The organism is Pedobacter punctiformis (genome assembly GCF_027213715.1).
GTDB lineage: Bacteria > Bacteroidota > Bacteroidia > Sphingobacteriales > Sphingobacteriaceae > Pedobacter > Pedobacter punctiformis.
Genome location: NZ_JAPWGM010000003.1, coordinates 576,715 through 634,385, shown reverse-complemented (window position 1 = coordinate 634,385; position 57,671 = coordinate 576,715). Strand labels below are relative to the sequence as shown.

The following is a 57,671-nucleotide window of genomic DNA, read 5'->3' as shown; positions in this document are numbered from 1 at the left end:
TGGATATTTGCCTTTTAAAGCCTTTATCTGCACCAATCTGCTTCCTGAGCCTTTTAAAAAATAGATCATAGAACCAAAACTTTTCTCCTGCGACCGTTCATCACCAAGGGTATCCAGCATGGCTTGGGAATTTTTGCTGATGGCTTTCCGGCTTTCTATTACCAAATCTGCTCCGGTTAATTCTTTGGCCTGCTGATCGATGTCTCTTTGCAGATTATCTTTGAAAGAATACACAGCTACTAAAGCCGCAATGCCTAAAACGATAGACGAAATAAACAGGAGCAACCTCGACCGGTTTCTGCGGCTATCTCTCCCGGCCATTTTAAACAGCCAGGATGTACTGATTTTTTGCGGGGCAACGGCTTGATTAGTCATGGCTTTGGCTTTCGTCTGATTGAATTAAGCCCCCTTTTATTTTGATGATGCGGTTGGTGCGGGCAGCAAGTTCCAAATCGTGGGTTACAATTACCAGCGTTGTTCCGGCATCCTTGTTTAAATCGAATAAAAGTTTAATTATTTTTTCGCTGGTTTCTGCATCAAGATTTCCTGTAGGTTCATCTGCAAAAAGTATGGCTGGTTTATTGGAAAAAGCTCTGGCTAAAGAAACCCTTTGTTGTTCGCCTCCTGATAATTGTACCGGATAGTGATGGGAACGGTTAACCAAACCAACCTTATCCAAAAGCTCAAGCGCCTGGTTTTTAATATTTTTTGCTCCGCGTAATTCAAGCGGAACCATTACATTTTCCAAAGCTGTTAAAGTAGGCAGCAATTGAAAATTCTGAAAAATAAAGCCTACATACTTATTCCTTACTGCCGCACGCTCGTCCTCATTTAATTTTTCTAAAGCAATTTGATTAAGTTCAACGCTTCCGCTGCTCGATTGATCTAAGCCGGCACATAAACCCAGTAAAGTTGTTTTGCCGCTTCCGGATGGCCCGGTAATGGCTACCGTTGAACCTGCTGTAATTGAAAAGTTAATTTGATCCAGAACTGTTAATTCCCGTCCGGCACTTTGATAAATTTTACTTACATTTCGAATGTTTAGGATACTTTCCAATTGATGAGTATTTTAATTTTAAATGAAGGTTAAGCGACAAACATAATGAGGTTGCGGCCTGTTAATTTACTAATTTATTATTAGACAGAAATAGTTGCATATGTTACGAAAACGCCTGATGGGATTATTTGTTTTGACTGTTTTCTTTGCTTCATGCGGAAATCAGCAGAATAAAACCAATAACGATAAAACTTTAGATTCAGCTGACCATACGGACGCAAAAACTGAAGTGAAAACTAAAAATATACTTTTTTTCGGTACAAGTCTTACCGCTGGTTATGGGCTTGATCCGACAGAAGCATATCCTGCTTTAATTCAAAACAGAATAGATTCTTTAAAACTTCCTTACAAAGTAATTAATGCAGGTTTAAGCGGCGAAACTTCTGCGGGCGGTAAAGGCCGGATTGATTGGTTACTAAAACAACCTGTTGATGTTTTCGTACTTGAGCTGGGTTCAAATGATGGTTTAAGAGGACTTCCTGTTGCCCAAACCATTAAAAATTTGCAGGATATTATTGATCGGGTAAAAGCCAAATATCCAAATGCAAAGCTGGTGTTGGCCGGTATGCAGATTCCACCGAATATGGGTGCTCAATATGCTTCAGATTTTAAAAACATGTTTCCTGATCTGGCTAAGAAAAATAATATGGCACTGATTCCTTTTTTATTAGATAAAGTAGGGGGAATTCCAAAGCTGAACCAGGCGGATGGCATTCATCCAACAGCAGAGGGAGATAAAATACTGGCCGAAAATGTTTGGGTAATCCTGAAAGATCAACTGAAATAATATAATTGTTATAGTAAACGGTTATATTAATAGTACCTGTTTAAAGAAAGTTGAACTGATTTAAAAGAAGTACACCAGCCAGGCCCAATATGGATACAATACTTTCCATCATGGTCCATGTACTAAAGGTTTGCTTTAAGCTGAGGTTAAAATATTCTTTAAACATCCAGAAACCCGTATCGTTTACGTGAGAAAACATCAAACTTCCTGCACCAACCGCTAATACCATTAATTCTGGCGGAGCTGTTGGTCCAATGAGCGGCAGTACCATGCCCGAAGCCGTAAGTGCGGCTACGGTTGCCGAGCCGAGTGTTACCCGAAGGGAGGCCGTTATAAGCCAGGCCAGTAAAAGCGGCGACAGATTTAAACCGGCAGTTAGTATTTTAACGGTTTCTCCAACACCACTATTGACTAAAATTTGTTTAAATGCACCACCCGCAGCAATAATCAGTACAATCATGGCAATGCTTTTTACACCTTCGGTACAAGATTCCATCGCTTTTGTAATGCTTCCCCCTTGAATTAACAGGGTTAATAAAACAGAAATCAGTAGTGCCGAAGTTGGATCTGCAAGGAAAGTGAAAAAGGGTTTTAAAATATAGTCTGCCTTTATCCCATTACCAATAGTTCCGGCAATAATTAAAAAAACAGGAAGTAAGGCGGTAATAAAACTCTTAAAACCAGAAGGGAGATTGAGCTCCTCATCGATACTGAATGAAGTTGTGGTCGCTGTTCGTTTTACAATTAACCTTGGGAAATAAACGCCTGCAATAATGGCTATTGGAATGCTTAAAATGAGGCCGTAAATTAAAGTTTTCCCTATATCGGCATGGAATATTCCTGCTAAAGCCACCGGACCGGGATGTGGAGGCAGAAAACCATGCGTTACAGATAAAGCTGCGGCCATAGGAATGCCGATGTATAATTTTGATAAACCTGTAGCAGAAGCAATAGCAAATACAAGCGGAATTAAAACCACAAAACCTGCATTGTAAAAAAGCGGAATACCAACCAGTAAACCCGTTAATAAAACTGCCCACTGAATATTTTTCTGTCCAAATGCACGAATAAGAATAAATACAATCTTTTTTGCCGAGCCACTGTCTTCAATCAATTTACCCATCATGGCACCCAGGGCCAGCACCATAACCATACTGCCCAAAGTGCTTCCAATCCCTTCACTTACCGAAGCCATTACTTTGGTGGCTGGCATGCCCAGTAATAAACCCGTAACAATGGCCACAGCAAGCAGGGCAATCATAGGGTTTAATTTCTTTAAAATCAGTACAAAAAGCAGTAAAATTCCAAAAAGAACAATAAACAGCGACATATTGGGGATGTAAATTAGAGAATCAGAATAGAAGATTATTTTTTGACGGTGATACTTCGGCCAGTAACTAAAATGAATTCGTAAATGCGGTACAAACCATCATCACTGATTTCAATCTTTTCTACTAATCCGGTTTTACTAAAAGTATCGGTAACCATATCGCCCACTTTAACATCCTGCAAAATTTCGGTCGGCATTTCATCAAATAATCTAATCATTTAGTAAATATAAGGATAATGCTTTATACGAACGTTTTTTTGCAAACGGATAGCTTTTGTCCCGCAAGCGGACTAAAACTAATTGATAATAATCATGGTAAATTTTTTCTTTTACCAAAAGATAATTGGCAGATGTAACAAGAATTTTGTATGTTGGCATAATATTATAACATCCTAATATGCAATAATATGGAACTGAAATTGCCCTATATCAATCCAGTAAAATTTGCAAATACACTGGTTAACGATTATGATTTCAATATTCATCAAGGTTGGAATTCCCATCATCTCGAACTTCCCGAACAGGTTGGAGTAGGCTCATTACAACTATTTATGAGAGATGATATCCATTTTTTTAGGGGAAAATGGAAATTTAAGGAAGATTCTACTTTTCTCTCACACGATCCCGTAGGGCAAAAGGGACTGATTGATTTCAGGTTGAGTAAAGACGGACAAATTCATTCAGCATCCATAGAGGGGGATAAAAAATTTGAATGGGAAATTACAGAAGTTGATGGATTTCGCTTTTTTATACCTGGAAAATACCTTAAACTGGAAAAAAATCAATTGTCGGATCGTTTTGAGAAATATTGCTTCAACAGAAACATCATCAATTTACAAAAACAACTTTTTGAGATTCAGGCAGGACAAATTTCAAATGCATTATTACTGGAAATTAAAATGCTTGAATTTATTTATTTCTGGATGGATTTTCTGCAAACCAATAACCTGGAAAAACATTTTGAAAGTATTTCAGACCGTCATTTTTCCTGCATAGAGAACGCGAAACAACTTTTGGATGAAAACCCCTATCAAAGTCCATCCATAAAATACATCAGCAGAAAAGTAGGTTTGAATGAATGCGATTTAAAACGTGAATTTAAAAAAGCTTTTGGTTTGCCCATCCGGCAATATATCATTAAACAGCGCATGGATTTTGCTCAAAAGCTGCTAAAAGAAACAGATTTACCCGTTGGCGAAATCAGTACGATGTTAGGTTATGCAAACCGGGGCCATTTTGCAGGTTTGTATCAGCGTTATTTTGGCGTTTCGCCGCTAAATGACAGGTTAAACTATACACATTAAATTATTCCCGTTTCGTATCAAATCATTCCCGATTAGATATTTTTTATGATACCTGTGCATATAACTTTATGCTTAGTAAAATAAAATTCACGGCCTGGCCCTGAACTAACCAAATATCTTTTTCAATGTTTAATTTGTCTTTAATTCTTGAAGATAGTGCAAAACGTTTTGCAAATCAACCGGCTGTAAGTTTTAACGACCGTACAATAAGTTATGCAGAGCTGAATCATCTGGCTAATCAGGTAGCTAACGGATTAGAAAAGATTGGGATTGTACCCGGTGATAAAATTGCATTGTCCTGCCCAAATATTCCTGAATTTCCGGCTATATATTTTGGCGTTTTAAAAACGGGTGCCATTATTGTTCCATTTAATATTTTACTAAAAGCAGATGAGATTGCCTATCACCTTAATGATAGTAAAGCTAAGGCCTACTTTTGTTTTTCAGGATCAGAAGATTTACCAATCGGAGATTATGGATTTCAGGCTTTTTACAATGCCCCGCTTTGCCAGCATTTTTATCTAATCAATCCAAAAACAAAAAAAGAAGCTTATACCGTTAATAGTTTTAACGATTTAACTGCCAATCAGCCTTCAACCTTTGAAACAGCAGAAACTTTAGCTGACGATGTGGCCTTATTAATTTATACATCAGGCACAACAGGGCAGGCAAAAGGTGCCCAGCTAAGTCATTCTAATTTATTTTGTAATGCAATTTTAGCAACAGATTTATTTAGTACAACCCATCAGGATAAACAATTGGTTGTGCTTCCGTTGTTCCATATTTTTGGAATGACGGTTTTAATGAATGCCGGGATTTACCGGGGTGCACACAACATCCTACTGCCACGATTTGATCCTAAAACGGTTCTGGAATTGATTGATACTTTTCACGTCAGCATTTTTGCCGGGGTACCTACCATGTATTGGGCGCTGATTAATTATCATCACGAAAGCATCGCGGATGATTGTATTAAGAAAAACCTGCGTCTGTGTATTTCGGGCGGCGCATCCTTACCCTTAAAGGTTTTACAGGATTTTGAAACCAGATTTGATGTTCCTGTTTTAGAAGGGTATGGAATGAGTGAAGGCTCACCAATTGTAACCTTTAACGATTTTCGCATTGGTTGTAAACCAGGCTCTATTGGTACTGCCGTTTGGGGTGTAGAAGTTAAAATTATTGATGAAACAGGAAAAGAATTGCCTGCAGGAGAAAAGGGTGAGTTGATTTACAAAGGCCACAATGTGATGAAGGGTTATTTTGAAAAACCAGAGCAAACCGCTGATGTATTGAGAAATGGATGGATGCATTCTGGTGATGTTGCGGTAAAGGATGAAGAAGGATTTTATTACATCATTGATCGTACCAGAGATATGATTATTCGCGGTGGAATGAATGTTTTTCCCCGGGAGGTTGAAGAAATTATGATGAAACACCCTTCCATTTCTTTAGTAACCGTAATCGGTATTCCGGATGAAAGAATGGGAGAAGAAGTGAAGGCCTTTGTTGTACTTAAAGATAAGCAGGTTATTGATGCAGAAGAGATTGTTTTATGGTCAAAGGCGCATATGGCTGTTTATAAATACCCCCGGAAAGTTGAATTTGTGGAGCATTTACCGATTTCTGCAACGGGAAAAATATTAAAAAAAGACCTCAGAGAAAAAAGCAGATTATAATTCAATACCCATCTTTTAATAAAAACAATATGGTCAGAAAACTAATACTATCATTTATCCTTCCGTTTTTTTTATACGGCTGTGCGCCGGTAAAAGAGTTAAAAGGAAACGGCATAGAAAAAAAATACAGCGATATTCATTATGGCGATAAGGACAGAAATTTAATGGATGTTTATCTCCCGGCAAATCGCAGTGTTAAAATACCTTTTGTTATCCTTATTCACGGTGGCGCCTGGACAATGGCCGGAAAGGAGTATGTAAGGGATTATCAGGATTCCTTACTGAAAAATGGAATCGCCTCAGCAAGCATAAACCATCGTTATGCGAACAATACTGATATTCATTATCCACAAATGCTCGATGATATAAATACGGCACTAAATTACTGCAGTGAGCATGCCAAAGAATGGAATATCAGAGATAAAGGATTTGTGATGGCTGGCGTAAGTTCAGGAGCACACCTGGCCCTTTTGTATGCGTACACCACAACAAAAAAGATAAATGCAATTGTTGAGTTTTGCGGTCCAACCAATCTAACTGATACCACGATATTAAACTATGCCGGTAAAGTGGGTTTGATGGATGTAATCCAGAAAATGACCGGGAAAACGTATAAAAAAGGAGAGGCGATCGATCCGGAATTTTCGAAATCAAGTCCCATTACCCAAATTAAAAATATTCCCGTTTTAATCATCCATGGTACAGCAGATCCGGTAGTTAATTTTTCTCAATCGCAGCAACTAAGCGATACTCTGGACAAACAACATATTAAACATAAACTGGTTACTATAAAGGGCGCCGGACATGACTTAAACCTAAAAGATACCACAACCAGGCAATTGGTTTACCGGGAAGCCATAAGCTGGATACTTCAAAATGGCCAATAATTCAAATTTAAATAAACACAATATGAAAAAGATATTACTAACCGGGTTTGCCTTATTTTCTGCATTGTTATTGAAGGCTCAATCGGCAACAGAAATTAAACCGTTAACAGCAGCCGAAGTAAGTAAAAGACTAATTTCTAAATATAGTCCCCTGGCTTTTGCTCCAATTACAAAATTGGATTACGACAATATAAAATCAGTCAGGAAAAAAGAACAAGCTTCAGTTATTCCAAAATTAAGCAATGCCGATAGCCTTGATGTTAGTTATGTAAATGTTCCGGGCCTAAACAGTGGCGATCCGGAAATTCCCATCCGCATTTATAAACCTAAAAACGCAGATAAGGCCCCTATATTTTTATGGTTTCACGGCGGCGGTTTCGTATATGGAAATTTAAACTGGGATCATAAAAATTGTGCAAATATTGCCGTAAGGGCGAAAGTAGTTGTGATATCTGTAGATTATCGTCTGGCACCCGAAAATAAATTTCCTGCAGGTGTTAATGATGCATACTCTGTTTTTTTGTGGAGTAAAAAACATGCTGCAGAAATTGGTGGTAATCCGGATCATATTGGTGTGGGCGGCGGCAGCGCAGGAGCAGGGATAGCTGGAAGTATGGTTTTAGTAAACAGGGATAAAAAAGGGCCAAAAATAGATTTTCAGGTTTTGTTTTTTCCACCAGCGGATGTAGATACAACCCGGGTTTCTGTTCGCGAATTGTGGAGCATTCCGGGAGTAAAAGGTGCTGATATTCCGGTTTTGCTTAAAATGTATATTGGCGATGATTACCTGAAAAACGTTCCTGAAAACGCATTGCCGGGACTTACTAAAAGTTTTGAAGGTTTACCACCAACCTATATTGCTACCTGTGGTGTTGATCCGCTTAGAGATGGAGGATTGTTTTACGGACAAAATCTTATTCTGGCAGGTATTCCGGTAGAGCTTCATAATTTTCCCGGTTATCCACATGGCTTACTTCCTGATAAAGTATTTCCCGAAGTGTACGACTTTATGCATCAATATTATAAATAGAATTTTAATTGGAAAACAAAAAGATCATGAAAACTAGATTCTTTAAATTTCTATTGCTGCTGATACTTATTCAGCAGGCCGCATCTGCACAAAGTATTTTATTACAAAATGCCGATCCTGCTGCCAATGGCTTTTCCCCGGATCGTTTAAACAGAATTGATCAGGTTATTAAAAGTTATGTAGATAGCAACTGGATTAAAGGAGCAGTTGGTTTGGTGGTACACAACGGCAAAATTATTTATTACAAATCTTTTGGAGTAGACGACGTAAATAAAAATACACCGCTTCAAAAGGATGCAATCTTTCGCATTGCTTCGCAAACAAAAGCCATTACCAGTACAGCAGTTATGATTCTGTTTGAAGAAGGAAAAATTTTACTGGACGACCCGATCTCAAAATATATTCCATCATTTGCCAAACCAAATGTGTTGGATACTTTTAATGAAAAAGACAGCACATACACTACTGTACCTGCAAAAAGAGAAATTACCATCAGAGATTTGCTTACCCATACTTCTGGTATTGATTATGCCCAGATTGGTTCGCCTAAAATGAAAGCCATTTATGCTAAAGCGGGTATTCAGGCTGGATTTTCAGATCATAAACAATTACTTGCAGATGCGATTAACAAATTGGGCGCTTTACCCCTGATTCATCATCCGGGAGAACGGTTTACTTATAGTTTGAGCATTGATGTTTTAGGTCGTTTAGTCGAAGTGGTTTCTGGTGTTGGTTTGGATGTTTTTTTACAACAGCGGATTTTTAAACCGCTTGGTATGGAAGATACTTACTTTAATTTACCGGTTAACAAGCGGTCACGTCTGGTGCAGGTATATACGGACGATAAAGAAACGAACAGACCGGTTTTATGGAAAGATGACACTTTCCCGGGAAGCACCATCAATTACCCGATTAACAATAACGGCTACTTTGCAGGGGGTGCCGGATTGGTATCGACAATTAAAGATTATGCAATTTTTTTACAGATGTATTTAAACGGAGGCGAATATAACGGACATAGAATCTTGTCGAGGCATACCGTAGAAATTGTAACCAAAAATCAAATTGGAGATATACCTTTCGGGGATGACAAATTTGGCCTGGGCTTCCAGATTACAACCAGTAAAGGAAATGCAAAACTGGGCTTATCTGAAGGGAGTTTTTCCTGGGGAGGATTTTTTGCAACAAGCTACTGGGCGGATCCAAAAGAAAAAATTTCAGGCTTGTTGTTTTTACAGCAATGGCCATTTAAACACAGCGAATTGAGTGATAAATTTAAAGTGCTGGTGTATCAGGCGCTTCAATAAGGTAAACTAACCAATTAAAGAACTAACCAAATAACGATAAATCATGAGAAAAAATTTACTTACTAAATGGACCAAAAGGTACATTTTTCTGCTTTTGCTATGGCAATTCGTATCCGGTTTGGCTTATGCACAAACCGGAAACATCTCCGGAAAGGTAACGGATAATAATGGAAACGCGGTGCCCGGCGCAAGTGTGAAGATTAAAAATACCAACCGGGTAACTTCTACCAATACCAGTGGTGCTTTTACACTTACTGATGTAAATATAGCTACCGTAACGCTCCAAATATCTTACGTAGGTTATCAAACCAAAGAAATCACTGCTACAGTAAATAAACCCATAAATATCTCGCTTGCAGAAGAAAGCAATAAAATGGATGAAATTATTGTAACAGGAACATTTGATAAACGGAAACGAATGGATGCATCTGTTGCTATAACCACATTAAATGCAGTACAAATGGAAAGAATTGTTCCGGCTAGTGCTGCTGATTTGCTTAAAAATGTACCCGGCGTATTTGTAAATTCATCAGTGGGCGAAATCAGGAACAGTGTGGCCAGTCGCGGAATTACCGTAGGTACTCAAGATGGAAGTTTTGGTTACGAGTATGTTTCCATGCAGGAAGATGGACTCCCCATTACCAATACAACTTATTTTGGCTACGGCCCCGATTTCTTTTTGCGCCCTGATGCTACTTTAGGCCGCTTGGAAGCTGTTCGTGGTGGTACCGCATCCATTACCGCGGCTAATGCGCCTGGAGGTATTTTTAACTATGTTTCGAAAACGGGAGGAGATGTGTTTGAAGGCGAAATCAGAACTAAACTTGGTCTTGTCGGGATTGATGGCAGGGGATATTCCAGAGCTGACTTAAACTTGGGTGGCCCAATGGGCGACAACTGGTTTTATAATGTCGGTGGATTTTATCGTTACGATCAGGGTGGTCGCTATGCTGGTTATCCAATGAATAATGGCGGACAAATTAAGGCTAACATTGTCAAAAAATACAAAACAGGCTCATTAAAGTTTTTCGGTAAATACCTGAACGATAGAAATGGTTATGCACAATTTATTCCAACTACTGGTTTTGATAATCCTCAACCAGCAATAGGTTTTGATATCAATTCGACGGTTTTAATGCCCAATATTAATTACAAATCTCAGGACTTTATTTATGGTGGAAGTCTGAATTTTAACCCCAGTAACCTGGTAAAAAGCACTTACCGTTCTGGTGGATTAAACTGGCAACAGGATTTAGGCGGAGGCTGGTCTTTAAATAATTCAGCAAAATATTCCAGTAATACAATTTTGTACAATACACCAGGTGGTGTTTCAGCAATGAGTGCAACAGATTTAACCACTTACTTTTTATTAACAGGTAACACCGGATTAGGCATTGGTACTTATTCTTTTAAGGATGCACAATCGGGTAGGGAGCTGATGAGTGTAAACTCTGCATTGGGTGCAGGCGGATTACCGGTTTATACCGTTACTAAAAATGAATTGCCGGGACAGCAGCTAAGACCAAATTCGTTGTTTTTAACCACATTTGGTGCTTATAAAAATAGTGTTAAAGAATTTATAGATCAGTTTTCTTTAAACAAGAGTATAAAAAACATGAATTTCACTATTGGTGGTTATTTTGGTTATTCTGATGTTCACCGTTATTCTGGTTTGGATGGTGTTGCATTAAGTACCATACAAAACAGGCCACAACTGGTTTCTCTAACTTTTAACGGTGTAACATTGGGCGGAACTTCAGGGTTGCATCAGGTAACCAACAAAGATGGAATTGCACAAGCCAATGGCGATAATGGGGCATCTCTATCTTTTAATGCAAAGCAAAAACAAGGTGCTTTGTTTTTTGGCCATACCTGGAACATAACTGAAAAGCTAACTTTTGATTGGGGGCTTCGATATGAAAATGTAAATGTTACCGGATATAACGAAAGAGTTTACATGAAAACAGGCGTTCAGGGTGGTGTAGATGGCGATCCAAAAACTTTTTATGATAATAATACAGTAAGTAAAATTACTGCTGTAAATTTTGATAAAACGTTGCATACATTTTCGTTCTCAGGGGCTTTAAATTATAAATTTAATGATAATGTGGCCATTTATGGACGATATTCTGAGGGCAAAAAAGCACCGGATTTGGATGTTTATTTTGCAGCCAACAGACCCGAAACCATTGGCCTTCTTAACCCGATGGAACGCACAACCAGACAGGTAGAAGTTGGTTTAAAAGCGAGAACTAAAGGACTTAACTTGTTTGTTACTCCATTTTATAGCATCCTGAGTGGTGTACCGAACGGACAAATGTTTGGTGCAGTTGGCGGAGGTTTTTATGTTCCTCCAATGCTTTATGGAAAATATAGAACTTTAGGGGTAGAAATTGAAGCAGATTATAAAATTGACAACCATTTTAGTATTAGGGGTGTAGCAACTTTTCAACGATCTAAAATTGCAGAATTTGAAGCCTGGGTAGCAAACGGTGCCGGCCCAGCCGATGACACCAAAATATCTTATTCTGGTAATGAAACAGATAATAATGCCCGTACCATTTTAAACCTGACGCCAACTTATACAACCGGCAAATTCTACACCTTTTTAACCTGGTCTTATCTGGGTAAACGCCAGGCTAATGCTGCAAATGTGTTTAGCTTACCTGGTTTTTCTCAATTTGATTTTGGGGCAGGCTACGACATTAATAAAAGGCTGAAATTAAGCGCCAATGTTAATAACCTTTTTAATGAATATGGTGCAATGAGTTGGGTTAGGCCAGGCGGTATACTGGAAACATTGGAAGGCAATAATGCCTTTACTCAAACGCTTTATAATCAGGCAGTACAAAATAATGCTCCATATTCTACGGTTTCCATACCACCACGAGCCTATTTTTTAACGGCCTCCTATAAATTTTAATTCCAATTAAACCCTGCAGCCATTATGCAGGGTTTAATTTGTTACAACCCGCCCATATGTTTTCTTAAGCGTTAATCAGCACAAGTACATATTTACCAAGATGGGCAGACATGATTTTGGCCTCCACAATAAAACAACTACACTAAGCTGGTTTAATGAAGCTTTGGTGCAATTAACTATTTTAGTCATAAATGACATTTTGCTATGAAAAGAATTCTGTTTCCATTTCTACTTTTACTTTGTTTTTCTGTTTCAGCGCAAAAGAATTTAAGTCCCCGCAAGCTTTACCCCGGACTTTTTGATCAGGTGCAACTTGGAGGAATTTATCCGGATGGGAAATCTTTTGTAGATGCGCTTCCTAAAAAGTCTCCTACGGAGATTATGAAAGCCTATCAATTGCAGAAAAATGCGGAAGATTTTAACCTCAGGCATTTTGTAGATGAGCATTTTGTAGTGCCCGAAAATCATAATGTAGCTTATGCGTCAGATATTTCTGCTGGCATAGAAAAACATTTAGATACTTTGTGGGGCGTACTTAAAAGAAATCCGGATATAATTTCTGGGCATCAAACTTCACTTATTCCATTACCAAATGCTTATATAGTGCCCGGAGGCCGGTTTAGAGAGATTTATTACTGGGACTCTTACTTTACAATGCTGGGTTTGAAAGAGGCGGGCAAAAAGGTATTGATTAAAAATATGGTTGATAATTTTGCCTGGCTAATCCGCAATTATGGCTTTATTCCAAATGGAAACCGGACTTATTATTTAACCAGATCTCAACCCCCATTTTTTTCTTTAATGGTTCAGTTACTTGCCGAAAGCGATCCTTCTGTTAAAATTAGTGATTATTGTGATGTTTTGGAAAAAGAGTACGCTTTCTGGATGAAAGGCACTGAAAATTTGCAAAAGGGAAAAGCTTTAAACCATTTGGTAAAACTTAAAGATGGATCAGTGCTAAACAGGTATTATGATGCAGGAGCAGTACCAAGAGAAGAATCTTACGCGGAGGATTTAAAATCTGCTCAAAAAACTTTACAGGCAAAGCCGGATTTTTATAGAAATGTACGTTCTGCTGCAGAATCGGGTTGGGATTTCAGCACCCGATGGTTTGCAGATGGTAAAAGCTTTGGACAAATTATTACCACAGACTTAATCCCTGTTGATTTAAATGGTTTGCTTTATAACTTAGAAAATGTAATTGCGACCGCTTATATACAAAAAGGCGATGCAACAAAAGCTAAGTTATTTTCAACTAGAGCTATAAAAAGGAAACAAGCCATTTTGAAATACTGCTGGAATCCTTCCTTAAAATTTTTTACTGATTACAATTGGAAAAAGCAACAACCATCTAAGCAGCTTACACTGGCGGCTACATCACCTCTGTTTTTCAAAATAGCCACAAATGTTCAGGCGGCTGCGGTCGTAGAAAAGATTCAGGCAGATTTTCTGAAGAAAGGGGGCCTGATTACGACTTTAAATAAGTCTGGAGAACAATGGGATAATCCAAATGCATGGGCACCATTGCAATGGATCAGTATTGCCGGCATGAGAAACTATGGTTATAATGAACTGGCCGATACCGTTTCCAACCGCTGGATTAACCTGAACGTAAAGGTATTTGAGCAAACCGGAAAATTGATGGAAAAATACGATGCCTCAGCCCCCGAAAGCCTAGGCGGTGGGGGAGAATATCCCCTACAGGATGGTTTCGGATGGACAAACGGTGTTTTACTAAAACTGCTTAGGGTAAAAGCAAATTAACTGGATGTTTTTATTGCCTGTAATTTTTCAGACGCTGAGTTTTCTTTGATTTTCAATGGATAATATACCGTTACCTTCAATAAGGAAACAGATTAAACCTAGTAACACAATTACTGAAAACCAAAATTCAGAATAGGGTCTGAAAATATTCTGAGATAAATTAATAAAAAATACAGCACCTATTAACACAGGTAAATTAAGCAAAGAAAATAATCGAGTATGCGTACCTAAAGCAATGGCAAGGCCACCTATAATGTGCAGTACAATAATTAGATGAGCTAAAAGACTTATGGAAATGGCCGTGCCTAACATGGCACCATGCATCAGGTTATTAAAAGCTTCGAGATTTAAAGCAAAAGCTATACCCTTCCAAATTAATATAATCCCTAATGCCATTCTGAAAAAATCAAGCCATTTTGGGTGATGATGATCTCCCCAGTTTTGGATTTTTTTGAGCAAGTTCATAATTTCTATATTTTGGTTATGTCAATTTACGGAAATTATATCAGGATAGCAATTATTCGGGCTCGTTCTTTACTTTCAAATTATCCAATTACTTGTTGTGATTAATTATCTTGTAATCACAATATTTTCTAAAACCAGCATATCCATATTGGTCCTTAAAAAACAGTTTAAAGCCTCATCGGGTGTATTTACTATAGGTTCATTTTCGTTAAAAGAAGTGTTTAATAAGATGGGCACATTAGTTTTGCTGTGAAACTCTTGAATCAGGTTATAATAGCGTGGATTAACGTCCTGATCAACCGTTTGTAAACGTCCGGAGCCATCTACATGGCACACTGCAGGAATTTCTTTTCTTTTATCAGGTTTGATAGAATAAACTTTTTCCATAAAAGGCACCGTGTCATCCTGCTCGAAATAATCCCTGGTATATTCCTTTAAAATGGAAGGGGCAAATGGCCTGAAAGATTCTCTTCTCTTAATTTTGGAATTGATAATCTCCTTGGCATCATCTCTTCTCGGATCTGCAAGAATAGAACGGTTCCCTAAGGCTCTTGGTCCAAATTCAGCACGCCCCTGAAACCAGCCAACCACACCACCATTAATTAAACAATCCGTAACCTGATTGTTCAGCTCGTCCCAGTCTAAACATTGATAGGTTATATTTTTTGCTTCTAATAGCTTTTGAATATAAGAATTATCAAATCGGCTACCTAAAAAGCCGTGTAACATTGGTTTAATCCTGGGCTTTTTTAAAACCTGATTGTATTGCCATAATGCTGCACCAATGGCGGTTCCGGCATCATGTCCGGCAGGAGGAATGTAAATGGATTTGAAAGGCGTAGCATTTAAAATTTTACCATTTGCAACAGAGTTTTGTGCTACACCACCAGCAATACAAATACTATCAAGTCCGGTTTTTTTATGCAGGTAATTGAGAATATGTATAATGACTTTTTCTGTAACTTTTTGAACAGAAGAAGCCAAATCTTTATGGTATTGCGTTAAAGTTTCGTCAGAATTACGCTGAGGGCCAAAATCACTTATAAGTTTGGTCGTAAACAAAGCTTCCATTGCCGGAATTCCATTTTCCCAAACCATTTGCACTCCCTTTTTTGGATGATTAAAGTAATCGAGGTTTAATTCAAAAAGGCCATCGTCCTTAACTTTAATTACCTTTTCAACCTGATCGGTATATTTTGGGGTGCCATAAGGCGCAAGGCCCATTACTTTATATTCATCTCCATAATGCGAAAAGCCTAAATATTGGGTAAAAAGTGTATAAAATAAACCCAAAGAGTGCGGGTAGGAAACTGTATCTAAAACTTCAATACTTAAATCCTTGCCAATACCGGTCATTGTACTGCTAAAATCGCCAAAACCATCTATAGAAAGCAAAGCAGATTTAGGATAGGACGAAGCAAAAAAAGCGCTGGCTAAATGGCTTCTGTGATGCTCGACATTAATAATTTTACCTTTTAAATCTTCCTCACTTACCTTAAAGTGGTCGATAAAATCGTTTTGTATTGAAGATGCCTTTTTAAGATTTTGTAAACGATCGGCTATATTTTTAAGGCTTAACCTGTTTTTTAAAGCGGTAAAAACTTTTTGTTTAAAGTTTGCCTTAGGATCGCGTGATATGGCGATATAATCCAAATCTTTGATGCCAATTTTAGCTTCATCGAGGCAAAATTGTATTGCCATGGAAGGGAAACCAGCCCAATGTTTTATCCTTCTGAAACGTTCTTCTTCGGAGGCGGCAATTAACTCGCCATTTTTAAAAATACATGCTGAAGAATCGCCGTGATAAGCATTTATGCCAAGGATATACATGATGAGTCAGAAATAGAAACTGGGTAAGTTGAAAGGAAAAACAATTAAAAATCGGATTATAAAGATTTTGGTTTAGAATTATTAGTGTTCTTCTTAATCCAAATGTATAACATGATGAAAATAACAATGTAAACCAGTACATTAAAAATTTCATGATGATATTCAAAATAATTGCGTTGTGAATGAAAGGTGGCAAATAGTAAACCTAAACCCGCTATACGACAAATATTAAGTACATAAATGGTAATAAGCCCTATAATTAACATTTTAAAGGTCGATTTCCATGAAGTTGGAAATGCAAAAACAAAAGCAGCTAAAAAACTCATTACCCCTAAACCTAAACAAGAATAGTTAATTCTTAAATAAGGTCCGTCAACAACCATTACATCCATTTCATTGTGAATCGCATAGAAACCAAATAATTTAATAACCCAAACAGCGGGTATAATTATGGCATTTTTTAAACCCTGTATGTAATCAAAGTGATTGGCAATAAAAGCATTGTAAAATCTTCCATCAGGACTCATTACACTATTCATAAATATATTACCCTGGCTGAATAAGATATATAGAATAAATAAACTTAAGATAAACTTTACAGCCTGTTTATTAGCTTCTTTTTTTGCTTGAACATTGGATATTTCGGTCATACTATAGGGGAAGATTAATATTGTTGTTGCTTTAATTTTTTTATTTTTCGGTCTACTAAAAGCCTGAACCATAGGCCCTGCAGGTAATGAAATTGAATGCCTTTTGTTCCATCTAAGATACCGAGTTTAAATAACATGCGATAACTAAAATACAAATACGGTCTTACACCAAGCGGTAAATTCCACCATATCCGTTTAAACCAGGCCCGTCGTTCATCAGGATTTCCGGAGAATTTAGGATTTAAAGTCTGCGTTCTGATTTTATTTGCACGATCCAGTTCTTCCTGTGCAATAAGATCACTGTACCGTTCATGTTTAGATTTCCAAAATTGCAGATCATTTTCCTTTAAATTTTCTTCTTTTAAATAACCTTCTTTCCAAATCGTAGTTTTACCATGAACGATAAAGCGATGATCCATATTTTCATTTAAATCTGAATAACCAATTTTGTTCCTGAACATTTTTAAGAGGTAGAAAGGGTAATATCCACCGTGTTTAATCCATTTTCCCTGAAAGTAATTTTTTCTGTTAAAATAGATTCCATCTACGTCTTTAAAATCTTCATCTTTAAAATTATCCAGCAGATCAAAAAGCTCCGGCGTTACAATATGATCTGCATCCAGGCCAATAATCCAGGGTGTTTTGATTTCAAAAGTGCGAAGTGCAAAATCCCATTGCTTTGGATGATTTTCGAAAGGATTGGTTTTAACTTCAGCTTTAAATTCTTTTGCAATTTTTAATGTTTGGTCCGTACTTCCACTATCCAAAATAAATAATGGAGCATTTAAATCTTTAATAGAATTTAATAGCCCTGGTAAATGAATTTCTTCATTGTAAGTAAGAATAATGAAGCTGAAATCCTTTTGCATTGGGTTATTTAACAATTCTATTATATAAATCGAGATACTTTTCGACAAGCACAGCAGAATCGAAATCAGTGTTGACTAATGCCGGAGCCTTTAGCTTAATTTCCAGTCGTTTTGATTGTGCATTACAAGCCTCGGTAATTTGTTGTTTAATATTATCGGTATGTAGGGTGGTTATCCATCCAAGGTCGTTATCCCGTACGTAATTCGCTAAACCAACTTGTTCCGAAACCAGTACAGGAGTACCTACACTTAAACTTTCTACTACAACATTGGCGAAATTTTCATTGTAAGAAGTTAACACCATTAAATCATGTGCTGCAAGCAGTTTAAATTTTTCGTCATTACTGATTTGACCAGCCCAAACTATTTTTTTATCAATGTTTAATCGTACTGATTCTGCTTTTAAATATTCTATATAAGCTGTTTCTCCTGAACCGGCTATGGTTAGGGTCCAATTAATAGATAAATCAGATAAAGCTTTAAATAATAATTCTAAACCCTTTTTTTCTTCAATTCTTGATAAAAAGATAAGTTTAAAAATCGGCAACGGTTCAACCAGAAGATCTGTTAAAGAAACAGGTGTGTTAGGTAAATTAACCTGATTGTAAATCACTTCAATGCCCTTTGGCTGAATGATTTCGAGCACATCATTTTTCTCCTTTTCGCTGGTAGCGTGTATATGGCAATACTCTAAAAGCCGTTTCCCAATCAGTTTATGGATTAACCTTTTAGAAAAACTATTGCGATTATTTAAGGAATAATTGGTGAGCATTCCCCTCGGCGATAACACAACCGGAATGTTGTATGATTTGGCAATCCAGCAACTTAAAATAGAAACGGTATTCCACCAGGCATGAATGTGTATTATCAATTCTTTGTTAGTTGCCACCTTAATTTTTCTTCTTAAATTCCTTAATAATGAAGGTGAGAAATGTGTATGATCTTTAGTTAATCGATTAAAATAGGTGACTTTAACGCCATCTACAATTGCAGATTCGTTAGCAGCTACTTTTAACTCTTCTTTGCCATTTGCAGTAGTTGTAAATACTTCAAGTTCATTAGTACTGTTTTGTGCCAAAGATTCGCATAACCTGGCAACAGACATGATTGGGCCACCATAAATATATGCAGGTTTATAAGAAGCTGTAACTTGAAATATTTTCAATTAACTTAATTTTTTTCGGAGTTTATCTGTTTGATAAATTAAAGATGTAAAAGCATCTATCGAGACTTACTGATTAAAATTGGGCTCAATCAGGTTTACTCTTTTTAAAATATGAATGGCAATGTACACCAAAACAAAGCCATAAAATGTGGTATTAAATAAATTTTCAAAGCATCCACCCTTACTTAATACAGAAAACAGACTATAGAAGAGAATGGATAAACCAAACTCATATCCAAGCTTCCTCTCTAATAAAGCTGCAAAATAATTAACTAAAAAACCATAAATTAGAAATGTAATGAAGATGCTTATGTATCCATAACTCATATATGCATCCGCGATGGTTTGAGGTTTAGCTGAAGTAGAATCATAAGGAGAATTTAATACCAATGCACCATTATCTACTGCTCTTTTTTGTGCTGTTGCATCCGGACTCAGCTTCCCTGGCCATAAAAAACGGGGAACCAAACTTGATATCCCGTATTTATAAATTTCTAAACCATAATAGGGCCGGTATTTTGGAACCGATTCTATATAACGGTTTAGCATAGATACTTCTGAAAATCTGGTGGATAAGAATACCCAATTATTACTTTTTATTTTCTCTACATTAAAAATATTCGGATTATTTAGTGAAGACAGGGTTTCTACAGCTCCTTTATTTCCATACCAAACGGAATCTCTTACTGCGCCATTTAGTGTAGGAATAAAGTAAAAATAGATTGCAATGAGTGGAACAAACACTAAGCTTGTTCTGGGTATCCCATATTTATCATACAAAATTACACCGAGATAAATCAAAGGGAAAAGAGTGCTTTCTTTCATCCCTGATAGAAAACCGATAATTAAAATCCCGGCAAAATATAAAAAACCTTTAAAGATCAGTCTTCTGTTATTTAAAGAATAACCAAAATACTTTACAGCACATATCGTAGAAAAGATATTTAAATAACTGGTAAGTTGTGAAAACGGGGTTTTTAAAAATAAAAGCCCAATTATTATTGCTCCAATTGAGAGTTTAATGTAATCAGCAGGTTCAATATTGAGTAGATATTCTTGTTTTTCTGTTTTTCTGCCTTTGTAAAGAAAATATCCGGTTAAATAACAAGCATGTGCAAATACAATGTATTTCTGTGTTTTTGCTAAATTTTCTATTTCAGGTATATTCGGAAAACTAATGCGTTCGAAAAATTCATACCCTAACTGATCTAAAAAATAAAAGATAGTGGTAATTGCTGTATAACCCCAAAATAGTCCCTGAGATAATATCAGAGGGCTAAAAAACCTTAACTTTTCTCCATTTTTTTTATAATCCAAATATATACTGTACACCATAATCAGTATACTTCCAAACCAGGAAACAACATAAGAAGTTATAGGATCTGATATGAAATGCGTAGCAACGAAAGGGAGAAAAAATAAAATATAGTACATTACTTTTTAGTGAGTAGGTAAGATAAGATCTTAGAAAAGTTATTTTCGAAATTTAGATCCCGGCTAAAATCTTCAATTGCTGATTTAGAAAGATTAAAATATTGGCCATTTATTGCTAATATATTTTTCTCTAATGAATTTTCAGTAAGATCGGTAAAAAAAGCCCAGGCTCGCCTATCTAATTTTTTACGGTATGCAATATTATCATATAATAAAACAGGTAATCCTAGAGCTGAATATTCATAAATTTTATTAGAAGAAGTTGCAGCTGTATTAAAAGCTAAATTTACCGGCTCATGTATTGCCAATCCTATGTCGTGTAATGCTGTAATTTCCTTAAGATTAAAATAGGGAACGGGAGACATTATCTTTACAACATCAGATAAATCCAGTTCTCTGATTAAATTTAATAATATATTCTCAAAGTGATTATCGCGATTTCCAATTAAGGTTAATGAAATATTCAGACCAGTTTTTTGATTTTTTAAATATTTTATAATTTCAATTAATCCATGCCCTTCTCCAATATGACCTTGATAAATTAGTTTTAAACTGCTAGGGGCTTTTATGTAATTTCTTTTAAATCCACTAGCTAAGGATGGATAATTAGGTAAAAAGAAATATTCTCCGTTAAATTTATCCAATGGAAAATATTGCTTTCTTTCTTCTGAAGGTAGGCTGAATACGTTAAGTTGATTAAAAGAGTTTTGTTCTGCTTTTTTAGCAAACCAGGAGATGGAATACTTTTTTATTTTGATCATATCCAAAACATCATGGTTATGATACCATAATTTTGGCTTGCACCTTAAAAATCGGCGAAATAATTGATAAGATAGTAAGGGGATTGGATCGTATACAATAACCCATTCGGGTGAGGTTTTGGATATGGACTGATAAAATTTTATAGAAAAAAGAATAAACGATTTTAACTTCCAAAAATAACCGGCTGTTTCTGTTTCCCTGATTTTTTTAAAATCCCCACTTTTCTTTAACTTCACATTGCCTGGAAATACAATTTCATTTTCTTTTACATTTCTGCTAATTACTTCAATTTTTTCTACATGATTAGATAGAACATTAATTGCATTTAATGTCGGAGGGTAATATTCCGGATGACTATAAACAGCAGCTACAATTTTCAATTCTGAAGGATTTTTTTAATAAAATCTAGATTTCGTTTGCCAAAATCATCCCAGGTAAAGCCTGTTTGTGCAATTTCTCTACTTTTAATACTCATTTGATGGATATCATCCTTATGGTCGTTAAACCATATAATAGATTTTTCAAGTGCATTGTCATCTAATATTGAGATGATAATTCCGTTTTCATAGTTTTTAACAATGTCTGTTCCTCCTGTATTTGTTGTTGCAATGATAGGGCAACCGCAAGACATTGCCTGTAATTGTACCATGGCTAGTCCTTCTTCAATACTGTTTATTATAAAAACATCTATTTCTGCATAAATAAGATGCAATTCTCTCTGATCAACTTTTCCTCTGTAATCAATAAAAGTGTATTTTTTCAAAATGGAGGCATCAAAAGATTCATGATCAATTTGTCCGGCAAGTATCAATTTAAAATTGTGTCCGTTAAGATTAAGTTTGTGCAACACTTCTATTATTGCTAAAACATTTTTTCTCTTGCTAAGTGTTCCTACATTACCAAATATTAAGGGTTTATGTCTATCGATATTTTTTTCTTTAAAAGGAAATTCCTCAAGATTCACCCCCAAAAAGTTAAGAAAAAGTTTTTCTTTATTTATTCCACGATTGATAAAACTATCAAAAGCAAATGAGCTTGGAACAGTAATATAATCTGAGCAACGATACTCTTCTAATTCTTTTTTAATTATGCGGGGATTGATTTGTTGCTTTGTACTATTATTGATCTTCTTTAATAGATATTCCTGTTCATCAATATGTGCAGATCCCCTAACGATTATAACTTTAGCTGCTGGATTTTTTTGTCTGATTTTTCTAATTGTTTTTAAACCGTAACCTGACCAGATGAAATAAACATGGCTATCAAATTTTATAATGGTTGATGCTAAATAATCAAAAGCTTCGCATGCTAAAAAATCAAGAGGATAACCTAAACCCAGCCAATTAGTTGTTCTATTAATAATTTCATTTAAGTATATTGATTTTACAAACTGTTTTTCAATTCCAAATGGAACAACATACTTTTTAGGATAACCGGTAACCAATTCATTTAGTATACCCATCTTTTGAAAATAAAGTGCCATTTCAAAACCATGCAGTCTTCCAGGCACAAAAACACTAATCCTCATGATTTGGCAATGTTGTACAAAGATTTTTTTAATTTTTCAAATAAAGACAATGGCATGTTAAGGCCTAAAAAGCTACTTACCATGTAATAACCTTTGAGTTTTAATTTGTCTGTGACACTAAATAATTCATGATTTTTAAAGTGCTTTAATTTCAAACCCTCTCTTAAACCACGTGATGCTATTAATGCTGAGTGCTTGCGGTAGTCGAGAAGCCAAAATGGATAAGTAAACTGGTATATCCGTTTTATAATTTTGAAGTAATATTCGGTTTCATTTAACCCGGCATCTTTAAATGCCATTGCGCAAACATTTGCATAAGATGGTAAACCCGCATCTAAAACTTTGTATTCGCTTTTTGTCCGGGGCAAAGTGTCTAAATAAGAATTGGCTTTTTCGTTATTTACGCGGATATCTTTTAAAATCAGAGGCTCTTTGATTGTAAATAAATAACCACCTCTAATAATAATCAATGTTGCCAAATAAATTTGAACATAAATACTTCCATCTAATTTCGATGTGTTAACAGAATCAAAAGCACTTTTTTTAAATATTAAGCCGGCTACAAAACTGAAACTGGAATAGTATTTTAACGCAATATTAGCTCCTGTTCCAATATTCGCTGTTTGTTGTGCCCTGATTTGAGCATCATCAATATTTAAGTAATCTGCACTGTTGCAAAACCCTATATCAGGATAATTATTTTCCTGAATAAATTTAGTCAATCTATTAATTACTTTATCATCTATTAGGGTATCGTCATTTCCTAAAATAAAGCAGTAATCGCCAGAAGCAAGTTCCAAACTCTTCCTTAGATTTCTATCGTAACCTTGATTACTTTCAAATCTGAAATAATTTATTGGAAAGGGGTACGTTTTTTTTAGTTCTTCAATTTGTAAGGATGTATCGTCGGTACTTGCATCGTCAGAAATTACAATTTCAATTTCTGCTTCTTTTTGTTCAGCTATCTTTAATAATGATATTTTGAGGTATTGAATCCTATTATATTGAGGTATACATATTGAAATTTTCATGCTAAATATTGTTCAATAGTTCCTTCAAATAATTCATTTTCATTTCTAATTTTTCCATGAATATGGTCTGGATGTCTAATAATAGGAGCGTCAGAGAGGAAACCTGCCCATTCACTAAAAGAACTGTGAGCAGAAGTAATAATTAGTTTACTTTTACTTAATTTAATTAAATCAACCACATCTAAATCAGGCTCCTGAAGGCTAACATTGTTTAGTATTAAAATTTCCTTAAGTTCACTTTTAAAGCCGTCACTAAAAATTCTGACATCTAATTCTTTTTCGCATTTTCTACGAATAGCCATAATACAATCAATAAAATATTTTAATGGTGTTCTTGTAGCGCCGAAATTTTTAAAATTTTCGCCAGCTGGAAGGGGCTTAAAATCGCCCATCCTAATGTGGACACCAATTTCCAAATCTTGCTGAGAACTCAGATTTTTTTTTACTTTTTCAGATAAAATATTTTTGAATTCCATTTTAATCAATTCCCGATGTTCATGAATACTTTTAAAATAGTCTTTCCATGAAGGAATCTTATCAAATAGAAATAGTGTTGGCTTATTGGTGGGATGGTATTTAATTTCCGGCTCTACAATACTATTACTTTTAAACAAAATATGTTTTTGGTAATTGATATAACTTGAGAACGAATTTCTTTTGAATTGACCAAAATAAAACCTTTTAACACGTTCTTTTCTTAAAAAAGGTCCGATATGAACTCGATTTAAACCGATTACATATAATGGCAGGTGGTTAATATACGCAAAGGACATTGCTCTGGCCCAAACAAAAAGCTTATTTCCTAAACCAGCATTTGGTAGTTTTGCTACAACGATATTTTTGCGACTAATCAATTTGGTTTGAGATAAATGTAGTTAAAAGTTCAGCTCTGTGTTTATAGCTGTAGTTTGATTTTAGTGATCTTTTTAAAGCACTGTCCTTAATTTTTGCTGCAGATGATCTATTCGAAGCATAATATTTTAATTTTTGCTTTAACTCTTCTATCTCGGAAAAATAAACCGCTTCTTTGTCCTCTTCAAAAAAAGATAACTGCTCTTCCGTACGTTCAGAGATCAATAAGCCACTATAACCAGGTACTTCGAATGTACGCATGTTGTGCGATTGTTCAAGAATGTTTTGAGGTCTTAGAAAATTTAAAATACCACCAGCATTTAAACAGGCGTCAGCATATTTTTGCTCATATAAAGGTTTTGAATGGTACTTGATTTGCTTTTTAAACCTGAGTTTTTTAGCCCAAATTTCAGGACCATAAACCTGTAAATCAATATCTGCCAGTTTTTTAATATTATGTTCTCTTTCTTTATCCCAGGCGCCAATAAATAGGAATTGATCCGTTATAAAGCTTTCATGTTTTTTTATCGGAAGAAGCTGAGCATCATATCCAAAAGGGATGCAAAAGGAATCAATACCATAGCTATTTTTTAGTTTTTCACAAATGGAATTGGAGTAGGAAAAGTAAGTATCGAAAAATTTAATGCTCTTTTCAACATTTGAATTCCCTGCTCCTTTGGAATAGAACTCAAAAGGATGATCGGGATTGTAATTGCAAAGAAATTTACAATGATTTTTTAATTCTTCTACAGTTTCAGGGAATAACTCCATTCCTTTAAAGATCAAAATCACCACTGGTTTAAATAAAGCGGCTTCTTTCAAAATAACTTTGTTTAAATCTTCATAATAAGCAGATGGATAAACAAAATGAATAGATTTTGTTAACAAATTTTTGTTTTTGATCAAATTTACGGGCTCTTGTATATCCATACATTTTACTAACCAACCTTGTGCTTTCAGATTTTTAGCATACTGAAGTTCTAAAGCACCCGATGAAAAAGAACCAAGTATTAAAATTGATTTTTTAACCATTAATAAAGTTGTTGTCTCTGAAATTAATCTTTGGTTCTTTAGTGAAAAAGAAGAGCTTAAATAAATAGGCAGACATTTTAGCAGATGATTTTAATCTTTGACCATCTCTGTTTATTAAAGCCCTTATGTTCCGGCTGAATAGTTGTTTGTTAAACTTAAAATAAATTTTTCTCAACTCAGCCTTGCTAAATAAATTCTGATAGTTAATGATCAAATTGGCAAATTCATAAATATCAATATGAGTTTTAAATGATTTTGAAGATACGCTACTATCGATTTGCCTATAGATTGTCAGCGATTTTGAGATATACATAATTCCAAAACCCAGATCAAAAGTTCTGAGGACCCACTCCATATCTCCATACTGAGGCATGTGATTATGAAAACCTCCGGAAAGCAAAAATAATCTTAAATTAATTGCGCAACCGGATATGTGCCACCAGGTTCCCGAAATTAAGGTGTCCTTTATGCTCTTTTGATTTCCTTCAATTATAGTGGTTGTATTTTGATTCTCTCCACATTCAATTTTATTGTTGAGGTGCAATACATCGTAACTGCTACTAATACTTGCAATATTTGAGGCTGCCCTTTCAATTGCAGTGCACATTTCATCGAGCCAATTATGTTTGGCAAGATCATCAGCATGCAACAGTAAAACCCAATCATAGTTGTTTTTTAATTTTGCTATAGCACGATTTACATTTCCTCGTTCCCCTAAGTTGGTATCGCTATTTAAAATGATCAATTCAGTATTTTCATGCCTCCATGTCTCTTTACATTTTGATAAAGTGAGATCAGTTGAGCAATCGTCAGCAATATACACGGTTGCAATATTGTGTTTAATTTTAAGATATTTCTCTACTGATTTTAGCGTTTCTGAAATTGTTTTTTCAGCATTATACGTTGGGACTAAAATTGTAGTTCTAATCATAAAAGGATGATTGCTTGAATAAGGAGATAAAGTGCTCCTCAAAACTTAAAATAGGATTTCGATTTTTATTGACGTTTGTATTTTTTATTGACGACTGAATTTTAAGCTGTAAGTCGGTACTGTTACCAGTTTTAAACATAACAGCTGAATCATGGTAAAGTTGAGCAAGTTCTTTGCAACCGCCTATATCAGATGCGATTACATTACATTCACATGCCATAGCTTCATGAAAAACCAAAGGGCCGGTTTCATAACACTCAGAAGGAATAATTACGGTATGGACTTGTAAATAGACTTCAGCCAATTGCTCCTGACTGAGTACACCAAGCCACTTTACGTCTTTTCTTATCTTACTTTTTTTTATCAATAGTTCAATTGAGCGGTCATTAGAAACTGGCTCGCCCGTTACCCATAATTGTTTGTCATCATTATCAGGTAAGCTTAACCACGACTTTAATAAAGTATGAAACCCCTTAATCTTTACAGCCCGTCCATTAAATAAGAACTTAATGGGTTTGGTAGCAATGTTTTTATTTCCTATAAATATGGAAGATATGCCGTGTCGTTCAAATTTTATTATATTTTCTTTAACTCCACTTGCTATCAAATGCTTTCTAATGCCATTAGAATAAACCCACCATTCATCAGTTCCTGTTTTTAATTGCTCAAAGCTCTTAACATTTTGATTTATTAAATATTTGATATTAAATAATGCCGGCAAAAAGGAGAAATTATGATTTGGAAGTAATCTATATATTGTTTTTGTTAACCAATAAGGGATATTAAACCGATAGCTTAAAACATCTGCAGTTGGATTAATTTTTCCATCTTGCTCGGTAAGCATATTTGCAAATGTTAATGTTTCTTTAGGATCAGAAATAGCAGTATGAAAAGAGCTGATTACTTTGATATCTGAAGATTTTTCTTTTAAAGCATATAAAAGATCAAGACCAATAGTAGCTGTAAATCCATTAATATGTAATATGTCGAAATGCATATTAGCGAAAAACGATATCAAACTGTCTCTGTGTTTGTTAGATTTTTTAGAATAGATTTGTTCAGTAGATATTTGTTTATATTCTACTCCAAGCACCGTTAATTCATCATATAAATAACTACAAATTTCAAGATTGTTATCATAATATATAATTCGATGCTGTTTTATAGATTTTGAATCAATCGCAGCCATAATCGTGATTTTATGACCTTTCTTTATTAGAAATTTAGCCAAATTCAATACATATATCTCTGTGCCGCCAGTATGGTGAGGTAAGAAATTATGTGTTGCTAATAGGATATCCACCTTTATTTAATGCGTTTTTGATTTGTCGGTAAGTATATGCTAATTTAAATAGATTAGAAAACCCAAGGAAAAAACCCAAAAGGGCTTCTCGGGGTAAATATTTGAGTCTTTTAGTAGGACTTAATTGGTTGAGTATGGCTAATGCTGAGTCATTTATTTTTTTATGTAAACTAACTCCTTGTTTTAATATATTATAAATGCCACTATATATTACAATATGATCTTCGGGAGATTTTAACATACTTTTTTCTACACAGAAAATGTAGTTTAATAAACAGCCTTCTAAAAACAAAACCTGATTATTTTTTGATAATGAATCCACTTCATTGCTTCTCCAGAATAAGCCAAAAGGTGAATTTTTATCTACTTTAAACCTTGCTTTATTTTTAAAAAGTTTAAGGTATAAGTTAACATCTTCAATAAGCCACCTATCTTCATCAAAACCATTAACGGCAATTAGAGAATCTTTTCTGAAAAGTGCAGAACCAATTTGAAAAAAACCATTAGTTTTAAGTAATTGGCTACAATAATTGATTTCATCAAAATCAGGAAATGTTATTTTTGATACATCTTCTTTTGGCAATTCATTTTCTGTCCAAGTTCCCTTTTGAGTTTTACCTATTACAACGTCTACCTTTGGATTGTTGATTAGAAATTGTTCTTGAGCCTTTATTTTTTCATAAGTAATTAAATCATCATCATCAATAAATTGTATAAATGTTCCGAGAGATTTTTTTAATCCAATATTTCTTGCTTCAGATGGGCCATTGTTTGAATTAAGAAAAATGAGTTTTAACCATGGGAAATCTTTTATTATTTTATCTTTTTGTGTAGTAATTAAAGAATTGTTATCTACAACAATAAACTCATACCCACTATTTAAATTTTGCCAATTGTTATACTCATTTAGCTGCTGATAAAGTTTTTGAATCCGTTTATAATGAATTATAATAATGCTGACTTCCAAAACGAACTAAATAAAATTAAAGCGTCGTTTTAATTTGCTGATAATTCTGGTTAGTAAACTATAATTAAACCACATATGTTGAAAGCGGGTTAGTTTAAAGTTCGGCCGAACAGGATTTTCAATATTAAATATATTTCGATACCAATGTACGTCATACTCATTAGGGGAATTTTTAGGCACGCCCTTGATTTTCCACGGTTTATGCTCACCAGTACAATGAATAAAAGCGTGAGGTCTAAAATTTCCAATTTGGAAGAATGGATTTAATTGAGTAGAAATGCCTACCCAATCTGGCATTGAAAAAGAAACAAATTGATTTAATGGAATATTTTGGAGCAAAGCATTATACATGTCCTGATCAGCCATAGGAAAATCTTCATTGTCAAAAATGAACTTTTCAGGATCAATATTTTTTTCAATAAGCTTATACCATTCAAACAATAATTTTTGGTGCTGGTTAAAGTTTCCAGCAAAAAAACCTGCATTATAATACCAGGGATGCTCAATGTCACTCTGGTTATATTCTAAATCCGAAGAATTTATTCGCCAAAGATGTCTACGGTAATCATTTTGCGGAACAATCCCATCAACAGCAGTGCAGAATTTTCCATCAGTAATAATTTCTTCAATTTTTCCGATAAATTTTCTATCCGTTACTATTATGTCTGCATCAAAATATATAAATAAATCAGAAGGATGGTCTAAAATTAGCTTGCCTTTTAAATTCGTCGGGTTCCACGTAGAATTAATTATAAACTGATCAACATTGTTAAGTCCAACTAGTTCATCTATAATTATATCTGTACCAATTATGACTTTATTTTTTACCCCCAAACGTATTAATGAGTTAACTAATGCAATTACTCCAAACTTGTAATTACCTTTTGTTATTGTATATATTGTAGCCTGACCTAACATATAAAATTATTTCTTTATTGATTAAGATAAATGAATGCTTTTTTTTGGGCAAGGTATTGCTGCCAGGAAATTTGCATACTGAAAAATTGTCCTTGAAAAAATAATCGGATAAAATTCTTCAATAATCCCAGATTATTCCATTTTTGAATAAAAATTTGATTTTTATTAGCCACAATTATCGAACTAAAGGTTAACGAATAAGCTAATTTCTTTAAATATGTTTTATTGATTCTATCCGATGGGATATAATGGATGTAATTCATATTAGCAAATAATCCAATGCCAAATCCATTTTTTAGAGAAAAGTAATTAATATCTGTATCCCCGCCAGATGATAACTGCTCTTTTACTCGGTCCAAAACGAATTTCCCTTTGTCCTGATTTTTGAAATACGAGAGTAGCAGTGATTTTCTAATGCACATTCCTGCTCCAGCAGCCAATACACTACCGTCACACTTTAAATCTACTTTATTTTCTTTTCCCATTTCATAAACACAACAAAAATGCTGAAAGTCTACAAACCACTTTGGAGTTGGTATGGTTGCATATTTTGCCCGGGCATTACCAGCACCTGCAATGCCTAGTTTTGGAGAAGATTCTAAAATATAAAATGCATTAGCTAAATAATCCTCTTCCAACCAATTGTCATCATCGCAAAATACCAGGGTATCATACTTTGCAGCATTTGCCCCAGTATATCTAGCGTGATTTAACCCTGGTTTGTTCTCCTTAATAACTTTGAAATCAATACTGTTAAGTTGATATTTATTCCACTCTTCTAACGCAATATTACTTGTATTGTCTGTAGAAGCATTATCAATCAATAGTATTTCCCACGGCACATCATCCGGAACTTTTTGCTTAGCTATATGGTGCATGGTTTCAGGCAACCTTGTTACACTGTTATAACAGCATATAATAACCGATATACCCCTCATATTACTTTTTGAAATTATTAAAGATTCTATTCTTAACTTTTCTTATTATTTGATATTTCAAGAAATTGTTTTGAGGACGTAATCTCACGTATCGGTTAGCTTCATGTTTGCCGGCTTCTTCAAATTCTTTCGTTAAAATTTTGGGCAGGGCATTGAAAATATTATAGTTTTCTAGATATTTATTCTTTTGTTTAACTAATAACGGTAGTTTTTGTTGATAAGGGTCTTCCTCGAGTAATTGCTCAATTTGTTTAATTGTGTGCTGATAATCATAAATATCAATAATAAGCATACTATTGGTATCAAAGAAATTCTCTATGTCTGGACATCCATAATAAACAGGCATAGCTAAGCTTAAATAGCATTCTGATAATTTTTCAGTAAAATATCCAGGAAAAGAATTGTTTTCAATTGCAATTGAGTACCTGTAAGGAGCTAAAGCATCCCATTTATTTTCAATTGGATTAAAGCCCCGACCGTAAACATCCAGCCGGTCTTTGAAATGTCCAATCAGCTTGTTTACTAAAGCATACCTTAACTTATGGCCGGGTAAATCAGTAAGATCACTAGATACTACTGAAATATTTTTGGATTTCGGCAACTCATTAAGCTCGATAAGTTCATTATATGTTTTAAGGATATGCCATGTATTTAATTCATGACTAGATATAACTTTAGAATGTTTTATATCTTTCCTTGGTGTGATTACAGCATCAAACTGGTCGATAAACTTTTTATTATAAGTTTTAAACTCATGTACTTCGTCTGTTAGAAAGATGGTTTTTGATGTCTTAACTCTAATTTTTTTATTGTTTTCTCCAAGTCCACCCCAAACAACCCAATAATCACAATAATCACAATCATTATCAATTTCGAAAATATAGCCACTATTCTGTTCTAACGTTGAAATCCGATCATTGAAAAACGATTGACCCCAGGGAGTAGTAAGCTTAATTACTTTTTTATTCAATTTATTTTAGGTGTTATTCTAATTATATCTCTGCTAACAGATAATTTATGATTAAACCTGCTATTTTTTCTCACAATATCTTTAATTTGCTTTATAGTAGGATAGTCCATCTCACCTGTAAACAATCTTGCATCATCAATTAAAATTATATGGGCTTGTTCTGATGCTAAAATTAATTGTAATTCTTTTTCTATAGGAGTATTTAATGTGCCCTTGGCTGTTTTAATGAATTCATCATTATACATAAATTCTCCAGAATAGTGGCCGTCGAGCCAAAATAACACTGGTTGATTAATGTCTTTAATTAGTTTTCCAATTTGAATACCACTATCTCCCTGGATAATCTTAATTTTTTGAATACTTTCAAATCTCTTTATAGCTTTTGATGCTAATTCTTCACTAAGTTCAATAGAATAGAGATTATCAAAGTCATTTATTAAAACTTCTACGGTATCGCCCATGAAAGTGCCTGTTTCGATAAATATTTTAGTTTTAAAGATTCGCTGGTAACTTAAAATAATGGCTCGCTTTTCTGAATATTCAGGAATTTGAACTGACGGGAATAAAACATTGGTGATTTTATAATATATTATATTCAGACCTATTTTTTTTCCAGCACTTTTGATTTTTTGTTTAATGGATTGATACGCCATTCGGATTTGTTTTTTTTTGACAGCAAAAATGTATTTCATAAACCAATTGTTAGATAATTGGATAGTTGGAAATTGTTTCCTAATTTCATTTAAAGCTATAGGCATTACAACCTGGCTTAAATGAATCCCATCAAAAAAGACATAAGGTAAAGTATAAAGATTTTTTTTCACCATTGATTTAAAAATTGAAAAGAAAATTATTCCATGCTGCTCACATAATGACTCTAATTTTGTGTTAAAAATTTTTGTACAGCGATTCCTGTCTAAATGCGTCCCATAAGAAGGAAAGAGAGGATTGTTATTAAAATAGGATGTTGGTATAGCACCCCATATCCCAACATTATAACTTAATTTTCTTATTTCTAAGACAGTTTTAAAGTAGTTGTTTAAACAATCATTTATAACGTCTTCTAATGGAATCTTTTTTTTGGCTGACTGAAATAATAGGTGATACCTACAATCAATTTCTCCAAAACACAATACAATATTTGATTTTTTTGGTAAAGTGTCAATTACCTGAAAAAGTTTTTCTCGACCTCTACACGTAGTGTTGTTACTTGAAAGACTATAGGCTAAAACAGGGCCTAATCTGTAAGTTCTGAAATATGAGATAGTATCATTTGAAGAAAATGGATACTCTGGCTGAATGATGTTAACTCCAGAAAAAAAAGAAGAATGGCTATCTCCTATAAAATGTATTGATAAGCTCTCAGCCATTGTATTTCCATGAACTTGTTGGGATTGTGATTCCTAAACGCTCTTTAAATAAGCTATTGTTCATATATAAACCACTTGATTCAAATATTTCGGCATACTCTACCCAATCTAGGAAATGACCTCCGTCATCAAAAATACCCACTGAAATAAAATATTTGCCAGGGTAGAGGTAATTAGGCATACTAAATGTTAGTGAGCCTTTATCTTTTTCTAAAGTAATTTTTTGATCTGTATCTGTTTGAAAAGATCCAGCGATACATTCTCCTTCTGAATTATATATTAGAATAAAGAAGCAACAAGTAACTTTATCTATGTGTTTGTTATTAAAAGAAATACTTAATTTAATTTCTTCGTGTATTTTAAAACTTTTATCTATTTTCTCCAATTTAACATTATCGATTTCCACCAATCTGCTTCCTTCTTTGTGAGAGTAGGAGTTAGATACGTCAACTATGTTTTGTGTTAAATATGAGTCCGTTACTTCCTTTATATTTCCAACCGAGGAAATTTTTCCATTTTTTAACAAAATACCATTATCGCAAAGATGTCTAACACTCCCCATATTATGGCTCACAAAAAGTACTGTTCTTCCCTCGCTTTTACTGACCTCATTCATCTTCCCCAAACATTTTTTCTGGAATTCTGCATCACCCACGGCTAAAACTTCATCAACAATTAAAATTTCACTTTCTAAATGTGCAGCGACGGCAAAAGCCAGGCGAACGTACATACCTGAAGAGTAGCGTTTAACGGGCGTATCTAAATAACGTTCAATTCCTGCAAAATCAACAATTTCATCCAGTTTACGCTGAATCTCTTTTTTGCGCATGCCTAGAATAGCTCCGTTTAAAAATATATTTTCCCTACCTGAAAGTTCGGGATGAAAACCTGTCCCCACTTCTAATAAACTTGCTATGCGCCCTTTTCCAGTAATTTTTCCGGTTGTAGGAGCTGTAACCTTACTTAATATTTTAAGTAAAGTGCTTTTACCAGCGCCATTTCTGCCAATGATACCAACCGCGTCACCTTGTTCAATTTCGAAATTAATATCTTTTAAACTCCAAACCACATCACTTTCACTTTTGATATTTTGGGCATTAGTTTCTCCAATTTTTAGGAATGGGTCTTCTTTCTTACGAATTTTTGCGTACCAACGTTCCAAATCTCTACTGATTGTACCTGTCCCGATTTGTCCTATTTGATAAGCTTTTCCGAGATTTTCGGCTTTAATTATGATCTTGCTCACTTCTTTATTCCAATTGTCAATTCACCTACCTCAAAAAGAACAAAATTATAACTTATCAAAATGTTATTAATTTTTTCTCTAATGTTAAATTCGTCATGTATTTCTATTGCAATTACTTTTGTGATATCTAGAAAAGATAAATTGCTAGCTGATTCATCGAAAATAAATCGTTCAGCACCCTCAATATCAATCTTTAATAAGTCAATTTGAGATTTTGAATGAATTTTTAGAATCTCTTCAATTGTAATTCCTTTTATCTTACCGACTTCTGAATTTTCGTTATCTTCCTTAAAGCTTTTAGACCAATCGTCTCCACCTCTAAAAGGTTCGTCCTCAGTTAATAAAGTTGATTTATTCCATACCGCCGCCTGAATTAAATGTACATTTTGGAAATGGGCGGTATTTAGTGTTAATTGTTTAAAATTATTAGCATCTGGTTCTACACAAACAATTTGGGCATCAGGATAATGTTTTTTAATATATATAGTTGTTAGGCCAATATTTGCTCCCAGATCCAAAATGAATGAAAGTTCAATGTTATTTAATTTAATAGCTGTTAGAAGAGGACTGTATTCTTTATATTGAAAAATTTGCTTAAAAACCTGCCAATCACTTCCTTGTTTTCTTAACGTAATTTTAGAATAATCACTTTCAATTACAAAATGCTTCGCATCTTCAAAGCGTTTAAAATTATGAGTTTTAAGAAAAAAACGCTCTCTTTTTTCACTAATTATTCCCCTGATTTTTATTACGATCTTATTTTTTAAATAATTATACATTTTTTTAGTTTAAGGAAATATTTTTCATAGTAATTGAAAGAGATATAAGACACGACAATTGCAATTATCACATTTAGAGGAAAATTTAAAACGCTTAATTTATTACTATATCCATTACGGGGCATCAAAAAAAGCTGTTGCCAAATATAGAGGCTGTATGAAATTAGGCCTAATTGAATCATTACTTTTTTATTAAGAAACTTATACAGTAATATCTTATTATTAATAATTGTTCTTAAAAGTAAGAGGCAAATCATAACATTGCATAAGGTACTGCCGCTTGGGTAAAATAATAAACCAAAGTAACCTCTGTGCACACAATAGGTAGATATGAAAATTACGGATATAAATAATAAATCCAGTCCTTTTATCTTCCATATTTTTTGATTGATATTGAAGAATTTCTTGTAGGAAAGTATTGCCAATAATGATCCTGAAAAAATAGCATCTGCATTGGATGTAAATGGAGCTAGGGTTAATTCTTGATAAGTAGGATAATAATACCAAAATACCTTAAAAAATGGAATTGATAATATCATGATTAAACAAAATAGCCAAAGTTTTTTAGTTAAAATGGAAAACAGAAATGGCCATATTATGTAAAATTGTTCTTCTACTGCTAAAGACCATGTGTGTCCGGTAAGCCAGGTCCCGCTAAAAAAGCTGAAGTTATTAATATAAAGAATAGGCCCCAGGAAGTGATCTGAAATTAAACCTAAATCAAAGATTTGGTTAAGTATAAATACAACAACGAGATAGAGATATAATACAGGAAAAATTCTTAAAACTCGTTTTATGAAAAAGCGTTTAATGTTTATCTGACCATTTGTAATAAACTCCTTAATTAATAAGCTAGTAATTAGAAAGCCACTTAGAACAAAGAAAATTCTTACACCTAAATCCGCATAAATAAATATTTCAGCAAATTTATAATAAAGGGATGTTGGTAATACTGTGAGTTTAGCGTGACCTAGAATTACCATAATAATGGCTACAGCCCGCCAGCCATCTAATGATGGAAAGTAAGGCACATCTAAGAAATCGGGTATGCTAAATGGAGCATTTAGCTGTAAATAAATTTTATTGATTTCCTTTTTGACTGTCAATTAAGTACTACTTAATGGAATTATTTTTTTATTAAATGTTGATTATACCGTATCAACAAAATTCCGTTCAACTTTATTAAATATCACAACTCCTAGAATAAGCAATATGAATGTAACACCAGTTGCATAACCTAAACTATTCCAGCTAAAGCTCGCTTCCCCCAAAAAACCATACCTAAACGTTTCAATAATAGGCGTCATGGGGTTATATTTAATAATCCAGGCATAAGCGGGGTATTTTTCTATTGCGGTAGAGAGCGGGTAAATAACAGTAGTTGCATACATTAATAATTGTACACCAAAAGTTACTAAAAATGCTAAATCACGGTATTTAGTGGTCATTGCAGAAATAATCATTCCTAAACCCAAACCTAATAAGGCCATTAAAATAATGACTACTGGAAATAAAGCTATTGCCCAGGTAATATTGAAATTGGCCCCAATAAAATAATAATAGCCCATTAGCATTAAGAACAATATCATTTGTACCGCAAAACGCACCAAGTTGCTGACCACAATACTTAAAGGCATAATCAACCTCGGGAAATAAACCTTTCCAAAAATGTTGGCATTATCTTTAAAAACGGTTGAGGTTTTAGTTAAGCAATCGGCGAAATAATTCCAAGCAGTAATGCCTGCCATATAAAATAATGGTTTTGGTAAGCCATCGGTTGATATACCCGCCAGGTTGCCAAATATAAAGGTGAAGATGATCGTTGTGAAAAGGGGTTGGATAAAAAACCATAACGGGCCTAAAATAGTCTGCTTGTAAAAAGAAACAAAATCCCTTCTTACTAATAACCACAACAAATCACGATAAGCCCAAACTTCATTTAATTTCAAATCAAATAATGAAGACTTGGCCTCTATAGACCATTCATGCTCGTTAACTTGCATTTAGGTGGCGATTAAATAATAAATTTGACACATTCTCTTTATACTTTTCATAGCCAAAGTTGTTCAGGCATTTTAGTTGTTGCAATTCTGAATAATTAGCCGGCTTAGGTTTTTCTAATAAATCAAAAATTGCATTTTCAAGCTCTGGCAAATGATCAGGATCAACGAGCGTTCCAAGTTCACCATTTAAAAGTGCATCTGTACTACCATCTTTATTGCCCCCAATGATGGCACAACCAGATGTTGCGGCTTCAATAAAACTTATTCCAAAACCTTCGCCTTTGCTTGGCATTACAAAAATGTCGGCCAAATTAAAATGTTCTGGAATTTCCTCATCAGCCAGGTAACCTGTCAACATCACGTTATGCTCCAAGCGATGCTGTTTAATTAGGGATTCAATTCTGTTTTTTTCATCATCATCTGCTTTGCCAGCAAGTATGTATATTAAATCCGGATATTTTTGTAAAACCTGGCTTAATGCATTGATTACCTGGTCGTAACCTTTATATTGTTCTTTGCTCGAGATTCTGCTTAAAGTAAACAGAACCGGTTGGCTTGATTGTAAATTATATTTAGCTAAAAGATTTTTTGGCTTTTCCAGGCTTAACGAAGGGGTAAAGTAGGGGTCAAGGCAATTGTTTAAGATCTTAATATTTCTTTCAGGAATCTGATAATCTAAAAGCTTTTGTGAAGTAAAGTTGCTAACTGCCCAAATTTCGCAATGCTGTTTTAGAAATTTGATTTTCCACCCGGGTAAACCTGACCATACCTCAATACCGTGTGCAAAAAGAATAATTCTCTTTTTTGGATGAATGGTTTTGATCATTTTTCCGAAAATCAATAAATTGATGTGACTTAAAATAATCATGTCAGTTGTAATTCCTTTTAGTAATGCAGAAATTCCAAAACGGGAACGTTTACCATTAAAACCTTTAAAATTATTCGCACTAATATACCTTACATCTGGTTGGTCATCATACATCGACATGGAGGTACAGGCTTCTACTTCTCCAGTTTTTTGCAAATCATCCAAAACCTTTGAAAAAGTCCTGTTTACCTTTTCAATACCGCCTGTTAAACTAAAAGTATTTAAAGTAAGGAAAAGTATTTTAGCTCCTTTTATTCTCATTTAGGTGTTGAAAACCTGATAGAGTGCCATTGCCTTTGACCAGTGTAAATTACCGTTTTTAAAATCAGCAATTAAATTGTTCGCTTTTTTATTTTCAATTCCTGCTAAACTATTTAAAAAATGTGGATTGGTTTTTAACCAATATTGAAACGGAAACGTAAAACCCATTTTTGGCCGATCCCATATTTTACGGGGTAAAAGGTTATTGAAGGCATCAATTAATAAGCTTTTAGGCTGACTGCCTTTATATTTAAGCTCATTTTTGATCGACTTTATGGCCTGTATTAAATCTGAATCAAGGTAAGGCACTCTTACTTCAACGCCATGTTGCATACTCATGGCATCGGTATCTTTAAGCAATTGATTTTGCATGTATAAGTTTGTTTCTAACCAACTGGCTTGTTCTTCTTTTTCTAAACCTTGCGGAATAGCTGGAGAAGAGAGGTTTTTTAGTATGTGGTCGACTTTAGAAACGGAAATGTTTAGCAAAGCACTGATTTCATCTGGAGTAAAAAAGCCTCTTAAAAAAAGGTACTTTCCAATTGTATTTCTATAACTTAAATAATAAGCTCTTTTTAGCCCCTGCTTATTTATTTTTTTACTTTGTCTTAAGATATAGTTTGGCAGAAGGGATAAAATTTTAACCAACCTCATTCTCTTAAAAGAAGGATAGCCGCCAAATAACTCATCGGCTCCAATACCTGAAAGCACTGCTTTTAATCCATTTTCTTTAGCAAAAAAGTTAACAAACCACGAGTTTATGCCATCGTTAGTGGGTTGATCCATCGCAACAAGTGCTTTAGGGAAATACTCACTAAAAATGGCTTCATTTAAAGTATATGAGGCATGATGACTTTTAATCTGATCCAATACAATTTGCTGATATTGCTCTTCAGAAAACTGCTTATGGTCAAAGTTAATCGAAATGGTATGCAAATTTTGATTGGCTGTTTGCTGCAATTGATTTGCGATCAACGTTAGGAGACTACTATCAATCCCGCCGCTTAAAAATACTCCAATGGGTGCATCTGATATTAAATGTTGGCTTACAGATTTTTCCAGAATATTTTTTACTAAAGTATCTGCTTCGTATTTGTTGGCAACCCTTGGTGATGTTTTTTCAATTAGGTAAGATGTAATCTCCGCCTTTTTTGATTCGTGGTTCCAAATTAAAAAATGTGCCTTTGGTAGAGAAAACACGCCATTTAATGTTGTATAAGGCTCAGGAATATGTCCAAATGCTAAGAAGTAAATTTTCCAATCGGGATTTTCCTCATATTGATAAGCAATGTTTTTGAAAGCTTTAACTTCAGAGGCGAAAACCAGGCGGTTATGATCAGTTGAATAATATAAAGGCTTTATACCGGATTGATCTCTGACCAGGTAAGTTGTCTTTTTAGTTATATCGTACAAGGCAAAGGCAAACATGCCTTTTAATTTCTCAAACAATAATAGTCCCCAATGGGCAAAGCCAGCTAAAATTACCTCAGTATCACTTTTTGATTTAAATTGAAATCCTTCGTTTTGCAGTTCTTCTTTTAAAATCAGGTAATTATAAATTTCGCCATTGAAAGAAATTACATATTTATTCTCATAAACCATGGGCTGATGTCCGCCTTCCGAAAGATCAATTAATGCTAATCTCCGGTGTCCAAATAGCAAGTCATTATCCGGAGATTGATAAAACCCCTCGTCATCGGGACCCCCATGAGCCATAACATTACACATGGATTGTATATCCAGTTTAAGTTGTTCCTGATGTTGGTGTTGATCAATAATCCCGGCTATGCGGCACATTATTTAGTGGTTTAATCTGAATTGCTGGGGCACAGCTTCGCCCGCTCAGTCACATGTAATTTTTTGTAACTGCTTATCTTTCAAATGGTTTTATTTTATCCTGTTCCTCGGTAAAGAAAAGGATTACTTTACTTAAAGGGCTCTATAAAAGCTAATGACGTATTTATGTTTATAGAGTAACCCATATTTTGTAAACGTAAAACAATACGTTGTTTATTATGTAAGGACACCATTTCTGCAATTATGCCTTTAAATGGCCCTGCTTTAATCATTACCTTTTCTCCTGCGCTAATGTCATATTCAAAAACTTCCAATTCCTGGTCAACTGCTAATAATAATTTCAGATCTTGAATTTGTTGTTCTGGTATGGAGGCTATTTTGCCCGAGAAATATAAAAATCTAACAATGCCTTTAGTCATTAATACTTCAGCATACTCTTTTGCTGAAATGTAAACAAACACGTAAGATTTAATTAAAGGTTCTTCTATAATTTTTTTCCGATCGCTCCATTGTTTTAGTTTCTTGGTTAAGGGCAGATAAGAAATTATATTTTTTCTGATTAATTCATCGTAAGCCTTTTTTTCTATTCTCGATCTGGTATAAACCGGATACCACTTATAACTATTATCAATCATTTAATCAGAAATTAGTTTAAGAACCTTTAAGATTAGGTATTTAACACTTGTTTTTAAGCCTGTATTCTTAATTGAAGTATTAATTTATCTTACTTTTTCTTCCAAAACATCCACCATTTCCGGTTCTCATCTTCATAATAACCTGAACCTGAATAACCTGAGTAATCAGAATAATAATAAGTGCTGTTGCCTCCTCCGCGACTATAATCTGTAGTGTAATAGTTAGAATAAAGGGCATCGTCGCCAAAAGCATTTAAAATAATAGCTAAATTACTTAGTCCATATTCACGGGATAAACGTTCGGGAATTGCTGCAGCTCTTTGCTGAGATACGCCTGAACGAATAACAAATAAATTTACATCTGATTTACGGATAAGCGGAATTGCATCAGAAACCAAGCCTACAGGAGCAGTATCAACTAAAATGTAATCGTAAATAGGACTTAATTTATCCAATAGTTTTTTCATGGCATCAGTATGCAATAATTCAGAAGGGTTTGGTGGCACTGGTCCCGACGGGATAAAATCAATGTGGTGCATTTCATCATGAACAAGGACTTCTTCCAGTGTATGTTGTTCTGAAAGGAGTGTACTTAATCCCTTTTTATTATCACTGCCAAAAGCTTTATGCAACTTTGATTTTCTTAAATCTGCAGCGATAAGAATAACTTTCTTTTCAATTAATGCAAGTGTACTGGCGAGATTAACCGTTACAAATGATTTACCTTCGCCAGAAATCTCGGAAGTAATGCAAATGGTTTTACTTTTTTTGTGACTGGCTAAAAAACTTAAGTTGGTACGTACAGAACGAACAGATTCAGCGAAAACAGATTTAGGTTTTGATATTGAGAGTGCCTGTCTGCTATCCTGATCAATATAATCCGGAAATTTCCGAATAACCCCAATAATAGGGGTATGTGTTAATCCTTCAACGGTTTCTTTATCATAAATATATGGGTTTAAGAAACGGACCAGCAAAATAAGCCCAAAACCGGCCGCCAGGCCAAAAAATATTGCTGTGCTATATATTTTTCTGCTGTCTGGCGAAATTGAAAAGTAAGAAGGGTAGGCAGGGTTTACAATTGATGCTCCTGGTACAATAGCTGCTGCATTCATTTGTGCCTCCAGCTTTTTTTCTGAAAGAAAGGAGCGCACTTTATTATTTACTTCAAAGTTTGTTTGAAGTTTAACAAAATTTTGCTCCTTAACAGGTATGGTACTAATGCTTTGGTTTACGCCTGCAATTTGATTGTCTATATACCGGATGGTTTGCTCGTTCCGGCTACGCATTCCCTGGATGCTGCTTTTAATATTGGCTTTAACATTTGCAATTTGCTGATCAATTTGTTTAACCGGTTGCGATTCTGCATTAAACTGATTAAGCTTGATTTCTCTGTTAGCCAAAAGCGTGTTTAACTGGCCAACTAGAATACCCAGGCCGTTCGAGATATCGCCTTCCAAATCGAGGCCAATCTCAACTTTACTGCGGTTATTATTAATCTGCTCTTCCAGTTGTCTGATGCCAAGCTGTTTAATGTTAAGTTCTGTCTTCTGTTTTTCGAAATCTGATAATTTGCCTACAGTCATGGTGGTAGATGAAGTCATATCTACCATTCTGTTCTGTGTTTTGTAATTCGCCAAGTTACTTCCAGATTTTCCGGCTTCGGTATTGATAAAACCCAATTGATTATCAATAAAATCAACAGTTTGCCTTGCCGATCTCCTTCTTTGAATTACATCATACTTTACATACTCTTTCATGATGGCATTTAAAATGTCAGCGGCAAAAACGGCATTACCATCCGTTTGGCTCAAACTCATTACATTAGTAAAACGGGCTGCTTCTCCAATATTTAACCCACCCATAGCCCGGCCAATAAAATCTTCTTTGCTGTTAAACTTAAACTGGTAAACACCATTTGATGGAACCTTATCTTTTATACGGAAAATCATGTTACCAGCATTGATTTGCTGGTCGTAAGCGTAGGTTGTTTTTTGTTTGTTTTCTTCTGAGGATAGCTCAAAATGTTTATCATCAACGGCTGTAATTTCGTAAAGAGAGCGGCTAAAATTTACGCTGTCCTGCTTAATAATTTCAATAATAAAAGGAATTTTAGGATATAATTCCGTTGGTGTACGGATACGGCCTTTTAAATAATAACTAACTTTATAATCGAGTGTTTTAACCGCATTCATTATCACTTCGTTACTTCGGATAGTAAAACTTTCTGCCTGAATTTTATCTGTATAGCTATAGTTTTGCATTGGTGTTTGACTGCCCGAACCCATAGATGAAGGGCTACTTTCTTCCAGTTTTAGCGATGCCCCGGTTTGGTAAATTGGCGGGGTGTACCAAAGATATAGCCATGCACCACATAAAGCAATAATCACCGTACCCGCGATCCAATACCATCTGCTAAAAAAAACACGAAATATTTTATAGAAATCTATACTTTGACTTACGGGTTTCTTTTGTGTATACTGTTCTGTATTTTCCATCTTAACGCGTAATTGTAAAAATTAAAACAGCAAGGTTTACAACAACAAGAAGTGGTTGTAAAATATTGTTAAAGCTTTGAAGTTTGTCGCTGGTTGCTGCTCCTTTAGTTTGCTGTAAGACAATAATGTCATTATTTTGAAGAATAAGTTTTTGACTGGCTAAACTGTTAATGTCATTCAGGTTTACATAAATAATTTCCGGATGGCTGTGGTCGCCACGAATAATTTTTAATGTTTTAGGGTCAGCTGTTTTAGTAATCCCGCCTGCTGCACCAATAATTTCAATTAAGCTTGTATTGTCCCGCTCTAAAAGAAAATTTCCCTGTTTATTAAATTCGCCAAGTAACGTTACTTTCAAATTTACCACACTCAGCTCAATAATAGGGTCTTTAAGTAACTTACTTTTATAAATATCCTGAATTTTTATAGCTGCCTCTCTTCTGGTTAAGCCCACAACTTCTACCTTGCCAATGGCTGGTAAATTAACCATTCCATCGGATTCTACCGGATAGGACAGTATATTTTGAGCTGTTCCGGTTTGTTGCGAACTATAAGATACATTATTAGAGGGAGCCCCCGGAGCAGTAGCTCCAAATTCTGGATTTTGAACATTTCTTACCGCTAACTGGTCGTTCGGTTTAATTTTGTAATAAGCATCGCTAATTCCCTGATCATTTACAACATACACCTGCTTAATTGTATCGGTAACGATATCACTCGGGGCATTAAAAAGACTGTGTTCTTTTCGTACACCGCACGACGTAAGTATTAATAGACAAATTACGGGTAATAAAAAATGTTTTAAATAATGAGGTCTTTGCATATTAATATTCCTGGAGTATAGGATTGAATAAATAGGATGTTAAACAAAAATAAGATTTAAAGATGTTTAAAAGAAATGGTATCTCCAAAACCACACTAAAATCTAAATTATCTGATCAAAATGAACAACTCTGTTTTTTGGATTGGGGCTTTTTGGGTAAAAAAATCCTCTATTTTTAAAATTCCACAGATTTTATTGAGTTTTTAAAACTCCGAAATAAGCCCAGATATTTCGTTAATTCTATTTAATGTGTATTTAAGGGGCTTATTTACCCCGTGTAATAGTAGAAGCTATTCTTGGCGCCTGCTTTGCCTTATTCAACTGAGCAAAGTTTTGAGAGCCCTATAATTTTAGACGCTGAAAATATTGATTCTTAGAAGATTAAGATTTCTGTAAGGTGATTAAATGAAAGGCTTATGTATTTTGAAATAATTGTATTGACTATTGTCAATAATTAGGCTTTTTGTCTTCTTATAGATACATTTTAAAGGCTATTTTGTTTAATTTTGAATTTGATTTTATGAGTAAGTTGAAATATATATTGATTATTTGCTTTGTTATGTATGGCAAGCTCAGCTATGCAGTAGGCGGCTGCTTGTTGCCAGATAAGAAAGTTTATACATCAAAAGGTGGTGGTGGCTATTATGATCCTGGAGCATCAACTTCGCTCTCTGCAGGTTATTGCAATTGGACGCCTGCAAGTGGTCCATCATGTAATGTTTGTAATACGGGTTTGTTTTTTGGTATCTGTCTCACTGGTTCGCAGATTGGGATTGAAGCAGCTAACTTTAGTATGGTTCCCTGTCCAATAGATGATTCTATCCCATTTCTTTTATTAGGAACCGGCGGCTTAGGTTTTTTTGTTTTAAGAAGAAGAAACTTAATACAACTGGGACAAAACTAAATCTTAATTAAACTGTTTTTTATCAGGTAATAGCTCAAAAGTAGACCTTAACTGATGGCTTTTAAGGAAGCTGTCAGCGTGCATTTTTTGTATTGATAATTGTCAATATTTTTAGGTTTTGTAATATTTGTTTTACGTGTTTTGAATACATTTGTAGCAATAATAAAGTGTTAAAGCGTTATTAGTTTGGTATTTTATAAATGCCGAAAAAAATTGTTGTCTATCTCCTTATCGTATGAATCGTTTATCCCTATTTTTAACAGGCATAATCTGCTTGCTATTTATATCGTCTTATGCTCAGCCTATTGTTGGAAATGGCTGTATGTCTCAAACCTCGCCTAAACGTGTTTATCAAACCTATGTTGATAACGGAGGCATTCCCTCTAAACCACGGTATCAACCATCCTCAACCGGTCGATATTCAGAATGGACAGTACAGTATGACATCACGCAATACCCATGTTATAAATGGAATCTTGTTTCTGCCGGTGGATGTTATTACAGAACCACTTATGGCACTGGAATTTATTTAACTGGCGATTATGGATATTTTACCGGACCAGTAACTAATTGTCCGATCGATAACAATACATTATTTCTACTTTTCTCATTAGGTGGTATAGGTTGCTTTTTAGTTAGAAAATCATTTTTAGCATAATTAAATAAGTGTCATTTATTAGGATTAGATATTTTATTGCATCTGTAGCGAATTTCGTTTGCATGTAGAACATTCTGAATAGATCCATATAACTTTCCATGTTTATTTTTATTATTTCTCTTATTCACTAAAGGAATGAACAAAAAGAACGACAAGATCATCTGCTTTAGTCGTTAAATTTATAATATCCTTATAATAAGTACTGTGATGAAGAATTTTAGGCTGCTGATGCTTTCGCTTGTATTTATATTTCCACAAGCCCTATTCGGCCAGGGGACAGCTACGGGCTGTTTAATAACTGATGCCGGAGCAAACTATAATAAGGTATTTACTTCCAAAAATATTAATTTATTAACGGGTGGATATGTGCTATACAACAATTCTTCAAATACTTCTTTATCCACTAATTATTGTAGCTGGCAAGCGGTAAGTACAACTGGCAATACTTGTGCAGTATGTTCAAGCCTTGGTTTATGTTTGGCAGGCATTTGTGTTTGTTTGGGTACTACTACTTACGGATATGAGGGTACGTTTAATATGATTGCCTGCGATCTCGATGATTATTGCCTGCCATTAGGTTTAGCCACCGGTTTAATTGGTTTTATATGGATTCAGAAAAGAAAAAACTTTAACGACACTGAATTTAATTAACTTTGTTTTGGGTATTTATCCCTAAACTTTCCTTCAGTTATTATCTTTACCTCAGTAATACCTGATTACTTTAATAGGCTAAGCTTGAAATGAAGATATCTGTGATCACTGTAGTTTATAATGCCGAAGCTTATTTAGAAGATTGTATTCAATCCATTTTAGCGCAGGATTATGCCGATGTTGAATATATTGTGGTGGATGGGGGGTCAACAGACAGTACACTTTCAATTATAGAAAGGTATAAATCTAAAATTCATCATTTTGTTTCCGAAAAAGATAAGGGTTTGTATGATGCCATAAATAAAGGCATTGCACTGGCTACCGGAGAGGTAATTGGCTTGTTAAACGCGGATGATGTATTAGCCGGAAAAGATATATTAAGTTTGGTTGCAGATGCGTTTATAAAAGAACCACAGATTGAAGGGCTTTATGGCGACTTAAATTATGTTGATCCGGCAACAAAGAAAATAATCAGAAACTGGCGTTCAAAACCGGCTGATTTTAATGATGTTGAGCGGGGATGGATGCCTGCACATCCAACATTATATTTAAAAAGATCGCTATTTGATCTGTTTGGAGTTTATGCACTGGATCTTGGCACTGCTGCAGATTATGATTTAATATTAAGGTATTTTTATATTCATAAAATTAAAACCACTTATTTACCTTATCTCATGGTAAATATGCGTACGGGTGGCGTTAGTAATCAATCGTTAAAAAGCAGGATAGATGCCGCATTTTATGATTATAAAGCACTGAAAAGAAATAAAATTCGCTGGCCATTACTGGCTTTATTTAGGAAAAAGTTTTCTAAGCTAGGCCAGTTTAGTGGGTTTTAGTCTGATTAGTTAGCTAATTTAGTATATTTGTTAGTCATAATTCTTTCGTTTTGCATAAAGATCTTCTAAATATTCATCCCGAATTTTTCTATTTAGCTATAGCATTTTTAGCCTTTGCAATCGTATTGTTTAGTATCCCATCTGTTATTTATGCTTCTCTAAAATATAATTTATTTGATAGCAATGATTTACACCGGAAGAACCACAAAAGGAATATTTCACGCTTAGGAGGTTTGGCAATTGTAGCCAGTTTTACCATCAGTATTCTGCTTTTTTCAGCACTAATTAATTTTAAAGAAGCTAATTTTTTAATTGTTTCCTGCATTATATTAGCCGCTTTGGGTTTAAAAGATGATGTTTACGGAACCAGCACCAGCACCAAGTTTGTGTTACAACTTTTGGTTGCCATTATATTAGTTTCTTTTGGAAGTTTTAGGCTAACCAGTCTTTATGGTGTATTCAATATCGGGGATATGAATATGTTTTGGGGAGGTGTTTTTTCTGTGATTCTGATTATTTTCTTAAATAATGCATTTAATTTAATTGATGGAATTGATGGTTTGGCTGCTACAATAGGTATTATTGCTACGCTTACCTTCGGTATTTTGTTTTCATTGATGGGGGCAATACCTTATGCCTTTATTGCTTTTGCACTCATGGGTGCAATAGGAGGTTTTTTGAAATTTAACTGGTATCCCGCTAAAATATTTATGGGCGATACAGGTGCCTTAATTACGGGTTTGATTTGTGCTGCCCTAGCCATAAAATTTATCGAAATGAATAAATTTACAAGCACATTTACCCCTGATTATTTTTCTGCACCAGCAATTGCTGTATCGATTTTGATTGTTCCTATTTTTGATTCATTAAGGATTTTCTGTATCCGTATTTTAAAGAGAAAATCTCCATTCAGAGGAGATCGAAATCACATTCATCACCGCCTGGAGCGTTTAGGGTTAAAACCGAACGAAATTGTTTGGCTAACCGCTGGATTAAACGTGGTCATTATTATATCCACTATTCTACTTCAAAATCTGGGCAATTTTCTGTTAATCTTTTTGCTCATTGGTGTCTGCGTGGTATTTAATACCATTATTACCGTCTGGTTAAATAAAAAAAGCTTTAAAAAATGATTTGATTTTGCTTTAATTTGCTGTAATTTAATGGTTTACATATCGACCGATTTCTATAATTCACAACAGTGTAAATGCTTAACTTAATAAGTAGGTTTGGCAAGTCAAATACCAAAATAAACACTAATTTTGCGCTCTAATTTTATAAGAATGAGACTGGCAATTAATGGTTTCGGAAGGATAGGCAGAACATTTTTGCGTTTGGCATTAGCCGAAGGTTTTGAGGTTGTAGCGATTAATGATTTAGCTGATGCTAAAACAATGGCCCATCTTTTTAAGTACGACACCGTTCATGGTGTTTTTAAAGGGCAGATCAATGCCGCACCCGATGCTATTCTGATTAATGAAACTTCTATTCCTGTTTTTGCAATTAAAAATGCCGATGAACTTCCGTGGGAAGCACTAAGGGTAGATTTAGTAATAGATTGTACAGGTAAAAACTTAAATCGTGAATCTGCTCAGAAACATTTAACCTCAGGTGCTAAACAGGTTTTGATATCTGCCCCGGCTGCTGAAGATATCCCAATGGTCGTTTTAGGTGTAAATGATCAGTTATTAGATTTAAGTAGTCCAATTTTATCTAATGCAAGTTGTACAACCAACAACATTGCGCCCATGATTAAAATTTTAAATGATAACTGGGGAGTTGAGGAAGGTTATATTACCACTATCCATTCTATGACGGGCGATCAGAATCTTCATGACGCCAACCATAAGGATTTGCGCAGGGCCAGAGCGGCCTCATCGTCGATTATTCCAACTACAACAGGAGCGGCAAAAGCAATAACACATATTTTTCCTGAATTAGATGGTCGTTTAGGAGGAGCAGGAATCCGGGTTCCTGTTTTAAATGGCTCTTTAACAGATTTTACTTGTCTTTTAAAGCAAAAAACATCTGTTGCAGAAATTAATGCAGCATTTAAAAAAGCTGCGGAAGGAGAATTGAAAACCGTACTGGAGTATACTGAAGATCCAATCGTATCCGTTGATATTATAGATAACCCGCATTCTTGTATATTTGATGCACAGCTGACTTCAATTGTTGGAGATTTAGTTAAAGTGGTGGGTTGGTACGATAATGAATACGGTTACAGCAGCCGCCTGATTGATTTAATTAAAAAGATAGAAGCAACAAAAGAAGTGTAAATTAAGAGAAATGGTCAAATTTATCCAGCCGGAAGAAGTATTGCCTTTAAGAAGTTTGGTGTTGCGCAATGGGAAACCCTTTTCAGCATGCGTTTTTGAAGGAGATGATCGATATGATACTTTCCATCTCGGTTTTGTTGCCGACGACCAGATCAGATCAATCGCCAGTTTCATGAAAAATGATTTTTTTCCTGATATGGGCAGCGGATACCAACTGCGGGGTATGGCCACGCATCCCGATTTTAATGGAAGAGGTTATGGAGCAGCGCTTATTCTTTTTGCTGTTGATTACTTAAAAGAGTATCAAATAGATTATTTATGGTGTAATGCACGCTCCAGTGCGGCATCTTTTTATAAGAAATTAGGTTTTTCAACAGATTCACCTGAATTTGATATTCCCGGGATCGGCTTCCATTACGAAATGAAATTAAACTTAAAATAATCACAAAATAAAATATATGAAAACGATAGACCAGTTAAACTTTAAGGATAAAAAAGCGTTGATTCGGGTAGATTTTAATGTGCCTTTAGATGCAGATTTTAAAATTACAGATGATAAAAGAATGCGTGCTGCCTTGCCAACCATTACTAAAATTTTAAATGATGGCGGTTCAGTGGTTTTAATGTCGCATTTAGGTCGCCCTAAAGATGGTCCTACAGATAAATATTCATTAAAACACATACTTGGAGATCTTTCACGTATGTTGGACCTGGAAGTGAAATTTGCAGATGATTGCATCGGTGAAAGTGCCGTCAATCAGGCTAAAAATTTATTTCCCGGAGAAGTTTTATTATTAGAAAATCTTCGTTTTTACAAAGAAGAAGAGAAAGGCGATGTTGCTTTTGCTGAAAAATTATCTAAGCTGGGTGATGTTTATGTGAACGATGCTTTCGGAACCGCTCACCGTGCACATGCTTCAACAGCGGTAATTGCTCAGTTTTTCCCTGACGCCAAATATTTCGGGTATTTAATGGCTGCTGAAGTTGCAAATGCTGAAAAAATCCTGAATCATCCTGAAAGACCATTTACGGCAATTATGGGTGGGGCAAAAGTTTCTGATAAAATTCTTTTAATCGAGAAATTATTAGAAAAAGTAGATAATCTGATTATTGGTGGTGGTATGGCTTATACCTTTGCAAAGGCGCAGGGAGGAGAAATCGGTACTTCACTTTTAGAAGCTGATAAACAAGAACTTTCGTTAGAATTAATAGAAAAAGCTAAAGCAAAGGGTGTGAATTTAATTTTACCTGTTGATACGGTTATTGCAGATAAATTTGCGAACGATGCAGCTAAAAAAGATGTGGATTCTGGTCAAATTCCTGCAGACTGGATGGGCCTGGATATCGGTCCAAAATCCGTTGCTTTATTTGAAGACGTTATTAAAAAATCTAAAACTTTATTGTGGAATGGCCCAATGGGTGTTTTCGAAATGGAAAACTTCCAGGCTGGCACTAAAGCTGTTGCTGAGGCAGTAGTGGCGGCAACCAGAAATAATGGTGCATTTTCGCTAATTGGAGGTGGAGATTCTGCCGCTGCAATTGCGAAATTCGGTTTGGAAGATGAAGTAAGCTACGTTTCTACCGGGGGTGGTGCTTTGTTAGAATATATGGAAGGAAAAGAATTGCCAGGTGTAAAAGCAATTAATGAATAACTAATTTAATATCAGGTCGATAAAATTTATTTTTATTGGCTTTTAAAGCTCCAGCTTTTTAAAAACCGCCAAATTGATATCGATTTGGCGGTTTTTTTATTGTACTTTGCTGCACTTTTTTAGCGGTCTGGTGGGAGAAAAGAGGTGTTGAAAACTTTTTTGTGGTAAAAAGTGGTAAAATGTGGTAGAACTATTTACTTTTACACTACATAAAAAGTGTAGATACCACTATGACTCAACTTTTAGGAGAATTTGATTGTAAACTTGACGCGAAAGGCCGCCTTATGGTGCCTGCTTCGCTTAAGAAGCAATTGCCTGAAGCGGAGCGTGATGGATTGGTAATTAACCGTGGTTTTGAGAAACATCTGGTTATTTATCCAAAAAAAGTATGGGATGAAATTGTAGCCGATTTAAGTAAGTTAAATCAGTACGAAAAGAAAACCCGTGAATTTATCCGCTTTTTTACACGTGGTGCATCCGAGTTAACGCTTGATGCTTCCGGACGTGTATTGTTGCCGAAATCTTTATTGGAATTTGCCGGCATCAGTGGTGATGTTGTTTTAGCTTGTCAGTTTAATAAAATTGAAGTTTGGGCTAAATCGGCTTACGATGATTTACTTGATAATGAGCCTGAAAACTTTGCTAATCTGGCAGAGGAAGTGATGGGTGGAAAGAAAGGAGCTGCAGATGGAGAATAGTTATCATGTACCGGTGATGTTGCAGCCTTGCATTGATGGTTTAAATATTAAGCCTGATGGGGTTTATGTTGACGTTACTTTCGGTGGAGGAGGTCATTCAAAAGAAATTTTAAAACATTTAGGATCTAAAGGCAGGTTAATTGCTTTTGATCAGGATCTTGATGCGCAAAAGAATATCCCGGCAGATGAACGGTTTATTTTTATTGATCAGAATTTTGGATTTCTTAAAAATAACCTTCGCTTAAAAGGTTTCAGGCAGGTTGATGGTATTCTGGCTGATCTTGGTGTTTCATCGCATCAGTTTGATCAGGCCGAACGCGGTTTTTCCATCCGTTATAATGCCGATTTGGATATGCGTATGGATCAGCACGGGAAGTTAACTGCTGCCGAAGTTTTAAATACCTATCCGGAAGCCGAATTGCATAAAATTTTTGGCATTTATGGTGAAGTTAAAAATGCAAAATCTTTAGCCCGTGCTGTAGTTACGGCCCGTTTAGATAAGCCTTTTACTGATATTGATAGTTTTAAATCTGCTATCTCAAGCTTTATCCCAAAAGGGAAGGAGAATAAATATCTGGCTCAGGTGTTTCAGGCTTTACGCATAGAAGTAAACGCTGAAATGCGTGTTCTGGAAGATTTTCTATTGCAAACCGCAGATGTTTTAAAGCCTGAAGGTCGTTTGGTGGTGATGTCTTATCATTCATTAGAAGACAGGCCGGTTAAAAACTTCATGGCTAAAGGGAAATTTCAGGGCGAGGTAGATAAAGATTTTTTTGGTAACCAGCAAAAGCCTTTTAATGTAATTACCCGTAAGGCAATTGTGGCAACTGATGAAGAAATAGCGCAGAATAACAGAGCCAGAAGTGCAAAATTAAGAATTGCAGAAAAAATATGAACAGGTTTAGGGAAGATATAGAAGAAGAGGAATTAGGACCTGAACCAGAGTTAAAGGCACCTCCCAAAAGGCCAAAAACTGCTGAAGAAAAAATGGATAGCAATTCATTTATCAGCAAGCTTTTTAATGATGGATTAGTAACCAAAGAAGCCGCAACAAATGCTTTGCCTTATTTGTGTTTTTTGGCTTTGTTGGGTATGATTTATATTGCTAACAGCCACTTTGCGGTAAATAATGTGCGCCGCATTGATAAATTAAATAAAGAAGTAAAAGAATTAAGATGGGAGTATAAATCTTTAAAAGCCGACCTTATGTTTAAAAGCAAATTAACAGAGGTTGCTAAAAAGGTAGATACCCTTGGAATAAAAGAACTAATTGAGCCACCAAAAAAAATAATTGTTAAAAGCGATGAATATTAGAGCAAACATATTGCTTCGTGTATATCTGGCATTTGGCTTAATTGTGCTTTTTGCTTTGGCGGTATTTCTTCGCCTTGGGCAGGTACAATTTGTACAGGGGCATAAATGGAAAGCTATGGCAGATAGTCTTTCTACAAGGTATGTAAATGTTGAGGCCACCCGTGGCAACATTTATTCTAACGACGGAAGTTTACTGGCAACCTCTGTTCCTGAATACGAGTTGCGTATGGACATGTACGCCGGTGGAATTCAGGATGATAAAATTTTTAATGAGAAAGTCGATTCTTTAGGAATGAGGTTAGCTCAGTTATTCCAGGATAAAACACCTAAAGAATATGCACGTTACCTGCGCACAGCACGCCAGGATAGCGCCCGTTATTTATTGATTCACCGTAAAGTAGGTTATGCTGACTTGAAAACGATCAGAACTTTTCCTTTGTATAACATTGGCAAATTTAGTGGTGGTTTAATTGCTGTGCAGCAAAACAAGCGCATTTTGCCATTTAAAGCACTTGCGGCACGTACCATTGGGTATAAAAATGAAAATGTAAAAAATGGTGTTGGTTTAGAAGGCGCTTACAAAGAATACATTAACGGTGAAACCGGAAAAAGGCTAATGCAGCGTATTGCTGGTGGCGTTTACATTCCGGTTAATGAGGAGGCAGAGGTTGCGCCAAAAGATGGAGCGGATATTATTTCGACCATTGACATCAATATGCAGGATTTGGCACAAAGTGCCTTAGAAAAGCAGTTGATTAAATACCAGGCCGATCACGGTGCAGTGATTGTAATGGAAGTTGCAACCGGTGAAGTTAGAGCGGTAGCCAATTTCTCAAAGGTCTCAGAGGGTGTTTACAAAGAACAATTTAATTATGCAATAGCAGGTAATCAGGATCCTGGTTCCACCTTTAAACTGGCATCTTATATGGCCTTACTTGAGGATAAACTGGTTGATACCGGAACTTTAGTAGGAACCGGAACCTATCAGATTCCCGGTCATACGATTAAGGATTCTCACGGAAGTATTGGTACGGTTACGGTTAAAAAGGCTTTTGAACAATCTTCTAATGCCGCTGTTGCTTATTTAGTTAACAATAGATATAAAGATGATCAATCTAAATTTACCGATCATTTATACGATTGGCACCTGAACGAAAAAATGGTTTTGCAAATTCCGGGTGAAGCACAGCCAGTTATTAAAAGCCCAAAAAATAAAAGCTGGAACAAAAACATGACTTTGCCACAAATGGCTTATGGTTATGAAATGCAATTAACGCCGTTGAAAATGTTATCATTTTATAATGCTGTAGCTAACAACGGAAAATACATAGCGCCAATTTTTGTAAAAGAGATCAGAAGACTGGGTAACCCTATTGAGCAGTTTAAGGCACGTGTAATTAATCCAAAAATCTGTTCGGATGTTACATTAAGCAAAATCAAAAACATGCTCGAAGGTGTAGTTATAGAGGGTAGTGGTAAGCAATATGTTTATAATCCTTTGTATAAAATAGCTGGTAAAACCGGTACAGCGCAAGTGGCTGATGCTAATAAAGGTTATAAAGCAAATAAACAATATCAGGCTTCATTTGTGGGGTATTTTCCTGCCGACAAGCCAAAGTATTCAATGATTGTTGTAATTAACGATCCCAGAGGTGGCTATTATGGTGCTTTGGTTTCGGGGCCGGTTTTTAGAGAGATTGCTGACCGTATTTATGCCAGCGATATGCAAATGTATAATGATGTACCTACCCGTTTGGTGGGCAATACTGGTAATCCGCCAACTAAAGCCGGACAAAGTAAGGCCACTCAAAAAGTATATAAAGCATTTGGATTTAAGCCACTTTTTGCTTCTAAATCCGAATATTATAATACCATTGATACCAGTGCAGGTACCGTGTTTCAGGAAAACAATGAGCATAAAGGAGTGATGCCAAATGTTGCCGGTATGGGTTTAAAAGATGCCTTATATCTTTTAGGGAATGCCGGATTAAAAACAAAGGTAATTGGCTCAGGAAAAGTAGTTACTCAATCTGTACTGGCCGGAACAAGAGTGGGCAAGGGTTTGGGTGTAGAAATAATGTTAGAATAGTAAATGATGGAATTAGTTGAATTATAGGGTATTAAGGCCATTGATTCAAAATTCATTCATTCAAAATTAAAAATATGAAATTACAGGATTTACTTTATGGTGTAACAATACAAGAATTGGTTGGCAAAACCGATAGAAGTATTCATGCGCTAAATTTTGATTCCCGTAAAATAGAAAAAGACGATGTTTTCTTTGCCATCGTTGGTACTGCGGTTGACGCACATACTTATATCGGTCAAACAATTGGTATGGGAGCTGCGGTAATTGTTTGCGAGGTTTTACCTGAAAATATTGATTCTGAAGTTACCTATGTAAAAGTTCAAAATTCTTCAGTAGCCCTTGGAATTATGTCCGGTAACTTTTTCGGAAACCCTTCGGCATCCTTAAAACTGATTGGCATTACCGGAACAAATGGTAAAACAACTATTGCAACCATTTTATTTAAGTTGTTTAAAGATCTGGGTTATAAAACAGGTTTGCTGTCTACTGTTGAAAATTATATTCATGATGTTGTAGTTCCGGCTACGCATACCACGCCTAATCCAATTGCATTAAATGCTTTATTAAAGGAGATGGTTAATGCCGGCTGCGACTATTGTTTTATGGAAGTAAGCTCGCATGCGGTTTCGCAACACCGTATTGAAGGTTTAACATTTGCTGGTGGCGTTTTTTCTAATTTAACACACGATCATTTAGATTTTCACAAAACCTTCGACAGTTATTTAAAAGCCAAAAAAGCATTTTTTGATGGTTTACCTAAATCTGCTTTTGCATTGACCAATATCGATGATAAAAACGGTATGGTCATGTTGCAAAATACAAAGGCTCATAAAAAGACTTATGCGCTAAAACAACTGGCAGATTTTAAAGCAAAAATTATAGAAAACCAATTTAGTGGTTTACACCTGGATATTGATAATGAAGATGTTTACTTCAAATTGGTGGGTTCTTTTAACGCATATAATTTGCTTGCCGTTTACGGAACAGCCATTCTGCTGGAGCAGGATAAACTTAAGGTTTTAACTCTGTTAAGTCGTTTGAGTGGTGCAGAGGGTCGTTTCGATTACATTACTTCTGCAGATCATATTATTGGTATTGTAGATTATGCACACACGCCTGATGCGGTACAAAACGTATTGAGCACCATTGCAAATATCCGTAAAGGAACGGAACAGGTGATTACAGTAATTGGCTGCGGTGGCGATCGTGATAAAACAAAACGCCCGATTATGGCTCAGGTTGCCTGCGATTGGAGTGATAAAGTAATCCTTACATCCGATAATCCACGCACTGAAGATCCGCAAAGTATTATTACCGAAATGGAAGCCGGTGTATCGCCAACAAATAAACGTAAAACGATATCCATTTTGGATAGAAAGGAAGCTATAAAAACCGCTTGCCATTTGGCACAAAGCGGAGATATTATTCTTGTAGCCGGAAAAGGCCATGAAAAATATCAGGAAATAAATGGGGTAAGAAACCATTTTGACGATAAAGAACTATTGATGGAACAACTAAACCCTTAAGCTGATGTTATATTTATTATTCGAATACCTGCATAAGCACTACGATATACCCGGATTAAGGTTGTTTCAATACATTACTTTCCGTGCCTCTATTTCTATTATCCTTTCTTTAATTATTACAACCGTATATGGCCGTAGAATTATCGATTTTCTGCATAAAATGCAGGTTGGAGAAACGGTTAGGAACTTAGGTCTGGAAGGGCAAATGCAAAAACAAGGTACGCCAACTATGGGTGGTATTATGATTTTGCTTGGTATTTTGATCCCAACAATCTTATTCGCCAATATTACCAATGTTTATGTTATCCTGATGATTGTAACCACCATTTGGATGGGTGCAATTGGTTTCCTTGATGATTATATCAAGGTATTTAAAAAGAATAAAGAAGGTCTAGCCGGTCGTTTTAAAGTGGTTGGTCAGGTAGGTTTGGGCTTAATTATTGGCTGGACGATGTATTTCAATCCTAACATTGTTGTTAGAGAAACCGTTCAGGATAATGTTAAAAATACCTCGGCAGCACCGATGGTTTTGCGTCAGAAAGGCGAAACATTCTATTATACGCAGGATGTAAAATCGACTAAAACCAATATGCCTTTTTATAAAAATAATGAGTTTGATTATGCAAAGGTGCTTAAGTTTTTAGGCGATGGTTATGAAAAATATGCATTTATTGTGTTTCTGGCTTTTACCGTTTTTATTATTACAGCAGTATCAAACGGGGCTAATATAACCGATGGTATCGATGGGCTGGCAACAGGAACATCAGCTATTATTGGTACAACACTCGGAATTTTGGCCTACGTTTCGGGTAACACGGTAATTGCAGATTACCTCAATATTATGTACATCCCCAATTCGGGAGAGCTCATGATTTTTGCTGGTGCTTTTGTTGGGGCATGTGTTGGCTTTCTTTGGTATAATTCCTATCCGGCTCAGGTTTTTATGGGCGATACCGGAAGTTTAGCCATTGGAGGAATCATCGCTGCTTTTGCCATCATGATCCGCAAAGAACTTTTGATCCCGATTTTATGCGGTTTGTTCCTGGTTGAACTGGTTTCTGTAATTATGCA

General features: G+C 35.1%; 53 protein-coding genes (2 of these 53 only partly in view). 22 read left to right on the top strand and 31 right to left on the bottom strand.

The features are described from left to right. Nucleotides 1–375 carry the 5' end (the start) of an ABC transporter permease gene (locus O0955_RS11995; RefSeq protein WP_269427779.1) on the bottom strand. The gene continues 2,166 nt to the left of window position 1, outside the view, so 375 of the gene's 2,541 nt are visible here — the first part of the coding sequence; its start codon is at nt 373–375; its stop codon lies off the left edge, out of view. After that, the gene (locus tag O0955_RS11990; protein WP_269427778.1) at nt 368–1,057 is read right to left on the bottom strand and encodes an ABC transporter ATP-binding protein; all 690 of its coding nucleotides are present in this window, start codon (nt 1,055–1,057) and stop codon (nt 368–370) included. The genes O0955_RS11995 and O0955_RS11990 overlap by 8 nt, the downstream gene beginning before the upstream one ends. 100 nt (nt 1,058–1,157) lie before the next feature. Here O0955_RS11990 and O0955_RS11985 point away from each other — a divergent pair, with 100 nt between their 5' ends. Further along, nucleotides 1,158–1,844, top strand: coding sequence for an arylesterase (locus O0955_RS11985; protein WP_269427777.1), 687 nt, complete (start codon nt 1,158–1,160; stop codon nt 1,842–1,844). A 40-nt stretch (nt 1,845–1,884) separates the two neighbouring features. Here the strand turns inward: O0955_RS11985 and O0955_RS11980 are convergent, their stop codons facing one another. Both O0955_RS11980 and O0955_RS11975 read right to left on the bottom strand, forming a co-directional pair. Further along, nucleotides 1,885–3,174 (bottom strand): GntT/GntP/DsdX family permease, encoded by a 1,290-nt coding sequence (locus tag O0955_RS11980; protein WP_269427776.1) that lies wholly within the window; start codon nt 3,172–3,174, stop codon nt 1,885–1,887. 35 nt (nt 3,175–3,209) lie between these two features. Continuing rightward, the gene (locus O0955_RS11975) at nt 3,210–3,392 is read right to left on the bottom strand and encodes a hypothetical protein (RefSeq protein ID WP_269427775.1); all 183 of its coding nucleotides are present in this window, start codon (nt 3,390–3,392) and stop codon (nt 3,210–3,212) included. Between the two features lie 189 nt (nt 3,393–3,581). Between O0955_RS11975 and O0955_RS11970 the strand changes: the two genes are divergently transcribed. The 7 genes from O0955_RS11970 (at nt 3,582) to treF (ending at nt 14,065) form a co-directional block, all read left to right on the top strand. Further along, nucleotides 3,582–4,478 carry a helix-turn-helix transcriptional regulator gene (locus O0955_RS11970; protein WP_269427774.1) on the top strand — a complete coding sequence of 299 codons (897 nt, stop codon included), beginning with the start codon at nt 3,582–3,584 and terminating at the stop codon, nt 4,476–4,478. Nucleotides 4,479–4,603: 125 nt separating this feature from the next. After that, complete coding sequence (locus tag O0955_RS11965) at nt 4,604–6,154, top strand: long-chain-fatty-acid--CoA ligase (RefSeq protein WP_269427773.1); 1,551 nt, start codon at nt 4,604–4,606, stop codon at nt 6,152–6,154. 29 nt (nt 6,155–6,183) lie between these two features. Beyond that, nucleotides 6,184–7,041, top strand: coding sequence for an alpha/beta hydrolase (locus tag O0955_RS11960; protein ID WP_269427772.1), 858 nt, complete (start codon nt 6,184–6,186; stop codon nt 7,039–7,041). 22 nt (nt 7,042–7,063) lie between these two features. Further along, the gene (locus tag O0955_RS11955; RefSeq protein WP_269427771.1) at nt 7,064–8,071 is read left to right on the top strand and encodes an alpha/beta hydrolase; all 1,008 of its coding nucleotides are present in this window, start codon (nt 7,064–7,066) and stop codon (nt 8,069–8,071) included. A gap of 26 nt (nt 8,072–8,097) precedes the next feature. Further along, on the top strand, nt 8,098–9,378 hold the full coding sequence (locus O0955_RS11950; protein ID WP_269427770.1) for a serine hydrolase domain-containing protein: 1,281 nt from the start codon (nt 8,098–8,100) through the stop codon (nt 9,376–9,378). Nucleotides 9,379–9,421: 43 nt separating this feature from the next. After that, nucleotides 9,422–12,301 (top strand): TonB-dependent receptor, encoded by a 2,880-nt coding sequence (locus tag O0955_RS11945; RefSeq protein ID WP_269427769.1) that lies wholly within the window; start codon nt 9,422–9,424, stop codon nt 12,299–12,301. A 204-nt stretch (nt 12,302–12,505) separates the two neighbouring features. After that, complete coding sequence (treF, locus tag O0955_RS11940) at nt 12,506–14,065, top strand: alpha,alpha-trehalase TreF (RefSeq protein ID WP_269427768.1); 1,560 nt, start codon at nt 12,506–12,508, stop codon at nt 14,063–14,065. A gap of 27 nt (nt 14,066–14,092) precedes the next feature. Here the strand turns inward: treF and O0955_RS11935 are convergent, their stop codons facing one another. The 27 genes from O0955_RS11935 to O0955_RS11805 form a co-directional block, all read right to left on the bottom strand. Continuing rightward, nucleotides 14,093–14,530: a DoxX family protein gene (locus tag O0955_RS11935; protein ID WP_269427767.1), complete on the bottom strand. Its 438-nt coding sequence runs from the start codon at nt 14,528–14,530 to the stop codon at nt 14,093–14,095. A 105-nt stretch (nt 14,531–14,635) separates the two neighbouring features. Continuing rightward, nucleotides 14,636–16,360, bottom strand: a complete 1,725-nt coding sequence (locus O0955_RS11930) for a carbamoyltransferase family protein (protein WP_269427766.1) — start codon at nt 16,358–16,360, stop codon at nt 14,636–14,638. Between the two features lie 56 nt (nt 16,361–16,416). Further along, nucleotides 16,417–17,010, bottom strand: coding sequence for an exosortase Y (xrtY, locus tag O0955_RS11925; protein ID WP_269427765.1), 594 nt, complete (start codon nt 17,008–17,010; stop codon nt 16,417–16,419). Between the two features lie 14 nt (nt 17,011–17,024). Continuing rightward, a complete protein-coding gene (locus O0955_RS11920) occupies nt 17,025–17,879 on the bottom strand; it encodes a glycosyltransferase family 2 protein (RefSeq protein ID WP_269427764.1) in 855 nt (284 codons plus the stop codon). A gap of 4 nt (nt 17,880–17,883) precedes the next feature. Next, on the bottom strand, nt 17,884–19,044 hold the full coding sequence (locus O0955_RS11915) for an XrtY-associated glycosyltransferase XYAG1 (protein ID WP_269427763.1): 1,161 nt from the start codon (nt 19,042–19,044) through the stop codon (nt 17,884–17,886). A gap of 66 nt (nt 19,045–19,110) precedes the next feature. After that, the gene (locus O0955_RS11910; protein ID WP_269427762.1) at nt 19,111–20,478 is read right to left on the bottom strand and encodes a hypothetical protein; all 1,368 of its coding nucleotides are present in this window, start codon (nt 20,476–20,478) and stop codon (nt 19,111–19,113) included. Further along, the gene (locus O0955_RS11905; RefSeq protein ID WP_269427761.1) at nt 20,478–21,620 is read right to left on the bottom strand and encodes a glycosyltransferase family protein; all 1,143 of its coding nucleotides are present in this window, start codon (nt 21,618–21,620) and stop codon (nt 20,478–20,480) included. Before O0955_RS11905 ends, O0955_RS11910 begins: the two co-directional genes overlap by 1 nt. After that, nucleotides 21,617–22,768, bottom strand: coding sequence for a glycosyltransferase family 4 protein (locus O0955_RS11900; RefSeq protein ID WP_269427760.1), 1,152 nt, complete (start codon nt 22,766–22,768; stop codon nt 21,617–21,619). The genes O0955_RS11905 and O0955_RS11900 overlap by 4 nt, the downstream gene beginning before the upstream one ends. Beyond that, entirely contained in the window at nt 22,765–23,799 is a 1,035-nt protein-coding gene (locus O0955_RS11895; RefSeq protein WP_269427759.1) for a glycosyltransferase family 2 protein, read from the bottom strand. The genes O0955_RS11900 and O0955_RS11895 overlap by 4 nt, the downstream gene beginning before the upstream one ends. Next, complete coding sequence (locus tag O0955_RS11890) at nt 23,796–24,653, bottom strand: O-fucosyltransferase family protein (protein WP_269427758.1); 858 nt, start codon at nt 24,651–24,653, stop codon at nt 23,796–23,798. The genes O0955_RS11895 and O0955_RS11890 overlap by 4 nt, the downstream gene beginning before the upstream one ends. Then, nucleotides 24,646–25,683 carry a CgeB family protein gene (locus tag O0955_RS11885; RefSeq protein WP_269427757.1) on the bottom strand — a complete coding sequence of 346 codons (1,038 nt, stop codon included), beginning with the start codon at nt 25,681–25,683 and terminating at the stop codon, nt 24,646–24,648. Before O0955_RS11885 ends, O0955_RS11890 begins: the two co-directional genes overlap by 8 nt. Beyond that, nucleotides 25,676–26,614, bottom strand: coding sequence for a glycosyltransferase family 2 protein (locus O0955_RS11880; RefSeq protein WP_269427756.1), 939 nt, complete (start codon nt 26,612–26,614; stop codon nt 25,676–25,678). Before O0955_RS11880 ends, O0955_RS11885 begins: the two co-directional genes overlap by 8 nt. Further along, nucleotides 26,607–27,917 (bottom strand): glycosyltransferase family 4 protein, encoded by a 1,311-nt coding sequence (locus tag O0955_RS11875; protein ID WP_269427755.1) that lies wholly within the window; start codon nt 27,915–27,917, stop codon nt 26,607–26,609. The genes O0955_RS11880 and O0955_RS11875 overlap by 8 nt, the downstream gene beginning before the upstream one ends. Beyond that, the gene (locus O0955_RS11870; RefSeq protein ID WP_269427754.1) at nt 27,892–28,884 is read right to left on the bottom strand and encodes a glycosyltransferase family 2 protein; all 993 of its coding nucleotides are present in this window, start codon (nt 28,882–28,884) and stop codon (nt 27,892–27,894) included. The genes O0955_RS11875 and O0955_RS11870 overlap by 26 nt, the downstream gene beginning before the upstream one ends. Nucleotides 28,885–28,890: 6 nt before the next feature. Next, on the bottom strand, nt 28,891–29,802 hold the full coding sequence (locus O0955_RS11865) for a glycosyltransferase (RefSeq protein ID WP_269427752.1): 912 nt from the start codon (nt 29,800–29,802) through the stop codon (nt 28,891–28,893). A 14-nt stretch (nt 29,803–29,816) separates the two neighbouring features. Beyond that, nucleotides 29,817–30,740: a glycosyltransferase gene (locus O0955_RS11860; protein ID WP_269427751.1), complete on the bottom strand. Its 924-nt coding sequence runs from the start codon at nt 30,738–30,740 to the stop codon at nt 29,817–29,819. Between the two features lies 1 nt (nt 30,741). Then, nucleotides 30,742–31,710 carry a glycosyltransferase family 10 domain-containing protein gene (locus tag O0955_RS11855; protein WP_269427750.1) on the bottom strand — a complete coding sequence of 323 codons (969 nt, stop codon included), beginning with the start codon at nt 31,708–31,710 and terminating at the stop codon, nt 30,742–30,744. Continuing rightward, nucleotides 31,707–33,080, bottom strand: coding sequence for an SGNH/GDSL hydrolase family protein (locus O0955_RS11850; protein ID WP_269427749.1), 1,374 nt, complete (start codon nt 33,078–33,080; stop codon nt 31,707–31,709). The genes O0955_RS11855 and O0955_RS11850 overlap by 4 nt, the downstream gene beginning before the upstream one ends. After that, nucleotides 33,073–34,326, bottom strand: a complete 1,254-nt coding sequence (locus tag O0955_RS11845) for an ABC transporter ATP-binding protein (RefSeq protein ID WP_269427748.1) — start codon at nt 34,324–34,326, stop codon at nt 33,073–33,075. Before O0955_RS11845 ends, O0955_RS11850 begins: the two co-directional genes overlap by 8 nt. Further along, the gene (locus tag O0955_RS11840; protein WP_269427747.1) at nt 34,323–35,105 is read right to left on the bottom strand and encodes an FkbM family methyltransferase; all 783 of its coding nucleotides are present in this window, start codon (nt 35,103–35,105) and stop codon (nt 34,323–34,325) included. The genes O0955_RS11845 and O0955_RS11840 overlap by 4 nt, the downstream gene beginning before the upstream one ends. Continuing rightward, complete coding sequence (locus O0955_RS11835; protein ID WP_269427746.1) at nt 35,090–36,211, bottom strand: acyltransferase family protein; 1,122 nt, start codon at nt 36,209–36,211, stop codon at nt 35,090–35,092. Before O0955_RS11835 ends, O0955_RS11840 begins: the two co-directional genes overlap by 16 nt. 42 nt (nt 36,212–36,253) lie before the next feature. Then, nucleotides 36,254–37,108 (bottom strand): ABC transporter permease, encoded by an 855-nt coding sequence (locus O0955_RS11830; RefSeq protein WP_269427745.1) that lies wholly within the window; start codon nt 37,106–37,108, stop codon nt 36,254–36,256. After that, nucleotides 37,098–38,237: a glycosyltransferase family 4 protein gene (locus O0955_RS11825; RefSeq protein ID WP_269427744.1), complete on the bottom strand. Its 1,140-nt coding sequence runs from the start codon at nt 38,235–38,237 to the stop codon at nt 37,098–37,100. The genes O0955_RS11830 and O0955_RS11825 overlap by 11 nt, the downstream gene beginning before the upstream one ends. Beyond that, entirely contained in the window at nt 38,238–40,034 is a 1,797-nt protein-coding gene (gene asnB / locus O0955_RS11820) for an asparagine synthase (glutamine-hydrolyzing) (protein WP_269427743.1), read from the bottom strand. A gap of 128 nt (nt 40,035–40,162) precedes the next feature. After that, nucleotides 40,163–40,669 carry a UpxY family transcription antiterminator gene (locus O0955_RS11815; RefSeq protein ID WP_269427742.1) on the bottom strand — a complete coding sequence of 169 codons (507 nt, stop codon included), beginning with the start codon at nt 40,667–40,669 and terminating at the stop codon, nt 40,163–40,165. Nucleotides 40,670–40,758: 89 nt separating this feature from the next. Continuing rightward, nucleotides 40,759–43,167 carry a GumC family protein gene (locus tag O0955_RS11810; RefSeq protein ID WP_269427741.1) on the bottom strand — a complete coding sequence of 803 codons (2,409 nt, stop codon included), beginning with the start codon at nt 43,165–43,167 and terminating at the stop codon, nt 40,759–40,761. Nucleotide 43,168: 1 nt separating this feature from the next. Then, complete coding sequence (locus O0955_RS11805; protein WP_269427740.1) at nt 43,169–43,990, bottom strand: polysaccharide biosynthesis/export family protein; 822 nt, start codon at nt 43,988–43,990, stop codon at nt 43,169–43,171. 520 nt (nt 43,991–44,510) lie between these two features. Here O0955_RS11805 and O0955_RS11800 point away from each other — a divergent pair. The 14 genes from O0955_RS11800 to mraY all read left to right on the top strand — a co-directional run. After that, nucleotides 44,511–44,894 (top strand): hypothetical protein, encoded by a 384-nt coding sequence (locus tag O0955_RS11800; RefSeq protein ID WP_269427739.1) that lies wholly within the window; start codon nt 44,511–44,513, stop codon nt 44,892–44,894. A 235-nt stretch (nt 44,895–45,129) separates the two neighbouring features. Further along, nucleotides 45,130–45,552, top strand: coding sequence for a hypothetical protein (locus O0955_RS11795; protein WP_269427738.1), 423 nt, complete (start codon nt 45,130–45,132; stop codon nt 45,550–45,552). A 207-nt stretch (nt 45,553–45,759) separates the two neighbouring features. Beyond that, nucleotides 45,760–46,203, top strand: a complete 444-nt coding sequence (locus O0955_RS11790) for a hypothetical protein (protein ID WP_269427737.1) — start codon at nt 45,760–45,762, stop codon at nt 46,201–46,203. An 89-nt stretch (nt 46,204–46,292) separates the two neighbouring features. Further along, nucleotides 46,293–47,042 carry a glycosyltransferase family 2 protein gene (locus tag O0955_RS11785; protein ID WP_269427736.1) on the top strand — a complete coding sequence of 250 codons (750 nt, stop codon included), beginning with the start codon at nt 46,293–46,295 and terminating at the stop codon, nt 47,040–47,042. Nucleotides 47,043–47,092: 50 nt separating this feature from the next. Continuing rightward, complete coding sequence (locus O0955_RS11780; protein WP_269427735.1) at nt 47,093–48,175, top strand: MraY family glycosyltransferase; 1,083 nt, start codon at nt 47,093–47,095, stop codon at nt 48,173–48,175. 150 nt (nt 48,176–48,325) lie between these two features. After that, entirely contained in the window at nt 48,326–49,321 is a 996-nt protein-coding gene (gene gap / locus O0955_RS11775) for a type I glyceraldehyde-3-phosphate dehydrogenase (RefSeq protein ID WP_269427734.1), read from the top strand. A gap of 10 nt (nt 49,322–49,331) precedes the next feature. Next, entirely contained in the window at nt 49,332–49,763 is a 432-nt protein-coding gene (locus O0955_RS11770) for a GNAT family N-acetyltransferase (RefSeq protein ID WP_269427733.1), read from the top strand. Between the two features lie 16 nt (nt 49,764–49,779). After that, nucleotides 49,780–50,973, top strand: a complete 1,194-nt coding sequence (locus tag O0955_RS11765; protein ID WP_269427732.1) for a phosphoglycerate kinase — start codon at nt 49,780–49,782, stop codon at nt 50,971–50,973. Between the two features lie 230 nt (nt 50,974–51,203). Next, nucleotides 51,204–51,671, top strand: coding sequence for a division/cell wall cluster transcriptional repressor MraZ (gene mraZ, locus O0955_RS11760; RefSeq protein WP_269427731.1), 468 nt, complete (start codon nt 51,204–51,206; stop codon nt 51,669–51,671). Further along, entirely contained in the window at nt 51,661–52,566 is a 906-nt protein-coding gene (gene rsmH / locus O0955_RS11755; RefSeq protein ID WP_269427730.1) for a 16S rRNA (cytosine(1402)-N(4))-methyltransferase RsmH, read from the top strand. Before mraZ ends, rsmH begins: the two co-directional genes overlap by 11 nt. Then, on the top strand, nt 52,563–52,985 hold the full coding sequence (locus O0955_RS11750) for an FtsL-like putative cell division protein (RefSeq protein ID WP_269427729.1): 423 nt from the start codon (nt 52,563–52,565) through the stop codon (nt 52,983–52,985). Before rsmH ends, O0955_RS11750 begins: the two co-directional genes overlap by 4 nt. Beyond that, nucleotides 52,975–55,074, top strand: a complete 2,100-nt coding sequence (locus tag O0955_RS11745) for a penicillin-binding protein (RefSeq protein WP_269427728.1) — start codon at nt 52,975–52,977, stop codon at nt 55,072–55,074. The genes O0955_RS11750 and O0955_RS11745 overlap by 11 nt, the downstream gene beginning before the upstream one ends. A 74-nt stretch (nt 55,075–55,148) precedes the next feature. Continuing rightward, complete coding sequence (locus O0955_RS11740; protein ID WP_269427727.1) at nt 55,149–56,600, top strand: UDP-N-acetylmuramoyl-L-alanyl-D-glutamate--2,6-diaminopimelate ligase; 1,452 nt, start codon at nt 55,149–55,151, stop codon at nt 56,598–56,600. A 4-nt stretch (nt 56,601–56,604) separates the two neighbouring features. After that, nucleotides 56,605–57,671: the 5' portion of a phospho-N-acetylmuramoyl-pentapeptide-transferase gene (gene mraY / locus O0955_RS11735; RefSeq protein ID WP_269427726.1), read on the top strand. It continues 181 nt past the right edge of the window; the window shows 1,067 of its 1,248 coding nt (coding positions 1–1,067); it begins with the start codon at nt 56,605–56,607; its stop codon lies beyond the right edge, outside the window.

What these genes read in the sequence shown, in the direction of transcription:
- O0955_RS11985 (WP_269427777.1), top strand. Translation starts at nt 1,158, where the DNA reads ATGTTACGAAAACGCCTGATGGGATTATTTGTTTTGACTGTTTTCTTT.
- O0955_RS11980 (WP_269427776.1), bottom strand. Translation starts at nt 3,174, where the DNA reads ATGTCGCTGTTTATTGTTCTTTTTGGAATTTTACTGCTTTTTGTACTG.
- O0955_RS11975 (WP_269427775.1), bottom strand. Translation starts at nt 3,392, where the DNA reads ATGATTAGATTATTTGATGAAATGCCGACCGAAATTTTGCAGGATGTT.
- O0955_RS11970 (WP_269427774.1), top strand. Translation starts at nt 3,582, where the DNA reads ATGGAACTGAAATTGCCCTATATCAATCCAGTAAAATTTGCAAATACA.
- O0955_RS11965 (WP_269427773.1), top strand. Translation starts at nt 4,604, where the DNA reads ATGTTTAATTTGTCTTTAATTCTTGAAGATAGTGCAAAACGTTTTGCA.
- O0955_RS11960 (WP_269427772.1), top strand. Translation starts at nt 6,184, where the DNA reads ATGGTCAGAAAACTAATACTATCATTTATCCTTCCGTTTTTTTTATAC.
- O0955_RS11955 (WP_269427771.1), top strand. Translation starts at nt 7,064, where the DNA reads ATGAAAAAGATATTACTAACCGGGTTTGCCTTATTTTCTGCATTGTTA.
- O0955_RS11950 (WP_269427770.1), top strand. Translation starts at nt 8,098, where the DNA reads ATGAAAACTAGATTCTTTAAATTTCTATTGCTGCTGATACTTATTCAG.
- O0955_RS11945 (WP_269427769.1), top strand. Translation starts at nt 9,422, where the DNA reads ATGAGAAAAAATTTACTTACTAAATGGACCAAAAGGTACATTTTTCTG.
- treF (WP_269427768.1), top strand. Translation starts at nt 12,506, where the DNA reads ATGAAAAGAATTCTGTTTCCATTTCTACTTTTACTTTGTTTTTCTGTT.
- O0955_RS11935 (WP_269427767.1), bottom strand. Translation starts at nt 14,530, where the DNA reads ATGAACTTGCTCAAAAAAATCCAAAACTGGGGAGATCATCATCACCCA.
- O0955_RS11930 (WP_269427766.1), bottom strand. Translation starts at nt 16,360, where the DNA reads ATGTATATCCTTGGCATAAATGCTTATCACGGCGATTCTTCAGCATGT.
- xrtY (WP_269427765.1), bottom strand. Translation starts at nt 17,010, where the DNA reads ATGACCGAAATATCCAATGTTCAAGCAAAAAAAGAAGCTAATAAACAG.
- O0955_RS11920 (WP_269427764.1), bottom strand. Translation starts at nt 17,879, where the DNA reads ATGCAAAAGGATTTCAGCTTCATTATTCTTACTTACAATGAAGAAATT.
- O0955_RS11910 (WP_269427762.1), bottom strand. Translation starts at nt 20,478, where the DNA reads ATGTACTATATTTTATTTTTTCTCCCTTTCGTTGCTACGCATTTCATA.
- O0955_RS11900 (WP_269427760.1), bottom strand. Translation starts at nt 22,768, where the DNA reads ATGAGGATTAGTGTTTTTGTGCCTGGAAGACTGCATGGTTTTGAAATG.
- O0955_RS11895 (WP_269427759.1), bottom strand. Translation starts at nt 23,799, where the DNA reads ATGAAAATTTCAATATGTATACCTCAATATAATAGGATTCAATACCTC.
- O0955_RS11885 (WP_269427757.1), bottom strand. Translation starts at nt 25,683, where the DNA reads ATGGTTAAAAAATCAATTTTAATACTTGGTTCTTTTTCATCGGGTGCT.
- O0955_RS11880 (WP_269427756.1), bottom strand. Translation starts at nt 26,614, where the DNA reads ATGATTAGAACTACAATTTTAGTCCCAACGTATAATGCTGAAAAAACA.
- O0955_RS11865 (WP_269427752.1), bottom strand. Translation starts at nt 29,802, where the DNA reads ATGTTAGGTCAGGCTACAATATATACAATAACAAAAGGTAATTACAAG.
- O0955_RS11860 (WP_269427751.1), bottom strand. Translation starts at nt 30,740, where the DNA reads ATGAGGGGTATATCGGTTATTATATGCTGTTATAACAGTGTAACAAGG.
- O0955_RS11850 (WP_269427749.1), bottom strand. Translation starts at nt 33,080, where the DNA reads ATGGCTGAGAGCTTATCAATACATTTTATAGGAGATAGCCATTCTTCT.
- O0955_RS11840 (WP_269427747.1), bottom strand. Translation starts at nt 35,105, where the DNA reads ATGTATAATTATTTAAAAAATAAGATCGTAATAAAAATCAGGGGAATA.
- O0955_RS11830 (WP_269427745.1), bottom strand. Translation starts at nt 37,108, where the DNA reads ATGCAAGTTAACGAGCATGAATGGTCTATAGAGGCCAAGTCTTCATTA.
- O0955_RS11825 (WP_269427744.1), bottom strand. Translation starts at nt 38,237, where the DNA reads ATGAGAATAAAAGGAGCTAAAATACTTTTCCTTACTTTAAATACTTTT.
- asnB (WP_269427743.1), bottom strand. Translation starts at nt 40,034, where the DNA reads ATGTGCCGCATAGCCGGGATTATTGATCAACACCAACATCAGGAACAA.
- O0955_RS11815 (WP_269427742.1), bottom strand. Translation starts at nt 40,669, where the DNA reads ATGATTGATAATAGTTATAAGTGGTATCCGGTTTATACCAGATCGAGA.
- O0955_RS11810 (WP_269427741.1), bottom strand. Translation starts at nt 43,167, where the DNA reads ATGGAAAATACAGAACAGTATACACAAAAGAAACCCGTAAGTCAAAGT.
- O0955_RS11805 (WP_269427740.1), bottom strand. Translation starts at nt 43,990, where the DNA reads ATGCAAAGACCTCATTATTTAAAACATTTTTTATTACCCGTAATTTGT.
- O0955_RS11800 (WP_269427739.1), top strand. Translation starts at nt 44,511, where the DNA reads ATGAGTAAGTTGAAATATATATTGATTATTTGCTTTGTTATGTATGGC.
- O0955_RS11795 (WP_269427738.1), top strand. Translation starts at nt 45,130, where the DNA reads ATGAATCGTTTATCCCTATTTTTAACAGGCATAATCTGCTTGCTATTT.
- O0955_RS11790 (WP_269427737.1), top strand. Translation starts at nt 45,760, where the DNA reads ATGAAGAATTTTAGGCTGCTGATGCTTTCGCTTGTATTTATATTTCCA.
- O0955_RS11785 (WP_269427736.1), top strand. Translation starts at nt 46,293, where the DNA reads ATGAAGATATCTGTGATCACTGTAGTTTATAATGCCGAAGCTTATTTA.
- gap (WP_269427734.1), top strand. Translation starts at nt 48,326, where the DNA reads ATGAGACTGGCAATTAATGGTTTCGGAAGGATAGGCAGAACATTTTTG.
- O0955_RS11770 (WP_269427733.1), top strand. Translation starts at nt 49,332, where the DNA reads ATGGTCAAATTTATCCAGCCGGAAGAAGTATTGCCTTTAAGAAGTTTG.
- O0955_RS11765 (WP_269427732.1), top strand. Translation starts at nt 49,780, where the DNA reads ATGAAAACGATAGACCAGTTAAACTTTAAGGATAAAAAAGCGTTGATT.
- mraZ (WP_269427731.1), top strand. Translation starts at nt 51,204, where the DNA reads ATGACTCAACTTTTAGGAGAATTTGATTGTAAACTTGACGCGAAAGGC.
- rsmH (WP_269427730.1), top strand. Translation starts at nt 51,661, where the DNA reads ATGGAGAATAGTTATCATGTACCGGTGATGTTGCAGCCTTGCATTGAT.
- O0955_RS11750 (WP_269427729.1), top strand. Translation starts at nt 52,563, where the DNA reads ATGAACAGGTTTAGGGAAGATATAGAAGAAGAGGAATTAGGACCTGAA.
- O0955_RS11745 (WP_269427728.1), top strand. Translation starts at nt 52,975, where the DNA reads ATGAATATTAGAGCAAACATATTGCTTCGTGTATATCTGGCATTTGGC.
- O0955_RS11740 (WP_269427727.1), top strand. Translation starts at nt 55,149, where the DNA reads ATGAAATTACAGGATTTACTTTATGGTGTAACAATACAAGAATTGGTT.